This is a genomic window from Stieleria bergensis, assembly GCA_007745635.1.
Lineage (GTDB): Bacteria > Planctomycetota > Planctomycetia > Pirellulales > Pirellulaceae > Stieleria > Stieleria bergensis.
In genome coordinates this window covers 4,095,928-4,152,649 of the sequence record CP036272.1, presented here as the reverse complement: position 1 = coordinate 4,152,649, position 56,722 = coordinate 4,095,928, and the positions used below count along the sequence as shown (strand labels likewise).

55 protein-coding genes and 1 pseudogene (2 of these 56 running past the window's edge) are annotated in these 56,722 nt (G+C 55.6%); 27 read left to right on the top strand and 29 right to left on the bottom strand.

What is annotated here, in order from left to right; all coding sequences use genetic code 11:
* From SV7mr_RS14615 to hsdR, 20 genes are all read right to left on the bottom strand, one after another.
* Nucleotides 1-391: the 5' portion of a DUF669 domain-containing protein gene (locus SV7mr_RS14615; RefSeq protein WP_419187406.1), read on the bottom strand. 68 nt of this gene lie to the left of the window's left edge; 391 of the gene's 459 nt are visible here — the first part of the coding sequence; its start codon is at nt 389-391; the stop codon falls past the left edge of the window.
* Between the two features lie 65 nt (nt 392-456).
* Nucleotides 457-1,212: an ATP-binding protein gene (locus SV7mr_RS14610; protein WP_145273535.1), complete on the bottom strand. Its 756-nt coding sequence runs from the start codon at nt 1,210-1,212 to the stop codon at nt 457-459.
* 64 nt (nt 1,213-1,276) lie between these two features.
* Entirely contained in the window at nt 1,277-1,510 is a 234-nt protein-coding gene (locus SV7mr_RS14605) for a hypothetical protein (RefSeq protein ID WP_145273532.1), read from the bottom strand.
* An 86-nt stretch (nt 1,511-1,596) separates the two neighbouring features.
* On the bottom strand, nt 1,597-2,229 hold the full coding sequence (locus SV7mr_RS14600; protein WP_145273528.1) for an RNA polymerase sigma factor: 633 nt from the start codon (nt 2,227-2,229) through the stop codon (nt 1,597-1,599).
* A gap of 193 nt (nt 2,230-2,422) precedes the next feature.
* Nucleotides 2,423-3,130, bottom strand: coding sequence for a GNAT family N-acetyltransferase (locus tag SV7mr_RS14595; RefSeq protein WP_419187405.1), 708 nt, complete (start codon nt 3,128-3,130; stop codon nt 2,423-2,425).
* Between the two features lie 58 nt (nt 3,131-3,188).
* On the bottom strand, nt 3,189-4,286 hold the full coding sequence (locus tag SV7mr_RS14590; RefSeq protein WP_145273522.1) for a hypothetical protein: 1,098 nt from the start codon (nt 4,284-4,286) through the stop codon (nt 3,189-3,191).
* 28 nt (nt 4,287-4,314) lie between these two features.
* A complete protein-coding gene (locus SV7mr_RS14585) occupies nt 4,315-5,514 on the bottom strand; it encodes a hypothetical protein (protein ID WP_145273519.1) in 1,200 nt (399 codons plus the stop codon).
* Nucleotides 5,515-5,634: 120 nt separating this feature from the next.
* Nucleotides 5,635-6,366 carry an ImmA/IrrE family metallo-endopeptidase gene (locus SV7mr_RS14580; RefSeq protein ID WP_145273516.1) on the bottom strand — a complete coding sequence of 244 codons (732 nt, stop codon included), beginning with the start codon at nt 6,364-6,366 and terminating at the stop codon, nt 5,635-5,637.
* Between the two features lie 2 nt (nt 6,367-6,368).
* Nucleotides 6,369-6,782 carry a helix-turn-helix domain-containing protein gene (locus tag SV7mr_RS14575; RefSeq protein WP_145273513.1) on the bottom strand — a complete coding sequence of 138 codons (414 nt, stop codon included), beginning with the start codon at nt 6,780-6,782 and terminating at the stop codon, nt 6,369-6,371.
* 334 nt (nt 6,783-7,116) lie between these two features.
* Nucleotides 7,117-8,214 carry a hypothetical protein gene (locus SV7mr_RS14570; RefSeq protein WP_145273510.1) on the bottom strand — a complete coding sequence of 366 codons (1,098 nt, stop codon included), beginning with the start codon at nt 8,212-8,214 and terminating at the stop codon, nt 7,117-7,119.
* Nucleotides 8,215-8,362: 148 nt separating this feature from the next.
* Entirely contained in the window at nt 8,363-9,361 is a 999-nt protein-coding gene (locus SV7mr_RS14565; RefSeq protein WP_145273506.1) for a hypothetical protein, read from the bottom strand.
* Between the two features lie 75 nt (nt 9,362-9,436).
* Complete coding sequence (locus SV7mr_RS14560) at nt 9,437-10,537, bottom strand: DUF4417 domain-containing protein (RefSeq protein WP_145273502.1); 1,101 nt, start codon at nt 10,535-10,537, stop codon at nt 9,437-9,439.
* A complete protein-coding gene (locus tag SV7mr_RS14555) occupies nt 10,530-10,910 on the bottom strand; it encodes a hypothetical protein (protein WP_145273499.1) in 381 nt (126 codons plus the stop codon). Before SV7mr_RS14555 ends, SV7mr_RS14560 begins: the two co-directional genes overlap by 8 nt.
* Nucleotides 10,903-11,394, bottom strand: coding sequence for a hypothetical protein (locus SV7mr_RS14550; protein ID WP_419187404.1), 492 nt, complete (start codon nt 11,392-11,394; stop codon nt 10,903-10,905). Before SV7mr_RS14550 ends, SV7mr_RS14555 begins: the two co-directional genes overlap by 8 nt.
* Before the next feature lie 164 nt (nt 11,395-11,558).
* Entirely contained in the window at nt 11,559-12,398 is an 840-nt protein-coding gene (locus tag SV7mr_RS14545) for a hypothetical protein (protein ID WP_145273493.1), read from the bottom strand.
* Nucleotides 12,399-12,458: 60 nt separating this feature from the next.
* Entirely contained in the window at nt 12,459-13,334 is an 876-nt protein-coding gene (locus tag SV7mr_RS14540) for an HNH endonuclease (protein WP_145273490.1), read from the bottom strand.
* A complete protein-coding gene (locus SV7mr_RS14535) occupies nt 13,331-14,893 on the bottom strand; it encodes an AAA family ATPase (protein WP_419187403.1) in 1,563 nt (520 codons plus the stop codon). Before SV7mr_RS14535 ends, SV7mr_RS14540 begins: the two co-directional genes overlap by 4 nt.
* On the bottom strand, nt 14,890-16,611 hold the full coding sequence (locus tag SV7mr_RS14530) for a restriction endonuclease subunit S (RefSeq protein ID WP_145273486.1): 1,722 nt from the start codon (nt 16,609-16,611) through the stop codon (nt 14,890-14,892). Before SV7mr_RS14530 ends, SV7mr_RS14535 begins: the two co-directional genes overlap by 4 nt.
* The gene (locus tag SV7mr_RS14525) at nt 16,608-18,356 is read right to left on the bottom strand and encodes a type I restriction-modification system subunit M (protein WP_145273483.1); all 1,749 of its coding nucleotides are present in this window, start codon (nt 18,354-18,356) and stop codon (nt 16,608-16,610) included. Before SV7mr_RS14525 ends, SV7mr_RS14530 begins: the two co-directional genes overlap by 4 nt.
* Nucleotides 18,357-18,404: 48 nt before the next feature.
* Nucleotides 18,405-20,894: an EcoAI/FtnUII family type I restriction enzme subunit R gene (gene hsdR, locus SV7mr_RS14520; RefSeq protein ID WP_145273480.1), complete on the bottom strand. Its 2,490-nt coding sequence runs from the start codon at nt 20,892-20,894 to the stop codon at nt 18,405-18,407.
* Between the two features lie 116 nt (nt 20,895-21,010).
* Between hsdR and SV7mr_RS14515 the strand changes: the two genes are divergently transcribed.
* The 4 genes from SV7mr_RS14515 to SV7mr_RS14500 are packed head-to-tail and all read left to right on the top strand — an operon-like array spanning nt 21,011 to nt 23,589.
* Complete coding sequence (locus SV7mr_RS14515; protein WP_145273478.1) at nt 21,011-21,340, top strand: helix-turn-helix domain-containing protein; 330 nt, start codon at nt 21,011-21,013, stop codon at nt 21,338-21,340.
* 49 nt (nt 21,341-21,389) lie between these two features.
* The gene (locus tag SV7mr_RS14510; protein WP_145273475.1) at nt 21,390-22,484 is read left to right on the top strand and encodes an endonuclease NucS domain-containing protein; all 1,095 of its coding nucleotides are present in this window, start codon (nt 21,390-21,392) and stop codon (nt 22,482-22,484) included.
* 3 nt (nt 22,485-22,487) lie between these two features.
* Nucleotides 22,488-22,880, top strand: a complete 393-nt coding sequence (locus tag SV7mr_RS14505; protein ID WP_419187402.1) for a DoxX family protein — start codon at nt 22,488-22,490, stop codon at nt 22,878-22,880.
* Nucleotides 22,873-23,589 carry a ZIP family metal transporter gene (locus tag SV7mr_RS14500; protein WP_145273472.1) on the top strand — a complete coding sequence of 239 codons (717 nt, stop codon included), beginning with the start codon at nt 22,873-22,875 and terminating at the stop codon, nt 23,587-23,589. The genes SV7mr_RS14505 and SV7mr_RS14500 overlap by 8 nt, the downstream gene beginning before the upstream one ends.
* On the opposite strand, the gene SV7mr_RS14495 is transcribed toward SV7mr_RS14500, so the two are convergent.
* From SV7mr_RS14495 to SV7mr_RS14485, 3 genes are all read right to left on the bottom strand, one after another.
* Nucleotides 23,586-23,819, bottom strand: coding sequence for a hypothetical protein (locus SV7mr_RS14495; RefSeq protein ID WP_473163643.1), 234 nt, complete (start codon nt 23,817-23,819; stop codon nt 23,586-23,588). The genes SV7mr_RS14500 and SV7mr_RS14495 overlap by 4 nt on opposite strands.
* A gap of 105 nt (nt 23,820-23,924) precedes the next feature.
* Nucleotides 23,925-24,107: a YqaE/Pmp3 family membrane protein gene (locus SV7mr_RS14490; protein ID WP_145273465.1), complete on the bottom strand. Its 183-nt coding sequence runs from the start codon at nt 24,105-24,107 to the stop codon at nt 23,925-23,927.
* Nucleotides 24,108-24,126: 19 nt separating this feature from the next.
* On the bottom strand, nt 24,127-24,564 hold the full coding sequence (locus SV7mr_RS14485; protein WP_419187401.1) for a four-helix bundle copper-binding protein: 438 nt from the start codon (nt 24,562-24,564) through the stop codon (nt 24,127-24,129).
* A 185-nt stretch (nt 24,565-24,749) separates the two neighbouring features.
* Here SV7mr_RS14485 and SV7mr_RS14480 point away from each other — a divergent pair, with 185 nt between their 5' ends.
* On the top strand, nt 24,750-25,187 hold the full coding sequence (locus SV7mr_RS14480) for a DUF305 domain-containing protein (RefSeq protein WP_419187400.1): 438 nt from the start codon (nt 24,750-24,752) through the stop codon (nt 25,185-25,187).
* Nucleotides 25,188-25,198: 11 nt separating this feature from the next.
* On the opposite strand, the gene SV7mr_RS14475 is transcribed toward SV7mr_RS14480, so the two are convergent.
* Genes SV7mr_RS14475 through SV7mr_RS14460 form a run of 4 tightly spaced genes read right to left on the bottom strand, consistent with a single transcriptional unit; the run spans nt 25,199 to nt 27,886 of the window.
* A complete protein-coding gene (locus tag SV7mr_RS14475; RefSeq protein ID WP_419187399.1) occupies nt 25,199-25,645 on the bottom strand; it encodes a hypothetical protein in 447 nt (148 codons plus the stop codon).
* Nucleotides 25,642-27,222: a recombinase family protein gene (locus SV7mr_RS14470; RefSeq protein WP_145273462.1), complete on the bottom strand. Its 1,581-nt coding sequence runs from the start codon at nt 27,220-27,222 to the stop codon at nt 25,642-25,644. The genes SV7mr_RS14475 and SV7mr_RS14470 overlap by 4 nt, the downstream gene beginning before the upstream one ends.
* Nucleotides 27,219-27,710 carry a DUF2924 domain-containing protein gene (locus SV7mr_RS14465; RefSeq protein ID WP_145273459.1) on the bottom strand — a complete coding sequence of 164 codons (492 nt, stop codon included), beginning with the start codon at nt 27,708-27,710 and terminating at the stop codon, nt 27,219-27,221. The genes SV7mr_RS14470 and SV7mr_RS14465 overlap by 4 nt, the downstream gene beginning before the upstream one ends.
* Nucleotides 27,707-27,886 carry a hypothetical protein gene (locus tag SV7mr_RS14460; protein ID WP_145273456.1) on the bottom strand — a complete coding sequence of 60 codons (180 nt, stop codon included), beginning with the start codon at nt 27,884-27,886 and terminating at the stop codon, nt 27,707-27,709. The genes SV7mr_RS14465 and SV7mr_RS14460 overlap by 4 nt, the downstream gene beginning before the upstream one ends.
* A gap of 1,214 nt (nt 27,887-29,100) precedes the next feature.
* Between SV7mr_RS14460 and SV7mr_RS14455 the strand changes: the two genes are divergently transcribed.
* From SV7mr_RS14455 to SV7mr_RS14405, 11 genes are all read left to right on the top strand, one after another.
* Nucleotides 29,101-29,850 (top strand): SDR family oxidoreductase, encoded by a 750-nt coding sequence (locus tag SV7mr_RS14455; RefSeq protein ID WP_145273453.1) that lies wholly within the window; start codon nt 29,101-29,103, stop codon nt 29,848-29,850.
* Nucleotides 29,851-29,915: 65 nt separating this feature from the next.
* Complete coding sequence (locus SV7mr_RS14450) at nt 29,916-30,515, top strand: RNA polymerase sigma factor (RefSeq protein ID WP_145273450.1); 600 nt, start codon at nt 29,916-29,918, stop codon at nt 30,513-30,515.
* A complete protein-coding gene (locus SV7mr_RS14445; RefSeq protein WP_145273447.1) occupies nt 30,512-32,791 on the top strand; it encodes a WD40 repeat domain-containing serine/threonine protein kinase in 2,280 nt (759 codons plus the stop codon). Before SV7mr_RS14450 ends, SV7mr_RS14445 begins: the two co-directional genes overlap by 4 nt.
* Nucleotides 32,792-32,975: 184 nt before the next feature.
* Nucleotides 32,976-33,923 (top strand): AraC family transcriptional regulator, encoded by a 948-nt coding sequence (locus tag SV7mr_RS14440; protein WP_145273443.1) that lies wholly within the window; start codon nt 32,976-32,978, stop codon nt 33,921-33,923.
* 125 nt (nt 33,924-34,048) lie between these two features.
* Complete coding sequence (locus SV7mr_RS14435; RefSeq protein ID WP_419187398.1) at nt 34,049-34,810, top strand: AraC family transcriptional regulator; 762 nt, start codon at nt 34,049-34,051, stop codon at nt 34,808-34,810.
* Nucleotides 34,811-34,909: 99 nt separating this feature from the next.
* Nucleotides 34,910-35,542 carry an isochorismate family cysteine hydrolase YcaC gene (ycaC, locus tag SV7mr_RS14430; RefSeq protein ID WP_145273437.1) on the top strand — a complete coding sequence of 211 codons (633 nt, stop codon included), beginning with the start codon at nt 34,910-34,912 and terminating at the stop codon, nt 35,540-35,542.
* Nucleotides 35,543-35,546: 4 nt separating this feature from the next.
* On the top strand, nt 35,547-36,080 hold the full coding sequence (locus SV7mr_RS14425) for an antibiotic biosynthesis monooxygenase (RefSeq protein WP_145273433.1): 534 nt from the start codon (nt 35,547-35,549) through the stop codon (nt 36,078-36,080).
* Nucleotides 36,081-36,158: 78 nt separating this feature from the next.
* Nucleotides 36,159-37,988 (top strand): amidohydrolase, encoded by a 1,830-nt coding sequence (locus SV7mr_RS14420; RefSeq protein ID WP_145273429.1) that lies wholly within the window; start codon nt 36,159-36,161, stop codon nt 37,986-37,988.
* Nucleotides 37,989-38,073: 85 nt separating this feature from the next.
* The gene (locus SV7mr_RS14415; protein WP_145273426.1) at nt 38,074-38,772 is read left to right on the top strand and encodes a pirin family protein; all 699 of its coding nucleotides are present in this window, start codon (nt 38,074-38,076) and stop codon (nt 38,770-38,772) included.
* A 39-nt stretch (nt 38,773-38,811) separates the two neighbouring features.
* Nucleotides 38,812-39,180, top strand: coding sequence for a nuclear transport factor 2 family protein (locus SV7mr_RS14410; protein ID WP_145273424.1), 369 nt, complete (start codon nt 38,812-38,814; stop codon nt 39,178-39,180).
* A 13-nt stretch (nt 39,181-39,193) separates the two neighbouring features.
* Nucleotides 39,194-40,630 carry an alginate export family protein gene (locus tag SV7mr_RS14405; RefSeq protein ID WP_145273421.1) on the top strand — a complete coding sequence of 479 codons (1,437 nt, stop codon included), beginning with the start codon at nt 39,194-39,196 and terminating at the stop codon, nt 40,628-40,630.
* Nucleotides 40,631-40,688: 58 nt separating this feature from the next.
* Here the strand turns inward: SV7mr_RS14405 and SV7mr_RS14400 are convergent, their stop codons facing one another.
* Entirely contained in the window at nt 40,689-42,347 is a 1,659-nt protein-coding gene (locus SV7mr_RS14400) for an FAD-dependent oxidoreductase (RefSeq protein ID WP_145273418.1), read from the bottom strand.
* Nucleotides 42,348-42,444: 97 nt separating this feature from the next.
* On the opposite strand from SV7mr_RS14400, the gene SV7mr_RS14395 reads away from it, so the two are divergent.
* From SV7mr_RS14395 to SV7mr_RS14365, 7 genes and pseudogenes are all read left to right on the top strand, one after another.
* Nucleotides 42,445-43,017 (top strand): TMEM175 family protein, encoded by a 573-nt coding sequence (locus tag SV7mr_RS14395; protein WP_145273415.1) that lies wholly within the window; start codon nt 42,445-42,447, stop codon nt 43,015-43,017.
* A gap of 80 nt (nt 43,018-43,097) precedes the next feature.
* Entirely contained in the window at nt 43,098-44,123 is a 1,026-nt protein-coding gene (locus SV7mr_RS14390) for a CBASS cGAMP-activated phospholipase (protein WP_145273412.1), read from the top strand.
* Nucleotides 44,124-44,177: 54 nt separating this feature from the next.
* A pseudogene (locus tag SV7mr_RS14385) lies at nt 44,178-44,468 on the top strand (MarR family winged helix-turn-helix transcriptional regulator); the annotation flags it as partial.
* A 55-nt stretch (nt 44,469-44,523) separates the two neighbouring features.
* Nucleotides 44,524-45,216 carry a transposase gene (locus SV7mr_RS14380; RefSeq protein ID WP_145273409.1) on the top strand — a complete coding sequence of 231 codons (693 nt, stop codon included), beginning with the start codon at nt 44,524-44,526 and terminating at the stop codon, nt 45,214-45,216.
* Between the two features lie 421 nt (nt 45,217-45,637).
* Nucleotides 45,638-47,140, top strand: coding sequence for a sulfatase family protein (locus tag SV7mr_RS14375; protein WP_145273406.1), 1,503 nt, complete (start codon nt 45,638-45,640; stop codon nt 47,138-47,140).
* Between the two features lie 2 nt (nt 47,141-47,142).
* The gene (locus SV7mr_RS14370; protein WP_145273403.1) at nt 47,143-48,582 is read left to right on the top strand and encodes a sulfatase; all 1,440 of its coding nucleotides are present in this window, start codon (nt 47,143-47,145) and stop codon (nt 48,580-48,582) included.
* Nucleotides 48,579-48,968: a hypothetical protein gene (locus SV7mr_RS14365; protein WP_145273400.1), complete on the top strand. Its 390-nt coding sequence runs from the start codon at nt 48,579-48,581 to the stop codon at nt 48,966-48,968. The genes SV7mr_RS14370 and SV7mr_RS14365 overlap by 4 nt, the downstream gene beginning before the upstream one ends.
* A 318-nt stretch (nt 48,969-49,286) precedes the next feature.
* On the opposite strand, the gene SV7mr_RS14360 is transcribed toward SV7mr_RS14365, so the two are convergent.
* Nucleotides 49,287-50,165: a transposase gene (locus tag SV7mr_RS14360; RefSeq protein ID WP_419187397.1), complete on the bottom strand. Its 879-nt coding sequence runs from the start codon at nt 50,163-50,165 to the stop codon at nt 49,287-49,289.
* 36 nt (nt 50,166-50,201) lie between these two features.
* On the opposite strand from SV7mr_RS14360, the gene SV7mr_RS14355 reads away from it, so the two are divergent.
* From SV7mr_RS14355 to SV7mr_RS14340, 4 genes are all read left to right on the top strand, one after another.
* Nucleotides 50,202-52,160 carry a Sip1-related alpha-galactosidase gene (locus SV7mr_RS14355; RefSeq protein WP_145273394.1) on the top strand — a complete coding sequence of 653 codons (1,959 nt, stop codon included), beginning with the start codon at nt 50,202-50,204 and terminating at the stop codon, nt 52,158-52,160.
* Nucleotides 52,161-52,486: 326 nt separating this feature from the next.
* Nucleotides 52,487-54,244: a sulfatase family protein gene (locus SV7mr_RS14350; RefSeq protein ID WP_419187396.1), complete on the top strand. Its 1,758-nt coding sequence runs from the start codon at nt 52,487-52,489 to the stop codon at nt 54,242-54,244.
* A 223-nt stretch (nt 54,245-54,467) separates the two neighbouring features.
* Nucleotides 54,468-55,940 carry a sulfatase gene (locus SV7mr_RS14345; RefSeq protein WP_419187395.1) on the top strand — a complete coding sequence of 491 codons (1,473 nt, stop codon included), beginning with the start codon at nt 54,468-54,470 and terminating at the stop codon, nt 55,938-55,940.
* A gap of 40 nt (nt 55,941-55,980) precedes the next feature.
* Nucleotides 55,981-56,722 carry the start of an arylsulfatase gene (locus SV7mr_RS14340; protein ID WP_145273388.1) on the top strand. 1,046 nt of this gene lie beyond the right edge of the window, so only the first 742 of its 1,788 coding nucleotides appear in the window; the start codon lies at nt 55,981-55,983; the stop codon falls past the right edge of the window.

Below are 56,722 nucleotides of genomic sequence, written 5' to 3'. Positions count from 1 at the left end.
CTTTGGAGTATCCTTTCACCTCGCTTTGCAATTCGTCGGTGTCCTTGCGACGTTTCAGTCCGACCTGAATGACCAACGGCAGGTCATGCAGGTCCGCCGAGTCGGTGGGCACCAAGACGCCGACCGACCGACAGATCGAAGACAACTCCCGCCGGGCGATATCCACCGCGGTCGCATTGGGGTTGTCGAGGTTGAGCCGCACCCAGATAAGACGGTTTGCGTGCTCACCCTCCACGATCTGAAACGTCAATTGCAGGTAGTTTCCATTACCGGTTTTCGTCGGCTTCATTTCGCTGTCCGTGATGACCGCGACATAGCTGCCGGCGGGAAGCGGAGTGAAGTCTTGCGACGGTTCGACTTGATTGGCGTCAAAGCCTTGAAGATTTGCCATGTGAGTCTGTAGTCCTGAGTCTGGAGTTCTTGAAAAAGAGAAAGAAAGTTCAGCAGCAGGCTGAATCAGTTCGCCATCGCACCGACGAACGCCGGCCACGACAGAGGCAACTCGTCCGTGATGCCGTAACGATTTTTCGCCACGCAAGACGGGCATCCGTAAGCACGCATCACCCGCTCGCCGCCGTCCTTGCCAATCGCATGAGCGATCGTGCGTTTACGGTTGAAACCACCGTCTTCGGTTTGCGTTCGCATCTTGCGAGTGGCGAACAACACCGCGTCGCACCATTCTTTGATGAGCGCCGCCGCGTGCTTGTGCAGACGCGGCGAATAGCGGTCGTAGGGCGAAGACTCGGGATCTTCAAACCGCTCGACTTTCGAGTGAGCGATCAAGACGACCACCATGCCTCGCGATCGCAACACGTTGAGCAAGTCCAACACCTCACGCCACAACGACAATGCGTGCATGTAGCCACGGGCGTACCCGCCGTCGACCTTTTCGATCGACTCGACGCCGTATTGCTGGCACAACTTGTCCCAGACGAGACGTTCGAGCCAATCGAGCGAGTCGATCACAACGGACTCGAAATCGTGCTTCTCGTTAACAAGCGTTTTCAGCGCCGCGAGCACTTCATCGAACTTGGTCGCGAGCGGAAAGCGGTCGCAGTCGATTTCATCTAAACCGTCTTCGGTCTGAATGAACACGGGTTTGGGGGCTTCGCTGCCGAACGTCGACTTACCGATGCCTTCGACACCGTAAAGCAACACACGAGGCGGCTTCGATTGCCGGCCCGACTGGATGGTTTCAAGCAAACTGGTCATTCTTTTTCAGGACTCCAAAATTAGATAGTTAGGTAGATAGGTCGATGAATCAAAACACGGCCGATCACAGCGAAGCGATCGGTTCGATGTCAAAGTTGCCGTCGCGATCGGACGTCACGAGGTAGTGCTTCCAGTCGACTTGGACGACGAAACGCTGTTCGTTGCCGAGTTGCTTGCGGAGCGATTTGCACGCTCCGGTGAATTCGCGAGACGCTTCGTTGAAGCGGTCAGCCGATCGCAAGTACCGGCCGACCGCGAGTGAGATCGCGACGCGGCGTTCAATGTCCAATGGGTTCACAAGCAGGTTTCAAAACGCGGAAGATTCTTGGCGAACAAAGTTGTCCACCCCTGGTTACCTATGCCGCGTTTTGAAAAACGTGTCCGCTAATCCCAGAAAAACGTCGCATCGCAGCGACGGAAATGAGCCGCGATGTCGTCACGCATCTTGTTGCACTTGCGGCGCGAAAGACCAAATTGACGCATCGTTTCGCTGCACGAGTGATCCGACAAAAACACGATAAAATCGCGTTGCTCTTGCGTCAGCTTCGACATCGCAAACTCGACCGCGTCCCGTTCATCGACTTGCTCAATCGAATCCATCGGGATGCCCATCGTCCGCCGGCACAGATCGCTGTCGGAAATCTCGCCGCCCAGATCCGCGTACGTTTCATCGACCGTGTCGATCGGTTGCTCGAACGACTGCAACTGAATGTCGTCCTGGATCGGATGGCGCTTTTGTCGCTTCTTCGCACGCAGCAATTCGCGAACGCCCGAATCGAGCACGCGAGTGATGAACGTGTTCAGCTTTGACCGCGACGGATCGAACTGGTCCGCCTTCTGGATCAAATACATCAGCAACTCTTGCTCGATGTCTTCCGGGTCGCAGTCCGCGAACTCCGGCCGCGGGGCCAATTGTTCGCCTTTGAATTTGGCCTGTCGAAACGCGAACTCGGTCAGGATCGCTTCGCCGAGGGGCGTCGTTTCGTTCGTTTGGCCGGATTGAGTCGCTTCACTCATCGTTGTCTCCGGCTGGAGGCATCTGAGTGACGCATCGCTCGCCAAAGACCGCAACAGAAACCGCGTCGCGACATCATCAGTCACGAATCACGGGCGGCCGGCGAGGGGATCGAAGCGTCACATCCTCACAGCGAAGACGTGCCGCTACATCTCGAGTTACCCGGTCACATTTGGAGTTACCGGAAGAAAGTTTTTAAACTTTCGTGTCGCCACTTTCACCGTCGTCGTAGATCGAGGACTTCCAGTCGGATTCTTCACGCTGACGCGGCGGATCGAGCTCCGGTTCGTGGAATGGACGTGGATGGCTGTCCCAGTAGTACGACATCAACACCTCGCCATGACTAACATCGAGCGCCGTGAAGCCGACGGCACGGAGAAACAGCAACAGCGAAAGATTGCTCTCGTCGACGTGCATCTCAATGTGCGTCAATCGGCCAAAACGTAAATCCGATTGCAGCAACGCGATCAGTTGCCGGCCGAAGGACCGCAACTGGTACTTCGGCTCCACCACGATCCGTTCAATTTGGATCCATGATCGGTTGCGAGGACGTTCGTAGATCACCGCAGCCACCACTGCCCGCGGACGCCGGCCGCGTCCGGGAAGTTCGATCACTCGGCCACGGATGTCCGGATCGTGGATTCGCTTTAGATACTCATCCTTGCTCCAAGGATGTTCGGCAACTGCGTTGTCGATCGCCACGACGCTGTCCAAGTCTCCTTGATAGATGTGGCGTTCCTTGCCCTTCATCGGTTCTTTCGACGGTGACGGCTTGCGGCGGTATTGTCGCTTCGCAGGAAACCCGATGTTGTGAAGCGAAGCAAGCGCCTGCACGTCGGCCGCTGTCAGGCGAATTCCTTTTTCCTGCTTCAATGCCGTCTGGATACGTTCTCGAAGTTTCATCAATTCAATTCCAATTCTGAAGTTCAAGTAAAAAACAATCATTTGATCGGTGCATCACTCACACCAACCAATCGGGCTCACAACGCGGCGAGTAAATGGGAGCGACGCCGCGGGTTACCGCATCGTTCAGATGGTCGGCCAGCGGTTTCAGCTCGGTTTCCAAGGCGTCGATGGTTCGCCGAATGGCCATGGAAACGGACTTGCTGATCTTGATCACATCGCCGACCTCGCGACGCTTGCCACCCTTGCCCAACACGGATGCGAAGTGGGTCGTCAACGCATCTTCTTCGACCTGCAACCGTTCCAAGTTGCCGAGGTCGTTGTTCGATCGAGCTTCCTCGATTTCCAACATCAGTTCTCGGTAACGCTGCCGGCACTCATCGACGGATTGCTGGTCCGCCAATTCACCCGACGACCCGATCAACTTCTGTTCGTCGATCCCGATGCGACTGGCCAACAAAGTGATGGCGGGCACAGGTTGATGAGGCGTCGCCAACAACCGAGCGATGTACAACGGCCCGACATTGTTTTCCAAAAACGTCTCTTCGCCGTTGAAACGAACCACCCATACCTGACCCTTGCGATAAAACGCATTGCCGGGACGCTCGGTGGACAAAGGAATCGCTTGCCGCAGTCGATTCGGTCGCAACTCGACGCTATCCGACGTGAACGCAAACGCCTCCGCCAAAGTCAGCGTGCCGGCGAACGCATCGGCCGACAAACGATGGCCGATCGCGATCATCCGTGACGCTTCCCGGCGATCGGCCAACTGGGACGCACCCCGCCGCGTCGCGAACACCACCGAAAACGGCTCGCCGCCAATCGACACGTCACCGATCCGCCAAGCCGCATTGGGCAACAGCGGTTCGGCGATTTGTCCAGCTTCGACCGCGCTGGCAAGGACATTGGCGATCCCCACCGGATCGACCGCCCACGTCTGCAACTCCGCCGCGTCGATCGGACCGCCCTCTCCGTACGGACACACCTCGTAGAACTCCGCATCGTCGCCGTCGCCGTTTTGAACGACGTCATGCGACGCGCAAAAATCGCACGACCCATCCACTTGGTTGCTCGGCGTTGCCGGCGAGATCATGCCCAACGATTCCAGCATCGTTGCCGCGTCTTCACCTGCGATGGACCGCAGCTCACTTCGCATCAACCTTGCCGTATCGGACCAATCGCATTCAAGCAGCTGAAGCAGCGTCGGTATCGACTGCATGCGTGACTCCCCAATAAGCGAGGTACTTTTCCGCCAACACCCGTTGCACGTTGGTCAACTGTTTCAGCGTGCTGCGATTCGGCTTCGTGATCGCAAGCGAAAAGTCATCGCCAGCAGCCATTTGAAATCGCAACTCGACACGTCGCAACTCCATCAATGCACGCGGCAGATTGTCTTCGCGGATGAAGCAATCAATGAATCGTTGCAGCGACCTCGCGCCGTATTCATTGTTCGGCTCGAACGTCGCTCCCGCCTTGGCACCACGAATCTTAATGCGAGCCGAAGTCACGATCACCTCTTTGATCGCGTCCTGTGGCATGGTCGGAAACAGAAACGACGGATCCAGGATTCGGCCCAACATGAATGGTTCGGCCGCTGGGTCTTCAGGTGGCAAATGCACACCGAGGAACTCGCGAGCCAAGATCGGCTGCAATGCCGCGTGCACTTCCTTGCCGCCTTTCGCGTAGATGTCGAAGTAGTGGTTCGTTTCGTCATGCACAAACACGTTCTCGAACGCATGCGTCTCACACTGACGTTCAAACCGATGTTTGCCGTCGACCAGTTTCAAGAACGTCTGCCGGTAATCGTCCAAACTGACGAACAGATAATGCAGCCCCGGACGCCGCATCGAGTACTCGACGTGGCAATGCCGACCTCGTCCCTGCCTGGCCGAGTAGTACGCGGAGATCGCATTGGCAAACGCACTGAGTGCCTCCGGCGAAGTCCGCGGTTTCGCCTTCGGCACATCGACTCGCCGCTGCGATGACCGACCACCGATCACGCGGTCGGCTTTGGAAAAACGCATCGCCGCTTGGTACGCTTGCGGTGCTTCCAAATACGCGATCGCGGCACAATCGTAACGACTCTCCAGTTGTTCCAGTTCCGCCAGCAAGTCATCCATCTTGGCTTGCTTGATCTGTTGAAACACAACCCGTTGAGCTTCTTCGCCGGTCATCAGATGAAGGTCACGCAACATCACCTCGGCACGGTCGTGATCGTTGTCATCGAGCGACTGATACGCTTCAAACATCGGGTCAACGTCCATCTCTGCGAGGTCCGACCAATTCAACCGCATGGGCACTTCCATTCGCCCGAACAACTCATCCAGTAACCCGTTGGTCGTCTGCCGCAACACCGTCCTCGGATTGAATCCCCCTAAACTCATAGCTTCCGCTCCCCTGAAAAGTCTGTGCAAGGTAAGCACTTTATGTGCTTTGAAAAAATAACGCCCCCAACGCGGAAGCGTTCACAACCCCGCGAAGCCGACCGCTCCGCAAGTCCCCCTCTACTCTGAGAACAGTCCCAGTGTTTCCAATTGAATCCGCATCGCCTCCTGAGAAACGATGAACTTCGCCGCCAAAGGTTCGCAGAACGCTTCCCGCAACAGTCGCTGCGGATCCGTCGCTCGCTCGCCATCGCCATCAATGAACGAGATCCGATTCGGATCGACCTTCGGCGAAGATTTCTTGATTTCCGAATCGTTGATCGGACCGTCGTCACCGACGAACGATTTCCACGCTTGCCGCAGCAACGGTTCCGGCATCAACAGACAACCCGCGAATGCGTCGGCTTGTCGTTCGACCAACGGCCGCCGACCCGTTGAACGGCAGATGATGTCGGGCGCGTTGTCGTCATCGAACACCAACGGATGGCCGTCGTCGTCAATGAACAAGTGCCGGTGCAAAACCCAATGCCCGATTTCATGCCCAAGCGTGAAGTTAAACCGAGGCGTCATCGCCGGACACCGATCCGGATCCAGTTCCGTGTCGATGTGAATCAACTTCCGGCGTGTGTACAGCACCCCATGGATGCGATCCTCGAACTCCGTTTGCAAATCCGCAAACGCAAACTCCAACCCGAGCAGACTGGTCGCAATATCGACGACTTCGATCGGAGCCTCGTTGTTCGCACCGACCATCCGCTCGTAATCCGCCAGCACGTCGCTGGCCATCGCAGCGATTGTTTCCGGCGAAAGTTCGGGCACGTCAATTCCCTGTGCCAGTAAATCCACGACCATGGTTACTTCACCTTTGCTCTCATGCGTCCGATGGTTTGTTGAAGTTTGGCGAATTGTTCGGGCGTCAAACCCCGAGCCGCCCGCATCAGTTCCGGCATCTCCTTGGGATGCTCTTTGACAATCTCCTCCATGTCCTCCGGCACACGGTCAGCGAGCCCGATCCACAGGTCCACGTCCTCGCCCAGGATCTCCGCGATCTGCCGCACCCGATCCGCCGTCGGCGGGTCGTACCGTCCCTGTTCGACCTGCGACAGGTACGTCGACGACACCCCGATCATGGTCGCGAACTTCCGCAACGTGATCTGCTTCGCCAGCCGTTTTTCACGCAGCCGACCGCCGAAATCCGTCGTCGTCCGTTTCTTTTGAACCGCCTTTTTCACCGCACCGCCCCCGAAAAACGAGGCAACCCAATCCATTCACTCATATTCCCAATCTCCAAACGAAAACGCCGGCCACCCACGACCGACCCAACCACACCCCCGCCGCCACGCCGAACCAACCGGCCCGGCAAACCGCAAAAGTGAAGTGCGTACTTTGCACCGAAAGTCATCCTAGACATGTCCACCTGACCCAGACAATCCCCCAACGCAAAACTTTGCTATCAAATGCCAGTCCGAGCATTGAAGCCCACCCCCGTGACACGTTTGGTCCACCGGGTCGGAAAGATTTCATTTGTTCACGAGTCGATCATCACGAAACGAGTCAAGCAACTCGTTGTCGACATGCCATTTCGATCATCGCAAACCTGATTCAGGCCGAATCGAGACCGAACAATTGTCGCGTAAAATCGCAAATCGCAGGCCAGGCTGCGATTACAAGCCGGGCCGATAAGACCACACCCGCCAGGAACGCAATGAAGAGAGCGATCCAAGCCAAAAATCGACAGAGCCACCGGAACCAACCGTGGTACAGCCATTTGACGATGCGCGGGAGATCCTCTCCTTGAACTCCGTCTCCACAACTCGGTGCTTGATCCTCGATCAAGAATGGTCGCCAATGCTGGCGAACGAATTCAGGGCTGAAGTACAGTCCGTGCCCTCCTTTGAGACCGTCAACCGATTTGTGGAAGCGATTGACAATGAAACCCTCTGAAAACCCTGTGGCACCAGCCATGCCGTAGTGCCATCCGAAAGTCGCACCAAGGATCGGGAAAACGTCACCAGTTCCGCAGTCGTTGATGACGAAGTCCTTCGTTGCGCGGTCGCCGTCCCCGATCCGTCGCTTGATGTCGGACCACTCAAATTGCTCGTTGGCTACCGAACCACAAAATACGATTTTCCAAAATTGGAGATCGGCGTCAGCTTCAATCGCCTTCAGCGTCACATAGGTGCCGAAGCTGTGAGCGATGACGGACATTCGAGCATTTGGATATTGATTCTTCAGCGCTCGCATCCGCTTTAGGACGCGTTGCACCGGAGTTTTCGAGCCGTCCCATGGCCACAAAAAACGCATGGCCGGATACAGCTGATACTGAAGCATCTCGACTGCGGTTCCCTTCGCGACCAAATTGTGAGTCACATTGTGCTGCCAATTTCCGATGTCGCGAATACCGTGGATCATCACGATTACGTGGGTGATTTCCGTTGCCGACCGTCCGTAATTTGGGTCCACGGAGAACTTCACTATCGCTGGTAATTCTCCCTCATTACGTTCAGGTAGAGATTCAGACTGATGAATGGTGAGCAAAAAGACCTGGTCTCCGTTCCAATTTTCGCTCTTCAGAATTGCCGGAATCACGGCTTCAAAGGTGAGCTCCGATTCTTCCCCAACAGTTGATTCGGAAAGCAAGCTCAGCTCTTTGGCAAGCATTGTTTGGACATCGCCGAGCGAACCACGCGGAACCGACATTTCGCAACTCGGGCTCTCGTCATCACTGCTTTTCAAGGTGCAGCGAATATCTAAATCAAGATCGAGTGGCTGCAAACAATTCCTTAGGTACGTCTCAAGCCGTCCACAAATTGCGAGACCCTGAGTTCGGTCGTTCTCCCAGTCGTTCTCAACCACGCTTACCCGCCTTCAAATACTGCGACTCAATCTGGGAAGATAGGTCGATACGGTCCCCTGCAATTTTGACCGTATTGCCAATCGTTTGCAGGGGAGCGGCCACCATGACTTGGTCAGGAGTTTTAACAACCCGAATGCCAATCTTGGCCTCAAACGTCTCGCGATCGAAGTCAAAACTCATCGACTGTTGCTCGCTTGGAACGATCGATAAGAACTCCGCCTTCGCACCGTCGCCGAGATAATCATTTGCGAACTTCAGAAACGAAGTTCGGCGAACAGGTGCCGTTCGCACACCGATGATGGCGTTGAAGAGTTCTTCCCGTACGGAATCCGACTTGGTTTGTCGGTATGCTTGCGACAGGTGTTCGGATAGGATCGTGGTGCCGTGAACTCCACTGACAGAAAGTCGGCAGGCAAGAAATCGTTCGACCCATAAATCCGTTCGTCCACTTTGAAGGTCAACCATTCGACCTTCCCAGAGTGAGTTTTCCTCGTTCTTGCCGGTGAAGATCGCAGCCTTTCGGAGTGTGGAAGAAATATTGAATACATCCTCGATCACCGTCACCTTCGCTCCATTCGCGGTTGCCGAAAACTGCAGCCCTTCGTCTTTTGGGAACGCCCACAACACGATGCTTGACGCATCGCCTTCCTTGAAGCACGAGATCAAAAGCAAGAACGGATTGGAACGTCCGTCCATTACTTCCGACAGTCGCAATGCAAGATAGCCAGCGTTATTTTTCACTGTGTCTCCACGACCAAAGGCGAAGTTGAGCACGGACTCCCGGACGACGTTCACGCGTTGCTTTGCCTTGGGATCTTCGACCGTAAACGCAATTGGCGTCTGCGTTTCCAATCGGTTGTCTCGAATCAGTTGCGAGAGCGTTTTCTTCAGTGGGGTGCTTTGGACGATTTTTCCGCCAGAAGGCGCGACGGGGTTCTCGTCGTTCTTCTGTGGATAAACTTCGTAAGCGAATAGTCGCGTTAGATTCATTCAATCGTTCTCTTGCTGTGATAGAACTTCGTTGCCACGCAAAAGACCGCTGCACGAGAATCCTCGGTCAATTGTCTAATTGAACAGCTCACCCACTCGATGAGCGATCTGTGTCGAATAACTGCCGACGTTATGTTGAAGCAAATCGTCGATAGGCGTTCCCCGCTGGGTTGGCGACTTTACCCAATGTCGCTTTGAGCCGTTCATTACCAGTCGCTGGCGATGTTGAGTCTTCATGAACGGAGTGGAATCGACGACAGTCAAGCGTCCAAAATTTAGCATCGCGATTTCCAAAAACTGCGAACCGCCGATCATGATCAGTGAAAGACTGCGGCCGAGAGCCTGCTGCAACCGCACCAACCGATTCAATGCGAGTTTCGCCTCACCGCGATCGCTGTAGCCTGTTTGGAAATTGAATGCGATGTGCTGGATGTCGATGTGTTCGTGCAAGAATGCGCGCCAATTATCCCAATCATGTGGCATCGTTGCGCTGATGTGTGGAACCACCGACACGCCGGCAGCGGACAACTCCGATAGACAAAGCAACTGACGCTTGATGTTAAATAGGTTGTCGTGACGCGGCACGTCCAAGAACATCGAAAAGTTCGGAGCGATGTACAGGTCGGGATTGATCGCGGCGATCAAGTCCATCGTCTGCTCGACGCGGCGATGCGTCCAATATGCCTCCAGCGGCTTATCTTTGGCGGTCCCGCAAAGAATCAGCTTCGCGTCCGCGGCGATCTTGAACTTGTCGCGAAGTGAGTCTTGATCCTGAACGTTGGAAACGTAGCGTTTCCCCTTCTGTTTCAAAAAGTTGTACGGGCACATCGCGACCGCTTCCGCGTGCAAATTCGATTGACGACGGTAGCCGTGATGAACCAGCGGAACGTAGGTAGGAAGGCGAGCATCGTTTTGTTGCATCGGCCCGATGCGGTGCCGTCCGAAGCCACCAATTTCCCTCACTCGCTTCGCATAGTCGGGATGGTCGGGGCAGACGTTGTCACAGTCGCCCGAACCGCAACAGAACTGGTCGACGCAGGTGAGCAAAGCACGTTCGTTCCGCATGCCACCACAATGCTGAAGCAGTCCGCATGTTTCGCACCCAGCAGCGACGAAATCCTCCGGAACTTTCACGGACGGTCGCAGGGTCTTCATTTGCTTGGGTGTGCTAACCATCGTTTCGCTCCTCGTCGATCAATTGCACGGTGATGCTGTCCGAGATGTCACAAACATCGACGACATTCACCTCGGCGAAATCCGGACAATCCGATCCCTCAATCGCTTCGACAAGCTTGGCTGCGCCTTCACCCTCAATCGTAGCGATTGGTTCACTTCCTTTACTCAAGAACACCATCGGAAGATCGCCGGATTGTTGAGCCAGCAACGTTTCGCCAATCGAAACCAGCTTTCCGTCAAGGAGGTTGGCATCGACCCGCGTTAGTTCCATGTCGGGACGCCGGAACAATTGCGGCGATGACATGACGAGCATCTGGCGGTCGGTGCCCTTTTTGAAGGCTTCGCAGTGACCCTTTTTGAGATTCTCACCCATGGAAAACAACCTCCGCAACGACCGATCGGTAGACCTGTTCACGGCCACGCTTTTCACGTTGCAGCAAGCGTTTCTGAAACAAATCTTTGAGCCGGTTGTTCCACGCTGTTGCCTTCACCTTGGTTTCAGCGTGCTGCCGTTCGAGCTCCGCGCCCGTGATGCCCGACGAAGCGATCACCGCATCGAATGTTTGTCGTTGCCCAGGATCCAACGCGCCGGCCAAGACCGCCGATCGTGGGGGCGTCGAACCTTCACCGGCGAGGAAACAGCAATGGTTCCACTCCGACACCAGTTGTAAATCGTCGATCCAATCTGATTTCAGGTTCATCAAGATCGGATAAAGATCGTTGCGGCCGTCGGCCATCCATCCGATCAGCGGAACCAATGCTTCATTGATCCATGACCCCGTCACGATGTCGATTCCTCGAAAATCCAACAGCACCAATCCTCCCTCGGGCGATTCACTGATCGCAGCGCAGAGCATTGGGAAATGCTTGCGTCCGAGCGGCCTTCCCTGAAGGAAGCCGGTTTGGAGCGTTTCGGTAAGGAGAATAATTCGTGCCACGGCGTTTTCGAGAACCTCACTCTCTCAGGTGCATTACCTAAGAATAGGACCGTTCGATTATGCTGGCAATACCCACAGCCTATTTAAATCAGGTTTTCTTTCGATGAGCGATCGGAGGACCGGCAGCAAATCGTGACTTGGAATCCTGGTCGGAAATCGACTGAGTGCACCAAGCTGATGTCGGTGAAGTCATCTTGGCCGTCCAGGGATACTGCAGCTTCACCGCTGCGAAAGCGAACGGTGCCCCGGTGCTTGGCCATGGTTTTGAACACGTCGTTGAAACCGAAGCCGCCCGGTCGATCATCGAGTCGTGACTCACCTTCCTTCAGCGCCGTCCGAATCGCCTCGCTGTGCAACTTCAGATGCTTGTAACGCGGACTTGTGCGAAGCGAGGCCAAGACCCCGACCCCAACGTCTGCGATGGTGCAAACGATTGATTCTTCGATAGCCCGATACCCGATCAATGCACCGACACTGGTCGAACTGTGAAGCGCCGCGTTGTCGGCCATTTCTTGGACGGCGGCACCGAAGTCGGTCGCCTCAGTCATCGAAAATCCAATCGCCTTCGCGGACAGTCGCAGTCGCGACGCAAATTCAAACCACCGATCGCTCGTGACCTCCGGTTCGCCCAGCACGACAATGAACTCAAAACGTTGAGGTGTCATCAGAGCCGGCGGTGGTCGCCGAGTACCGCTCCAACGCAATCCCATCGGCGACGATACACGTTCCAAAGCACATCCCAATTCCGATTCCACAATTGCCTGCGGTAAACGTGGCAGCGATGGGTAGCCGCTGCGGAGGCAACCATATTCGACAAGCCCCGGAAGCGTCGCAGAGGTCAACGCTGAAATGAAGGTCTCAATCGACTTTCCTTTCGCGACAGCACGTTGAAGCCGTTCCACTAGGTCGACGTCCAAGATCATTGCCTTGATTTCTCCGTCATTCCCGATTTCTTCAGGGTGCCAGTACCAAAACACATTTGACTACGTGGTTCCTGATCGGTTACCGGATGGCTGAATCGGCAACAACAATTCATAGCCCTCTTCACAAAACCAATCATCTTCGGCGAGCGTTCGGTACAAGGTAGGCTTCCATGGGTACCAAGGAAATTCGCTTGCACTGTCTGCAGTCCCCCACAAATGTTCTCGAAGCGAGGATTCCGAGCACCTACCGAGTTCGATCAGTCGCCTCGAACCACTCATCAACTCGGTAGTTGCGTGCAATCCGAAAATCCGACCCAATTTCAATTCGTGAAACTGATGACGAATCCTATCGACTTCGGCGATGCCGTCGGTCACCCGAAAAACCACGGCGACAGGTTTGTCGTACAAGACGCTTGCGGTCAACCAATCTTGATCCGGAAACGCCTCGTAGTACGGGTGGAAAAATGTCTCATGCTGACCACCAGGGACCGCGTCTAGTTTTTCCGTGTTGCAGTCAGTGCAACACGCAACGATGTTTTCCAAAGTGATCGAAAGATGCGGGTAGTGTTTGCGTGGCAGGAAATGGTCAAGCGCCTTGGCCTCTCGAGTGCCACAATAGGCACAAAGGGGCGGGGAGTTTGCAACCATCAGAGCGTCGTAGAATTCCCGACCGGCTCCAGTTTTCGTCTGCATGTACGAACCGTAAAGCGACTTGAAATCGGTGGGTTTAGCGCCGCCGAACGGGTCCGATGTTACGGGTACATCATGGAGACGTCGCTTGCTTGCAAGATCGCGATACTCGGCAATCGACCGAACAATAGTTGCCGATGCACCCTGCAAACGCCCACGCTTATCCAGCGGAGTCGTTGTCGCCACGGAATCGTCGTAGAACTGCTCTGAAGTGTGGTCGAACTCTGGGAATTGGAGCGAGATCACTGAGACACCCTCTCCGCAAGCATGATCCTGACCATCGCGCGGCCTTCTGCGCCTAGCTGGCCGCCCAACGCTTCGAGCACCTCTTCATAGCTGTCGTGCTTTTCGCACAACTCGGAGAGCATTTGAAAAAAACCGCTGCGGGTAACTTCGAGTCCAAAAGCCTCGCGAGTCAGTGTGCCCACGTTCTCGCCGAACGTTTCGACCGTGGGCCTGTCGATTCGGAACGAGTCGCCCTGGCGATTCAGTTTCCAGACGCAGCTTTGCGGGACTTCCTGAAGAACCACCGGCGAATGTGTCGCGACCACCGCAACACCGTTCAGTTCGATCAGCAGTTTTGACACCGCTCGGATGTACGCCGACAACAACGGCGGATGCAAATGCGTTTCCGGTTCATCAATTAGCACTAGCGTCTTCTCAGCGACGCGATTAACCAAGCCAGCTAGGGAAAGGAGCACGATCTTGTGTCCGGAGCTCATCTCCCGAAAAACCTCGACCAACGCTTGGACATTTGGATTTGACAGAAATTCATCACCGTCGAATTCCTCCGGAAACAATGAACTCCCAATCAAAAGATCTGACGACAAAATTTTGATCGCATCTGCGAACCTCTCCGTTTTTCCCTTCCTCGACCGAACGATCAAACCAAGGTTCTTCTCAAAGTCTTCAACAAGGTCATCCGTCGATTTGTGCACGTAGCGCTGGCCGTCTTCTCCGTCATCCTCATCCTCTTCGGCGACCTCCTCGCCCTCGGTCTTTAATCCGAAATAGAAATATTTGACGTCAGACGCTGATTTTGAATCAAACTCGGCCGGCTCTTCACCAAACGTATCAAACGCACTGAATGCGACAACGACGAGGTTCCAAAACTCTTCCGTGTCGTCCTCGCTAGATGAGATTTCAAAACTCTCGCCCGGTAAAGATAACGTTGGAAATCGCACCAGATCAGCGAACCGTTTAAGAAGCGTTGTCTTGCCAACCCCATTGCTTCCGATGAGCACATGAACGTTCGTTGGCGGTTGAGACTCCGGAATTACGGGGAAATTCATCTCGATTGGTTGCTTGGTTTTCTTGGTGTAGGCAAACTCGAAAGCCTCTCGAAGATTTTTGCCAAGTGCGACTCGATGGAACTGAGTCTTCGCCAAATTACGATGAACGGATCGGAATAGTGACTCGTTCATCGACGGCTCGCTCGCAAACCTCTCGATTAGATTCGGCTGAAAGGCGATGTCTCGCATCTTTGCCAAATACTCCTCCCGCACATCATCACCCAGCGATTTTAGCGTCGCGTAATAGTTGATATCTTGTCCAATGGAGAAAAATGTATTGGTGAGTTCCTCGAATTCATTCGGAAGAGGATGGCTGGAAATACGTCCGGTGCTGAGCCCTTTCTTACCGATCTTCACGGACCCAAGTTGATGCTGTTCGCCTGCGGGTGAAACCATCCGAACAGAGAATGTGGTGGTGAAACCGAAGTCATCCCAGCCATCGCCTTTGAAAAAAGCGGTCCATTCGGTTTTGGACGACCTTCCTTTCTTTCCATTCTCTCGGCGAAAGATCACTGCGCCACCTCGAGAATTCTGTGAATGGTCGCGGTGAGCAGTTGTTCGGTGGTGGCTTGGCGTTGGCGAAGTTGCTCGGCGACGCGGTCGCATTGGGCGAGAAGGCGATCGACTTTGGCGACGATGCGGTGCTGTTCGGCGTGCGGTGGAGTTGGAACGACGTATTCCTCCAAACTTTTAGCTCCGAGATTTGGTTGGGCAGAACCGTTGTCGAATCGTTTGATCAGCTCCATGCCCAACGGGCTTTTCAAGTACAGATAGGCGTACCGTTGAGAAAGCCAAGAACTTAGCCGAATTATAACAAGCGAAGATGCCACTGCGCCTTCGATCAAAGGTTCGACAACTGCCGTTTTCCCAATCGTTGCCCCTCGCAAGCAATAGACTAAGTCACCGGGAATGATCTTGCCGCTACGCAACGTATTGAATTTATCGCGAGTGATGTAATTCATGCGTGATTGCGATAGCGTTCCATCTGGATCAATATGCCCGGTATTGATGAAAGGAATTCCATCGGCGACATATTCGCTTCGATTTGGGTAGTTCTTCCCTCGATCTCCATTCAAAAACTCCGCCATCTGGCCGAGCCGATACCAACGCCAGTTTGGCGGAACGCAAAATGGTGTTTCGTCATTGTTGATTGGTCGAACATGCCGAGACTTTATTTCTGGCAAAACTATCTCTTCCTCATCCGGGTCTTGCGTGACGAGTTTGCCTTGGACGGCGAGGGCGAGGATGGTTTGGCGGAGGTCGGCGAGGGTTTCGGGGCGGTCGTGGAGGATCTCGAAGTGGTCCGAGAGGCGACGCCAACTCGATGCGAGTTCCGCAGCATCGCGGCTGCTCGTCAGGCTCGCCAGCACGCTGCGGCGGCTTCGGTCGGTCAGCGACAACGTCTCCCGACGCTCCGACTCCAGCCGATCACAAATCCCCATCAAACGATCCACCTTCGACACAATCCGCTTCTGCTCGGCGAGCGGGGGAAGTGGGAATGCCAAATTGGCGACATCGTCAATCGGCAAGCGGCACGTACCGTGAGAAGATCGCTGGACGAGACTCAGGACTCTGCGTTTAAACGCTTGGAATACGAGCAGAACGAATTCGCGACTTGCTGGCATCGCCAAAACCAATGCCTTCATGTCTTGATTGATGGTCAGGTCTCTTTCAGAAACAGCCACCGGAAAGGAGTGATCCAGAATCATTCCACGAATCACCATCAATACAGAGTCTCGTGGAATCATTTTCGCGGATGAGTTTTCGACGCCTTCCGCAGATACATGGTCGATGGCATCCTCGATGTAGGGGCGTTTCATATCCTTCGGACTTACCCACGGAATATCGCCCTCCCAGTACGCGGGATTCTGTTTCGAGGGTGTACCGCCACCCAAAAACACGCCTAGATTGCCAACCGATGTTGTCGCCCACTCACACGGCCAATCAGCATGACGAGTTCGAGCGTCAGCCTGTTTTGCAGTTTTGATCCTCACACCCAATGATACGGCCAGCGTCTGTCTAGCTGCAGCGATCTCATCAAGATCTGCAGCGGCGGAATCATCGTCGTGAAGTCGCTCTGTTAGCTTTCCCGTAACGGCTAGTTCCAACATCAATTCGCGAATTGCTTTAACGCCAGCGTTGGCAAACACGAATGGGCGTAGCTCAGCTACGACCACATCGGGCTCACGTTTCAATACTTCATAATCAACAAGTTTCTCCGCAACGCTCATTCGGCTGCTCCAACCAACGCCGCTTCAAGTTCCTGCTTCAATTCGTCAATCGTTCCATCGGTTTTGGCTCGAATCGCTTTGAGCTGTTTCAATAACTTGTCTGGATCACCGGGGCCGTCTTCGACCGTGTTCGGGTTCTTGATGTCGAGGCTGTAGATGGGCCAGTAAATCTGGTCGCCGGCGGATTGCTCGTTCTTGCTCTGGTTGGTCAGCGTCTCGTGTTGCTGTTCGACCTCGGCGGCTTCCTTTTCGATCTGCTTCTTTTTCTTCTTGTCCGATTCGCTGCGGGCAGATGCTTTCAACGCCTTCAAGTTCTCGTAAATCGCCGACGCTTCGTTCTTGAGCGACTCGGCTTTGTCCCAATGCGGTTGGGCTTTGGCTTCCGCGTCGGTGCGCAACGCGGCAAAGTCGACTTTCCAGGCTTGTTCGGTTTCGACTCGGGATGCGAAGCCGTCTTTCTCGTCGCCCCACCACTCAGCGATTGGATCGAGCTCTTCCAAACGCATCGGCTTGGTTTTCGAGTAACTTTTCTGGCCCTCGGGATAACGATGCTCATAGAACCAGATCGTTTCGGTCGGTGTGCCTTCGGTGAAAAACAGCAAATTCGTTTTGATGCCTGTGTAGGGATTGAACACGCCGTTGGGCAACCGGATGATCGTGTGCAGGTTGCAGTCTTCGAGCAGCTTGCGTTTGATGACCGCTTTGACGCCGTCACCGAACAGTGTGCCGTCGGGCAAAACGATCGCGGCACGGCCACCGGGTTTGAGCAGTTTTTTGACGATCAGCGTCAGGAACAGGTCGGCGGTTTCGCGGGTTTTGACGTCGGCGGGAAAGCTGGATTCGATGCCGTCTTCCTCCATGCCACCGAAGGGAGGATTGGTGATGACGCAATCGACGCGTTCCGATTTGTTCCAATCGTTGTAGCCTCGGGCCAACGTGTTGGTGTGCTCGACTTGGCTGGGGACGTCGATGCCGTGCAGCAACAAGTTGGTAACACACAACAAGTGCGGCAGTTGTTTCTTTTCGATGCCGCGAATGCACTGCTCGATCGCGGTACGATCCTTGGCACTGGATCGCTTGGTCAGTTGCCGACGAAAGTTCTCGATCGTCGCGGTCAAGAAACCGCCGGTGCCGCACGCGGGATCAAAGACGACCTCGCGTTTCTTCAGGCTGGGATTGACGATCCGCACCATGAACTCGGTGACCGCTCGTGGCGTGTAAAACTCGCCCGCGTTGCCCGCCGCCCGGAGATCGCTTAGGACCTGTTCGTAAAGCTGCCCCAGTTCGTCGCGGTTGCCTTGGTTGTGAAAGTTGATCGCTTGATCGAGTTTCAAGATGACGTCCAGCATCAACGTGCCGGACTTCATGTAGTTGTTGGCGTCGGCGAAGACTTCGCGAACGACCTTAGCCTTGGCGGCGCGGGCATCGTCGCCGCGTGGAATGGGAAGGTCTTTCAGTTTGGGAAAGACGACGGCGTTGACGTGTTCGATCAGGTCGCTGGGTGGGATCACCGGCGCACCGTTCTTTTCCTTGGCCCAATTTCGCCAACGGCATTCTTCGGGGATGACGCTCTTGAATTTCTTGTCGGCGTCGGCCGCGTCGTCTTCCCATTCTTCTTCGCGTTGATCGAAGATCTTCAGGAACAGCATCCACGTGAGCTGCCCGATCCGTTGGGCATCGCCATCGACGCCATCATCTTTCCGCATGATGTCTTGGATGGATTTGATCGTTGACGAGAGACTCATTCTCTGGTTTGCCTGTGTGTGTCGTGGATGGAAGGAAATGAGAGTCGGTTATGCCGCCGTGGAATCATCGGGCTCGTAGAGAGCTTTTTCGAGATCGGTCAGGGCGGCGGAGTATTCATCGTTGCCGCCGAATATCTCTCGCCGGATTTGGGTCTTTGTGCCGAAGCCGGTGAACGGCGGCAATTCCAGAATCTTCGCGTCTTCGATGTCGACGATGCCGTTCTCGGCGTACTTGTCGAGCAACGCTTCCAAGACGGCGCGGGCGTCGTCGCCGTACTTCGCAAAGTAGTTGCGTTTGCGAACACGATCGGCTCGTTCGCGACGGGTCAATGGTTTCTGATCCCAAACGATATGAAGCAGCAAATCGAGCACGTCCATTTCCGCCGAACCGGGAACGGCTTCGTAGAGCGAGTCCATTTGAATGCCGACGTCGGCGAGCTCGGTCAAGACGGCTCGTTTGCGTTGGGCACTCGTCCAGCGAGAGATGAAGTCTTCAAGTTGGGCGTATTCGTGCAATAGGCAACGCTTGATTTCGTCGCGGAGGTGGACTCGGTACTCGGTCGTGCGAAGCTGGCCGCTGCCGTCGAGGTAACGCGTTTGCGTGATGCCGTCACCAACGTCGTGATCGTCGACGACGTAGCGTTGTCGCGGCGGTGGGGGCGGATCGCCGCCGGTGTCGTCATCGTCGTCGGGATCATCCGAGTCGTCGGCTTCTCCGTCGCCTTCGTCTGTGTCGTCCTCCGTTTCGTCTTCGTCGCTGTCCTCATCATCAGGCGGAACGATGTCGTCGTCGGGACCGGGTTCGTAGATCGTGACGGGTTCGCCGTCAAAGTCGGGGTCGGCGAAAAGGCGTGTCGCGCCTTTAAAATCCATGATGGTGAAGAACAGCTTGTCGTGGTCTTCGTTGATGCGTGTGCCGCGGCCGACGATCTGTTTGAACTCGGTCATCGAGTTGATTGTTTGGTCCAGCACGATCAGCTTGCAAGTTTTGGCGTCGACGCCGGTGGTCAGCAACTTGCTGGTGGTGGCGACAACGGGATACGGTTCGTCCGGGTCGATGAAGTAGCCGAGTTGATCTTTGCCTTCGCGATCGTCGCCGGTAATTCGGACGACGTAGCGACGATTGCTGGCGGCTTCGGGGATCAGGTTGACCATGGCCTGCCGCATGCGCTCGGCGTGCGGTTGGTCATCACAAAAGATGATCGTCTTGGACATCGGATCGGTGGCCTGCATGTATTGCCAGACCTTGCGAGCGACAAACTCGGTCCGCTTGGTCAACACCATTTGGCGATCGAAGTCGGTCGAGAAGAATTCGCGGTCCTCGATGACTTGGCCGGCGCGGTCGGTTTGGCCGGGCGTGGGTCGAAACCCGATCGCGTCGACGTCGCTGACAATGCGAATGACTTTGTAAGGTGCGAGGAAGCCGTCTTCGATGCCTTGTTTCAACGAGTAGGTGTAGATCGGTTCGCCGAAGTACTTGTAATTGAATTCGGGGTCGTGAACTTGTCGTTTGCCTTCGTCGTCCCGCTCGGCGGCTTTCTCTTTGGGCGTCGCCGTCAGACCGATCTGCGTTGCGGAGCCGAAGTATTCTAAAATGGTTCTCCAGGCGGAGTCTTCATTGGCGCTGCCGCGGTGGCATTCGTCGACGATGATCAGGTCGAAGAAATCGGGGGGGAATTGACGAAAGATCTGTTTGGTTTCGTCGTTGCCGGTGACCGCTTGATACAGCGAGAGATAGATCTCGTAGTTCTTCTTTGCTTCGCGATTTTGGATCTTGTGCATGACGTCGCCGAATGGGGCGAAGTCTTGCAGCATGGTTTGATCGACCAGGATGTTACGGTCGGCCAGAAACAGGATTCGTTTTTTCGCTTTGGCCTTCCATAGTCGCCAAATGATTTGGAACGCGGTGTAGGTTTTGCCGGTGCCGGTGGCCATGACCAACATCATCCGGTCCTGGCCCTTGGCGACCGCTTCGATGGCTCGATTGATGGCGACTTGCTGATAGTAACGCGGCTCGCGTCCGCTGCCGTCGTCGTGGTTGGGTTGTTGGATCAGGGACAGTGATTCTTCGGTGTCCCAGCCTTTCCATTGCAGATACTTGGCCCAGAGTTCTTCGTAGGTTGGGAACTCGTCTAGGCCGATCTCTCGTTCGATCACTTCGCCCAGTCCTGTGCGGTCGTGCATCAGGAAACCATCGCCGTTGCTGCTGAACGCGAACGGTGCGTCGACACGTTCGGCGTAGCCCAACCCCTGCTGCATCCCGTGACCGACGGGATACTTGTTCCGCTTGGCTTCGATCGACGCCAATGGCGTTTGCGGATTGGCGTATAGCATGTAGTCCGCAAACTTGGGACCACCTTCTTCGTCACGTCCTTCCAACCGGGTCGCTTTGTTGCCACGGACGACGACTCGGCCGGCGGTCAGCTTGACCTCTTCGCGAAACTGTTCTTGCGTCCAACCGGCCGCCAACAGCGCAGGCGTGATCAGCTTGGTGCAGATGTCGCGTTCGCTGTAGTCGGCGTACTTGGCTTGGGGCACCGTCTTGCCGTCCGAGTCAGGGTGAATGAATGCGACGATGGTGGCGCGGAAGATTGACTATTTTGTGCTTATAGCATACGTTCAGATTCCCCTCGCAACAATCTGGGAAGCAAACCATGCAATTCGGCGATCACGTTCGATGTTTACGCCAGCAACGCGACCTGACACAGGCAGATCTGGCTGGTCTGCTGGAGGTCAGCATGTCGTACATTTGCAAAGTCGAAAACGGGAAGCTGAGCAATGGCGAATACCCGTCGGAACGATTCATCAAACGGCTTTCCAAGTCGTTGAAGGCGAATGAGGATGAGTTGCTTCTGCTGGCCGATAAGGTGCCGACGCAAATTCGCAAACGAATTCGCCAGCGTCCCGAATTGTTCCGCAAGCTTGCCAACTGCAGCCGCCGAGAGCTCGATGAGCTCGAACGCCTGCTAGACACCGTCGTCTGACTAGCAACCTCACCGGACGCGAAATGCGGCCACCTCACTTGGAGCAACAATGACGGTCGAAGTTGGAATTTGGCGCTTGGGCGATAAGCCCGAGAAGGTGCGTTTCGTGCCGATCCCCAAAGAGGAAAAGCTCGAAGAAATCTTGGCCGCCGACTTGAGCATCCTCGACCCTCGCTTGCTGCTGATCGGACGCCAGGTAATGACCGCCTTCGGCAAGTTCATAGACCTGCTAGCGATGGACGCCGATGGCAAACTGGTCGTGATCGAGCTGAAACGGGACAAAACACCCCGCGAAATCGTGGCCCAGATTTTGGACTACGGTTCGTGGATTCGCGAGTTGGAGGACGACAAAGTCGCCTCGATCTTTGACTCGTTCATCAACAAGTATCAACCCGAGCAATCGGGGCTGAGCCTCGACGACGCCTTTCGCCAAAAGTTCGGTGCGAATGATTTGCCGGAGACATGGAACGAGGGTCACGAGTTGCTGGTCGTTGCTGGCCATTTGGACGCGAGCACCGAACGAATCGTCAACTATCTCAACGACGAGCATAGCGTCGCGATCAATGCGGTCTTCTTCCGATTTTTCATTGATGAGGGCCGCGAGTATCTCAGCCGCGTCTGGTTGATTGATCCCACGGAGGCGGAGGTTAAAGCGGTCGAAGGGAAAAGCAGCGAACCATGGAACGGCGAGTTTTATGTGAACTTCGGCGTTGGTTTGTCACGTCGCTGGGAAGACGGCCGAAAGTATGGCTATATCGCGGCGGGCGGAGGCAGCTTTTACACTCGAACGCTGGCCCTTCTGGAGCCGGGCAAACGAATATGGGTGAATGTTCCGGGAACAGGCTACGTTGCAGTCGGCGTAATCGAGGGAGAGCCAACGCCAATTCAGGAATTCAAGGTTGAACTCGAGGATGGCTCGACAAAGCCTATCACCGAAGTCATTTCGCCTTTACCCAAAATGGACCTCGCGGAAGACGAGATCGAACATTACGTGAAGGTGCGGTGGCTTGAAACTACGTCGCTTGATGACGCAATCAAAGAGAAAGGTCTGTTCGGCAACCAGAACACGGTTGCGCGACCAAAAACAGCCAAGTGGCAACACACGATCGAACGGCTCCGCAAACGTTTGCGCATCACGGATTGACTCGTGACAAAACCATTGTTGCAAACGTTTTCCATCGCCTTGCTCGCATGTCTCTTCATCGCTGCCGGCATCAATCACTTCGTGTCGCCGGACGTTTACTTGAAGATCATGCCGGCCTATCTGCCTTGGCCGTTGGCATTAATTTACGTGTCGGGGTTCTTTGAAGTGGCTGGCGGGATTGGCGTCGCGGTACCGAAGTTGCGGCGGGCGGCGGGGTGGGGATTGATCGCGTTGTTGGTGGCGGTGTTTCCGGCGAACATGGAGATGGTTTTCCACGCGGATCGGTTTCCGGACATTCCGTTTTGGGCGTTGGTGGTTCGGTTACCGTTGCAGGGGTTGTTGATCGCCTGGGTTTGGTGGGCGGCGGTGAAGCGGGTGGGGGCGACGGATGAGTGAGCTAATTCAGGTGTTGGTGATGACGACGATCGCGGGGGCGGCGATGCCGGTCGGTGGCGTGCTCGCGATGTTCGAGCGGATTTCGCCGCAGTGGATCGAGGATGAGTTCCGGCACAGCGTGATCGCGTTCGGCGGCGGCGTGTTGATCTCGGCGGTCGCGTTGGTGTTGGTGCCTGAGGGCGTGCGTGAGTTATCGCTCGGCTGGATCGTGCTGGCGTTCTTGATCGGTGGCATCTCGTTTTGGGGTTTGGAAACGGTGCTGGCTCGATCGAAGAGTTCGGCCGCTCAGTTGGTCGCGATGGTGTCGGATTTCGTTCCCGAAGCGATCGCGTTGGGCGCGGCGTTCGCTCATGGCGAAAGCACGGGCGCGTTGCTGGCGATCTTGATCGGGTTGCAAAACTTGCCCGAGGGTTTCAATTCGTTTCGAGAGTTGAAAGCCAGCGGCGGAAGTTCCGATTGGAAGATCGTCGGGTTGCTGTGTGCGTTGGTGCCGCTGGGGCCGATCGCCGGTTGGATCGGATTCAGCTATCTGTCGGCGTACCCCAAACTGGTCGCATTTGTCATGCTGTTTGCCGCCAGCGGAATTTTGTATCTGACGTTCCAAGATCTCGCACCGCAAGCCAAAGACGGCGACCGCAAGCTGCCCGCCGTCGGAGCCGTGCTGGGGTTTCTGCTCGGCGTCGTCGGCCAAGTCCTGCTGGACGGCTAAGTTGACTGCGCCCGCGTTGACCACCAGCCGGCATAGGGCGTGTTCTTGATGAGGTGGCGGTTGTAGTCGGTGTCGTCGTCCCACCACGTCGGGCCGCGTTCGCCGAGGGCGACTTTGGCGGCGTGGACTTTCGCACGGGCGGCTTTTGTTGCCGCTTCGTCGCCGGCACGTTTGGTTGTTCCCACGTCACGTCGGGCGGTCATCAAATCGTTGACCAGGGTTTGCCGCATGGTTCTATCGAGAGCCGGGTTCGTGCATCGCCAGAGTCGTTCTTTGTGAACGAAGTAGCGACCGTCGGGCGTAGTGGGGTACCTCACCGATGATCCGGACGTCGGCTAGGCCAATCGTGACAGGCCGGGCCGACGTGATGCCATGATGTAGATCGCGTAGATCACACCAGGCACGAACCCGATCAGCGTGAAGATGACGCTGATCCAGAAATGACGGTCGATGCCGAACTGCATCGCGACGGCGGCGGGCGGCAGTAGGAAGACGAGCAGGAGACGAATGAAGTCCATGGTTGGTGCTGGGCTGGAGTTACGCGTTGAGTTCCGACTGACATTCTTCAACGCATCGTTGGCAGGCCTTCGCACACGCTTTGCATTCGGGGTGGTCGTGCTTTTCGCATTCCGTGACGCACTTGCGGCAACTTTCGACGCACAGCTTCATGATCGCTTTCGACATCGGACCGCCGCGAGCATCGCTGGCCGCGCACGCTCGGCAGATGTCCGCACAGTCCATGCAAATTTGAATGCACGCCATCATGTCGTCCATGCCACTGGCCATCGCCTTCAAGCATGCCGCAACGCAATTCTCACAGTGGGCCACGCAATCCGAACACGTCAGAGCACAATCCAAATCCAATCCGTCGGCACTGGAGTGACCTACATCGTGCTTATCAGCTCGGGCGGTAGCTGCGGTCATCAAGGCGGCCGATGAGGTTGCCATGGCAGCGATTACGTTTCGACGATTCATGTTGAACTCCTTCGGAGAAAGAAAGTGCAGGGAGTGATACTGTCCGCGAGGCAGCAAACCGCATGCCCAAAACGGTTCCCATCGGCACACGGTATGCTCCTTCATGTCGCAACTCGTTTGCAAAATCGCCCGCGAGTCGGGTTTCGCGTTCGCATCCTGGCAGCGGTCCCGACGGAGAACACACCATGTCCTACAAACTATTCGCCGGCATGATCGCCACATCGACCGCGGTCATGTACGGGTTGATGTATCTGAACACCTACGCCTTTGATCACGTCGTTTGGAGCGAAACGCATTTTTACATGGCGTTGCTGATGGGGGCGACGATGGCGACGATCATGCTCGGGTTCATGCTCGGCATGTATCGAAACAAGAAAGCCAACATTGGAATCTTCATCACTAGCTTCGTGGTCTTTCTCGGAACACTCTGGTTGGTCCGCAGCCAAGAGACCGTGCAAGACGTGTCATGGATGAAAGCGATGATCCCGCACCATTCAATCGCGATTCTGACCAGCGAACGAGCCGAGATCAGCGACCCTCGCGTCCGCAAACTCGCCAACGAAATCATCGAGGCACAAAAGGAAGGAGATTGCCCAAATGAAGCAACTCATCGCGGATCTTGAACGCGATGCACCTACCGATCTTGCGTCACGATAGACAGCGGCGATGGATCACTTTGGTTCGACCGAATATCTTCCCACATCTCACGCTGACGGTCGAATTGAATCTCACTGCAGATCGGGCGGAGGAGTTTTTCGTGGATGGGGCTGCGACCGTTGGTTTCTTGAGGCAGGTTCAGCAGGGCTTCCTGGATGTCGGGAGCGAGTAGCGAGAGGGCGCGGATTTGCGACATGCGTGGTTGCGTGACGTCGTACAAGATCGCTAGCTCGGTTGCGTCTTTGGCTTCGCCGCTGCGGATCATTTCGTCGAACCGGATCGCCAACGCCATCAATCGCGACACGCGTGGGATCTTGCCCCGGCGTTTGGGTTTGTCGGCCGGATCGTTCTCGCCCGCCGGCTTGATTGTCTTGCGGCTTCGGGCCTTCAGCTTGAAGTCGACTTTGCGTTTGATGATGGTCATCGGGTTGTCTCGTTGGGTTCGGGTGCGGGGTTGAGTTCTTGTGTCAGTGATTTGATTCCGGACGGATGCAGCGTGATCGCGATCGTGCTGTCGTCCGCGTCGAACTCGACTCGCTCGACCAGCAAGTTCAAAACCTGAATTCGCTCGGTCGTCGTCAACGCATTCCAGACGTTGTCGAAGTCCGCGAACGCGGCGTTGATGTCCGTTTCGGTGAAGCTCTGTTCGCGAAGCGTTTCCGCATCGCCACGGACGGTCGCGAGGGTTCGTTCGACCGACGCGACTTGTTCGTGAAGCGTTGCCAACCGGTCCGTCGCAACGCTGGTCGTGTCGGCGTCGCCGGTCATCCGTGCGATTTCTTCGTGACAACGCGTCATCTTGGCAACCAAGGACCGTTCCTGCGAAACAAGGGCTTCCAGTTCAGAATCGCCTTGCGTTTGCGATTGCTGCAACACGTCGCGGCGTAGCTCGGCGTCCGACGCGATGCAGCGGATGTGGTCGACCACCGCGTCTTCCATCTCGCCGGCCGGCAGGGACGGGAACGGACAATTCTTGTAGCCGCGTTTGATCGCCGTCTGACAGGTGTAGTAACGGTAGACTCGCGAATCACGACGAGCGACGTTGTGGACCATCGCCTTGTTGCATTGCGGGCAGACCAACAAACCTCGCAACAATGCGTCGTACTTGTTCGCGATCCGATTGCCTTTGCCACGGCTATTGCTTTTCAGCAAAGCCTGTACGGCGTCGAAGACCTTCCGATCCACGATCGCTTGATGCTCGCCCTTGAACGTTTGGTCCTTGTGTTTGATCCGGCCGATATAGAGTGGGTTCTTCAGCAGGTAATGAACCGACGATTTATCGAACATGTATCCGCCACGGACTTTGCCGGTGCGAGTTCGCCAAGACTTGTTGAACCATCCGAGCCGCTGCAATTCATCCACCACCGGCAGCAACGATTGCATTTCCAAGTACATCGCAAAGATTCGCCGCACGTGAACGGCCTCGTCGGCGTTGGTAACCAACTTGGGGCTCGGCCCGGTGCGGTCGACGTCATAGCCCAGCACGGGAATGCCGCCGGCCCATTTGCCTCGTCGACGCTGGCCCGCGATCTTGTCGCGAATCCGCTCACCGATGATCTCTCGCTCGAACTGGGCGAACGAAAGCAGAATGTTCAACGTCAGCCGGCCCATCGAGTGAGTCGTGTTGAAATGCTGCGTGACGCTGACGAAGGAAACGTTCTGTTCATCGAACGTTCCCATGATTCGCGAGAAGTCGAGCAGCGATCGACTGAGCCGGTCGACTTTGTAAACGACCACACAGTCAATCTCGCCGGCTTCGATGTCGGCCAGCAACCGGGCCATCGCCGGACGCTTGAGGTTGCTGCCCGAGTAGCCGCCGTCGTCGTAGCGGTTGGGCAGCGCGACCCAGCCTTCTTGCGATTGGCTGGCGATGTAGTTCTCGGCCGCGTCTCGCTGCGAATCGAGCGAGTTGAATTCCTGCTGCAGGCCTTCTTCGTGCGACTTTCGAGTGTAGATGGCACACCGAATGGTCGCCGGTTGTTTGTTGGGTGCTTCACTCATTCTGGCTTCCTCCCCAATCGAAAGAACACGAACCCGTTGTAGCTGCATCCGGACACCTTCTTGGCGACCGCCGTGAGTGACCGAAACCGTTCACCTTCAAATTCAAAGCCGTCGGTCAGCACCAAAACGCGAACCATCTTTCCTTTGTGCAACCGTTCGACGTAGTTGCCCGGCGGTGGCAGTCGCGGATCCCAATCGGCGTAACCGTCTTCCTGGGCCGGCACGCGCCGCAAGGTTTTCAGTGCCTCGGGCTTCGGCGCGGTGACACGTACGTCCGCGTTCATGGCCAGTTGCCTGGCTCGCTGCCGTGCTTCGACACTCAGTCCGCCTTCATCGTTGACCTGCAACCGCCAAGCGATCCGCCGCAACAAGTAACGTCGATGCCGGCTTCGACATTCTTCATCGAAGACGACTTCGTATTTCGCCCGCAGTTGGTCGATGGTCATGTCGTCGAGTGCCGCGATCTGCAATTCAGTCTCCGGTTTCATCGCTTCGCCTCCGTTTGCGTGTTGTGTTGTTGTTCTTTCGCTGCCGCGTCGTCATTGGCCGCATTGCGGCTTGCTTCGGTATCGGGCACCGGTTCGCCGGCTGCTTCCATGGCTCTCACGCGAGCGACGCCGCGGGCCAGGATCGCGGCGACTTGTTCATCGTTCGACTGGTTCATTCACTTCTCCACCGAATCGTGGTCTGTTCTTCAATCGTCTTTCGGACCATCCGAGAGACCGTTTGGAACAGAGAGCGGTGAGTTGGAACGGAACTCAAGCCGAGCGGGTAAAGAGTTCGCAGAAGTTTTCAAAACAGGCGACGGATTGCGCAAACGCCACCGCAAAACGCCCCGAGCCAAGACGGCGGCCAGCCGTTGCCGCCGCTCACTCGGCGAGAGAGCCGAGTCATTCAAAGAAGAAATAGGATCACCATTTGGAAACGAGCATCGAAGTCACCGAGCCAGACCAAACAGCCCAGCCAGGTAACCTATGCCGCGTTTTTCAAAACGTGCTCGCAGAACCACCCAAGACAATCAAAACAGCAATCGCACCCCCACCCAAGAACCACCGTGCGCAACCAAACCAATGGATTTTCCAATCACTTCAACGGTAATCACTCGCAATTGCATCACCGAAGACGCCGACCAAGGCTCCCGCTTGGTCAGCGACCGAAGCCCACAACTTCTCTGAAAGTTCCAAAAGCTTTCAGACCCACAAGTGAACGAAAGGTCGGCATGGTTTCCATGCCGGCCTTTCTTCGTTTTTACGCCGTGTTTTGCGGTGCTTGCGAGTTCGCCGCTGGTTGGTCGCGTTCTTCGTTTCTTGGCTGTCGGTGTGGGCGGGGGCGACCGCAGGGTTATGGGATAGCGGCGTTTTTGGCCGTTTTCTCTGTTTCTTCGTTTCTCTGTCGGTCCGGGTTAAGAGTCGTCCGACTCTCCCAGACGGTCCGGATACGGAAAGGATTTACGCGGCAAAACGCTGGGTTTCTGAGCGATTCTCGATTGAGGGGGCAACTGCCGGCTCATTCTGCGGCGGAGAAACAGAGAAACGTCAGGTAATGTGATTCTTGAACGTACGGAACGACTCGAACGGTCCGAAAGCTCGTCAGGGCGTAGGAGTGTGTGAGGGCAGTTGTAAATCGCTCATCGCTCTCGGCACTGGTCGAGTTTGGCTGGGATCGTGCCGTCGACAGGGCGTAGCTGAGCTGGATTTGCTGAGCGACGACGGTCGAATTGATCGCGCCGAAGGCCAGCTTTCAGATCGCGATCGCAAAACGTTGAAGAAAATGTTCGCGGGTGCTGTAAGGCGGGTCACGGACGTCGGTATTCCCTCTCAGTCGCGGATGACGAGCGACGACGAATCTTTCCACACAAGCCTTCTCGGAGACAGACACATGACTTTCGACATCAACAATAAAACGGTTTTGGTCACAGGTGCGAATCGCGGCATCGGACGGGCGATCGTCGAAGAAGCAATCGCTCGCGGGGCCGGGAAGGTTTACGCCGCCGTGCGGAATGTGGATTCGGCAGCGACGTTGGTAGCCGAGCACGGCGACAAAGTGGTTCCAATTCGCGTCGATTTGCAGGATGCGGATTCGATCACCGAAGCGGCCAAGGTCGCAAGCGATGTGGACGTGGTCATCAACAACGCGGGTGTCGCGACGAACAGCGAAGCTCTTGATGGCGATGCATTTACCAATCTGGAATTCGAGCTGGACGTGAACCTCTACGGTTTGCTGCGTATTGCACACGCATTTTCACCGGTTCTGAAGGCAAACGGTGGCGGTGCTCTTGTCCAGTTGAATTCGGCCGTTTCGGTAAAGGCTTTCTCCAACGTTGCGACCTACTCCGCATCAAAAGCCGCCAGCTATTCAATGACTCAATCGCTGCGAGAATCGCTCGCTGATCAAGGGACCCATGTCGTCAGCGTGCATCCCGGTCCCATCAAAACCGACATGGCCGATTCCGCTGGCTTTGGTGAGATCGCCGAACCGCCCTCGTTTGTGGCCAACGCGATTTTCGACGCCATTCGTGACGCCCATTTTCACGCCTGGCCCGATTCCATGGCCAAACAGATTGGTTCGGCCTATCAGAGCTTTGCCGAGAACGTGGTCGAGGCGGACATGTCGGAAACACCGACTTGATCGAGCCATCTACGGCATCGTCCGCTGAAAGGTTAAACTCGCCATTAACCTCGAATGCAATTTAGATGACAGAATCTCCCATCACCCGAGCCAGTTTAGTGCTTCGGCTCCGCGATCGCGATGATCATGGAGCGTGGGGAGATTTTGTCGACAGTTACGGACCGATGTTGTACCGATTCATCCGCAGTCGAGGGCTGCAGGACTCAGATGCTTCCGATTTAGTCCAGGATGTCATGCGAAGCGTCGGCATGGCAATCGGACGGTTGGACTATGCCAAAGAGAAAGGCGGCTTTCGAGCTTGGTTGTTCACGATCACTCGCAACAAGCTGTCGACGTACTTCGAGAAACGCAAGCGTATCGGCCCGACCGCGAACGACACCGCTCAGTTCGAGATGCTCGGGCAGATCGCCGGCAACGATGAACTGCAGCAGCAATGGGAGCTCGAACATCAACGCCAACTCATCGCCCAAGCGATGGCGGATTTGAAACCGACGATCGAACCGAAAACTTGGTCGGCGTTTGAACTGACCGCCATCGAAGGCATGTCGGCCGAAGAAGCCGGCAAACAAACTGGCATGTCAAAAGGGGCTGTCTACGTTGCTCGCAGCCGCGTGACGGCGAAGCTGCGGAATGCCATTGAAACACAAATCAACGACGAGTCATGAACGCCATCGCCGATCACCTTTCGGAACCTCAGCTACGCGACCTTATCAACGGCAGCGTTGATGAGCAGTCCGCTGCGTCGTGGGAGAAGCACCTCGAGGATTGTGGTCACTGCCAAGACGCACTGCAAACGATGGCGACCGGAGAAATTCCGATCGACTCGCTCGTCGCCGATGTGAAGTCGCTCAACCCACCGGACCAGTCCGCCTATTGGCCGGCGATCAAAGCCATCGACGAAGAGATCAAGACTTCGTTGTCCGGCATCTCGACCAGCGCCGCCGACACGCCAGCCGAAGGAACGTCCAGCGTTGCCGATACTGACGGCGGTCTGCCGTTTGTCCCCGCAAAACCAACCGGCGATCTTGAATTCCTCGAACCGTCAGACGATCCGGCCTACATCGGAAAGCTACATCATTTCCAGATCGCTCGCGTAGTCGGACGTGGTGGCATGGGCATCGTGCTCGAAGCGTTCGACACACATCTGCAACGCAGCGTCGCGATCAAGGTTCTCAATCCGCAGTATCAATCCAACGACATTGCCCGGCAACGGTTTTGCCGCGAAGGTCGAGCCGCTGCCGCGATCGCTCACGAACACGTCGTGTCGATGTATCAGGTCGCCAAGGCCCAAGAAGGCGAAGTCGCGTACTTGGTCATGCAATTGATCGACGGTGATACGCTGGAGAATCGTTTGCGAGATGGCCAACCGCTGCCTCCCAACGAAGTCGCCCGCATCGCGATGCAAACCGCCGCGGGGCTTTCGGCTGCTCACGAACGTGACATGGTTCACCGCGATATCAAGCCGGCCAACATTCTGATTGAAACCAAAACCGATCGAGTGAAATTAACGGACTTCGGTTTGGCTCGCACGACTGACGATGTGAAGCTGACCGAGACCGGCATGGTCACCGGAACGCCACTGTACATGTCGCCCGAACAAACCCTCGGCGAAACCGCCGATGAACGCAGCGACCTGTTTTCGCTCGGCGCGGTCATGTACGAAATGGCGACCGGCGTCGCTCCGTTCCAAGCTCCGTCGGCTCTCGGCGTGATGCAGAACATCATGAACGTCACGCCTGACGCCCCGCACAAAGTCAACGCCGGTATCACGCGTCCGTTGTCCGATCTGATCATGTCGCTGCTGGCGAAGAAACCGGCCGACCGACCCGAATCGGCATCATCGGTAGCGACGGCACTCGCCTCGATCGTCAACGAGTACGGTCCGATCTCGCCACTGCAAGTTCCCGCAGTCGCGGCCAGCGAAGTGAAAAAGCTCTCGGGCAGCTATCGGCGTCTCGAACGTCGCTGGGTCTTGGCCGCTTGGCTTGCCGGAGTCGTCGGATTGCTGATTGCCGTCGGCACCTTCATCGCGATGCGTCCCGATTCCGGTGACAACTTTCCCTCGGTCGTATTGCCTGACAATCCCGGCACGGTTTGGTCCATCGACTTCGCACCCGACGGCAAGCAGATCGCAGCGGCGGTTGAAGACGGCAGCGTTCGCATTTGGAACGTCGCTGATCAAAAGTTGCTCAAGAGCTTTAATGCTCATCGCGGCATCGTTTGGACAACGGCGTATCACCCTGATCGTCCGATGTTGGTGACCAGCGGCGACGATAGCCTTGTCAAATTGTGGGACACCGACACGTTTGATCTGATCCGGCAATGGAAAGCGACCAGTGCCGTTCGCGGCGTCGCATTTTCACCCGATGGAACTCGCATCGTCGCGGGCGATCGCGACGGCCAACTGCACGTTTACGATCTCGACAGGGGTGAAGAGGTCGCGACGACAACTCACGAAGGTTCGATTCTCGGCGTCGACTATTCCGCCGACGGCAAGCTGATCGCCAGCGTCGGAAGCGACAAAATTGTCCGCCTGTTCGATGCTGACACGTTGGAACTGCGTCAATCCATGACCGGTCACGACGGCCCGATCTACAACGTCAAGTTCGCCCCCGTCGGCGACAAACTCGCCACGGTCGGTTGGAACAAGAACGTGCGAATTTGGAACAGCGAAACCGGAACGCAAACCAGCGAGCTGATCGGCAGCGAAGGCGACATCTGGGGCGTGTCGTTCTGTGCCGACGGCACGCACTTGGTCACCGGCGAACAAATGGGAGCCGCCCGAGTCTGGGAGATCGCCACCGGCGACGCCGTCGCGACCCTCCGCGGTCACACCTCCGCCGTCCACAACGTCTCGCTCGACCCCACCGCCCACCGCATCGCAACGAGCAGCCGCGACGGCACCATCCGCGTTTGGGACATGAGCGGGTTGGAGCCATAGTGGCCCGGTGGTCCCCACCGTGAGTTTTGCAATCACGTTGGGGACCAACGTGCCACGATGAGCAAGATCGTTCTATCGGCGGGATGGGAAGCGTTCTAGTTTCGATGCTCGGTTCCCTGCGGCGGTGTTTTCGCAGAAAATGAAGGCTGACTGATTCTTCAACAAAATTGAATGCTTATCGCCGATGGAAACGCTTGCAAACTCATCGAACGTGCCCGAGTCAGATCCAGAAAGGCATCGACAGCGACATTACCCAAGTTTTGCAAGCTGGGTGCGTCACTACGATGGCCCTCAGGAGATCTTCTCTCAAGACGCTTCCGTGTGCGGACACTACACGCTAACCCACTCTCGATTGGGCGAAGCCTTCTCGGATCCTGCCACGCCGGACCTTGTTCTTGGTCTGATCTCTGCTGGCAGGGCGACGCATGACAATCAACTCGATTTTGGATTTGGTCGTTTTGAGTGTCGTCCGCGAGCGGGAATGATCGCCCTTTTCGCACCTGACGTACCGACGGAAATTGCTGGCCCTGGACCGTATGACTTTTTGACGCTCAGTTCCCCGTGGTCAAAACTGAGACCCCAGTTGGAAAGCTTTCTGGATCGCGATTGCACGCATTTGCCGCCCCACCTTCACACGGAGATGTTCTACGACGCAATCATCGAGGATTCGATTCGCTCGCTGCATCGTCTTTCTCAAAGTGATGCAGCTGATGAACAAATTGCGTTTGACGAACAGGTCAATTGGATCTTGCTGCGATTGATTGAACTGGGCGGATTGAAGACGCCGCTGCTCAAGCCGAGGGCCAAGCTTTCCCAACGAGACCTTTGCCGCGTCATCGACTTTATAGAGCACAAAAATGGCGTTTCGCTTTCGCTAGACGAATTGGCGAACGTCGCCGATTGCAGCCGCTTTCACTTTTCGCGACTGTTCAAGGCCACGACGGGAAGCTCGCCGATGGAGCACGTTTTGCGTTGGCGGATCGGCCGTGTGAGAGAGGCGTTGATGAAGGATGAAGAAGCATCGCTTGCCGCGATCGCGACCGAATGCGGGTTCGCCGATCAAGCCCACATGGGTCGGCATTTCAAGCGAATCGTTGGCACTACGCCCCGGACTTGGAGGGAGAAGGCATGAACTCGGATTTTTTGAGCTACTCCGCTTGGGCAAAAAACGCTGACTTTACAAAACAGGCCCAGTCCGTTGAAATTCCTGAGATCGCTGAGACGGATATATCGTGTTGCAGAGTGCGTCTGACGGAAATGTTCTCAGACCCTCCGACCCCGGACCTGCATATTCAGATGTTGGTGGGTGGAGCCACCCGTGGAAACATCGACGTCGGGCACGGTCGCTTTGATCTTGGGCACTCGTTGAATTCCTTTGGCGTTGCCCCGGCCCATCAATATGCTGATATTCGCGGAGACGGAGATTGCGAGTTTTTAATCGTGAGTTGCCCGTGGCAGCTTATTCAGTCTTGGTTTCTAGAATCGGATGTCGGTGAACACGATTGTTTCGGTCGAGTCCATTCACAGGTAAACATTGATCCGCTGGTCGAGTCGCTGGTAAAGAACGTTTGGCGACAAGCGATTGGACATAGTCCAAACGGACGGCTCTTTGTCGAATCGGCGATGCAATCGCTTGTCATGCGGTTGCTTGAGCTTGGAGAGTGTCTGCCCAAGTCGACAAACCCCTTTAAATCGGGTCTGTCAACCGACGCGCTGGCCCGAGTGATTGACTTGGTGCAGAGTAGTTTCGCTGAAGACCTGTCAATCGGAATGTTGGCGAACGCGGCGGGCAGCAGCAAGTTCTACTTCAGTCGGCAATTCGCGATATCGCTCGGCGTCTCTCCCTGGGAGTACTTGACGCGAGTGCGGATCGAACGAGCAAAAGCGATGCTGTCGGGTGCTCCCACACTGAGTATTGCGAATGTGGCATTGAATTGCGGATTCTCGGACCAATCACACATGGGCCGCCACTTCAAACGCATCGTGGGCACGACACCGCAAAAGTGGCGTCGCAAATAGCGGCACTTTGAGCAAGATCGTTCTATAGCCATTCGCGATAGGGTTGTAATATCACAAGAAGACAATTCGTTTCTCAAATCTCTCTGGAGAATCTCGTCCATGGGACAGAAATACAATCGACTCGACAAAGACCAAGCCGCTCTGTTGCTGGTCGATCACCAATCGGGATTGATCTCGCTGGTTCAAGACTTCACGCCCGATGATTTCAAGAACAGCGTGATCGCATTGGCCGACATCGGCAAGTTTTTCAACCTGCCGACCGTGATCACGACTAGTTTTGACGAAGGCCCCAATGGACCGATTGTGCCGGAGATTGTTGAACGGCATCCAGACGCGCCGTTCATTCATCGTCCCGGCCAAATCAACGCTTGGGACAATGAAGATTTTGTGAAGGCCGTCGAGGCGACTGGGCGGAAGCAATTGATCATCGCCGGCGTCGTGACGGATGTCTGTGTTGGCTTCGTGACGCTATCAGCCATCGAAGCGGGCTACGACGTGTTCGTGGTGACGGACGCATCGGGGACGTTCAACCAAACTGTTCAGCAAGCGGCTTGGAATCGCATGTCGGCGGCCGGTGCCCAGATGATGAACTGGTTTGGCGTTGCGTGCGAATTGCATCGCGATTGGCGAAACGACATGGAAGGCCTCGGCAACTTGCTGTCGAACCATCTGCCCAACTATTGCAACCTGATGACCAGCTACGCGAAGCTGCAAGAAGCGAAGCAGGGCTAGCCAGATGCCAGGCATCCACTGCGCCATCACACGCATCGTTCGCGAAGGCAAGGAAGCCGAGTTTGAAGAAGCATTGAAAAGCTTCGTCGCTCGGTCGATGGGCCATCACGGAACCACGGGAGCCCACCTGTTGCGACCGACCGATGCGAGTCGGCCGCGTGAGTACGGCATCCTGCGATCGTTCGGCAGCGAAGAACACATGGCCGAGTTTTACGCTTCGGATTTGTTTGCCGACTGGCAGGCCGAAGTCGCCGACTTGGTCGAAGGCGATCCGGTGCATCGCAATTTGCATGGTCTGGAAGCGTTTTTTCGCGGTGATTCCGGCAAGACACCACCGCGATGGAAAATGGCCGTGGTCACGTGGCTGGGCGTTTTTCCTGTCGTGCTGTTTTGGTCGCGACTGCTGGCACCGCAGCTTTCGTTCATCCATCCAGTTTTGGTGACCGCTGTCGTGGTCCTTGCGGCGGTGATCACGTTGACATGGCTGGTCATGCCCAATTTGACGAAATGGTTTGCGGGCTGGCTGCACAAGCCATAGTGGCGCGTTGGTCCCCAACGTGTGTGAACTCTTCACGGTGGAGACCACCGTGCCACTATTTTTCAAAAGCACATCAACATGACAATGAATCGAATCGCTTTCATCGTTCTCGTCGTCGCATTTGCGACAGCCAACCGCGTCATCGCACAGCAACCCGACTACACCGGCCAACCGAACGACACGTTCGTTCCCGAAGAGGCCGACGTCGCCGACACGATTCTTTTCAACGCAGACATCTACACCGGCGTTGAAAGTCAATCGAATGCCAACGCATGTGCGATCGCGGACGGCCGGTTCGTTCGTGTTGGTGATCGCGCGGAGGTCGAACAACTGAGGACGGACAAAACGAAGGTCATTGACCTGCAGGGGCGGACCGTCATTCCCGGTTTGAACGACTCGCACATCCACGCAGTTCGTGGCGGTCGCTTCTACAACCTGGAATTACGATGGGACGGCGTTCGTTCGTTGAAAGAAGGCCTCGAAATGATCCGCGAGCAAGTCGCTCGAACGCCGAAGGGTCAATGGGTGCGAGTGATCGGTGGTTGGTCGCCGTACCAATTCGAGGAGCGTCGCCTGCCAACCGTTGCCGAACTCAACGAGGTCGCCCCGGACACGCCGGTGTACGTCATGTTCCTGTACAGCGTCGGCTTCTTGAACCAATCCGGCTGCGAAGCTCTCGGCATCACCGAGGACACTCAGCCGCCCAATGACCAAAGCCGCTACGTGTTCACCGACGGCGGAGCGGAATTGTACGCCGAACCCAACGCGATGATTCTTTACAAGACGATCGGAGCGTTACCGGCGATGTCGGTCAACGATCAAATCAATTCGACCAAGCATTGGTATCACGAGTTGGCTCGCTTTGGTTTGACGAGTGTCGTCGATGCGGGCGGCGGCGGTCACAACTTCCCCGACAACTACATCGCGACCGAAGTGCTCGCGCGTCGCGGCGAGATGCCGATGCGGGTCAGCGTCTATTTGTTCCCGCAAACACCTGGCAAGGAGTTCGTTGACTTTCGACGTTGGTTGCAGGCGAATGAACGCGACTACAACGACGCGATGCGAACGCTGCACGGGTACACGGTTCGTGGCGGTGGCGAGTATCTCGTTTGGGCAGCCGGTGACTTTGAAAACTTTCTTTCGCCGCGTCCCGAGTTGGAACCGGATATGAGGGAACAGTTGCTACCGGTCGCTCGGCTGTTGCTGCGGAACAACTGGCCGATCCGTCAGCACGCGACCTACGACGAATCCATCCGCCAATTGCTTGATGTTTTTGAAGAACTGGACCAGAACGAAATCGACTTCGCCGGCCGTCGCTGGGCGATTGATCACGCCGAAACGATCTCGCCCGAAAGCATCGCTCGCGTGAAGGCACTCGGCGGCGGCGTGGCGATTCAAAACCGAATGGCGTTTGCGGGTGAATACTTTTTGCAACGGTACGGCGAAGAAGTCACCGCCCAATCACCACCGCTGCGAAAGCTGGTCGATAGCGGCATTCCGCTCGGGGCCGGCACCGATGCGACCCGCGTTTCCAGCTACAACCCGTGGTTGTCGTTGTACTGGATGGTGGCCGGTAAGACCGTCGGTGGCACGCGGTTGTATCCGAAAGAAAACTGTTTGACTCGCGATGAAGCCTTGCGTCTTTACACGACCGGCAGTGCTTGGTTCAGCGGCGAGGATGGAATCAAAGGCCGCATCGCTCCGGGGCAATTCGCCGACTTGACCGTGTTGTCGGATGACTACTTTTCGGTCGACGCGGAACAGATCAAAGACATCGAGTCGCTTTTAACGATGGTGGATGGCCGAGCTACCTACGCGTCGAAAGAATTTGCTGAACTCGATCCCGAGTTGCCCGCCGTCAGCCCGACGTGGTCGCCGGTGGCTCACTTCGGTGGCTATGCGAAGTGATAGTAGCACGTTGGTCCCCAACGTGAACGCGACTAGGCAAACACGTTGGGGACCAACGTGCCACTATAAACAAGGAACCAAACCAATGATTCGACTACGCAAAGCAAACGAGCGCGGCCACGCCGAACACGGTTGGCTCAATAGTTATCCCACGTTTTCGTTCGCGGGCTATCGAGACCCCAATCATATGGGTTTCCAAAGTCTGCGAGTGATGAACGAGGACCGCGTCGCACCCGGTCAGGGCTTCGGCACGCACGCTCACGACAACATGGAAATCATCTCCTATGTGCTCGATGGAGCATTGGAACACAAAGACTCGATGGGCAACGGCGAAGTGCTCGGGCCGGGCGAGTTTCAGTGCATCAGTGCCGGCACGGGAATCGAACACAGCGAATTCAATCCTTCGTCGGACCGCCCGGTTCATTTTTATCAAATCTGGTTGATCCCGAATGAACGCGGTCTAGCACCGACCTACCAGCAACAACGCTTCCCCGACGATCAACTTGCCGATCAACTGCGATTGGTTGCGTCGCCAGAGGGTCAAGACGGATCGCTTGTCATCCACAGCGATGCGCGTGTTTATCTGTCCAAGCTGACGAAAGACGTTAAAGTCGAAATTCCAACCCAAGCCGATCGTCATGTGTGGTTACAGGTGCTTCACGGCAGCGTCGATCTGGCGGGCCACCGATTGGAAACAAGCGACGCCGCCGCCGTCAGTGAGGAGACGGCACTGACTTGCCAAGCGATCACCGATGCAGAAATCATGGTTTTCGATCTTGCCTAAGACAGTTCAAGCTCGACTCCACTCACCGAAGTAACTTTGATGCCTCTACATGACTTCATCGACGATCTCTCGCCGGCCATCGACACGATGGAAACGAAAAACGTCTTGACGTTCTTGACCGACGACTGCGTGTTGCAACCGGGCAACCAAGACAGCGTTCGTGGAACCGAAGCCGTCGCTGAAGTCTTCGACAGCCTCTACGCCAGCATCCATTCGATCAAGCACACCATCGACGACAAGTTCGCGGTGGATGATACGGCGGTTTATCGCGGCAGGGTATCGTATCGTCGCATGGACGATTCCGATTTGACGGTTCCGTTCTGCGACGTCTTCAAAGTCCGCGACGGCAAGATCGCAGAGTATTTCATCTACATCGACTGGCACGAGTTGTTCAGCGTCAAACTCTGAGTGACGGATCATCATGAATTTCAAACGAAAATGGATTTTCGTCGCCCTCACGGTCGTCTGCTGTGTTGGTCGCGCTTTTGGGCAAGACGCCACTCCAAATACCGTTCTGGCCATCCCCGAAACGGGTCCTGTTCGGGAACGCGTCGACGTCGATCCCGACGAAGCGTTGCTCGAGCGGCTACTACCCCTTGATCCATCGGTGCTGAAGATCAGCGGAGAGTTTCGCGAGCAATTTGAGTCGTGGCGGAACCGTGAGTTCGGTTTCGCGGAGGATGCCGACGACGACTACTTGTTGCAGCGGCTCTATCTGGACATCGACTATCGGCCGACCGATTGGTTTCGAGCTTTCACCGAGGTCGGCAGCTCGTTCAAATTTGGATCGCCGTTTGAAGCCTCGCCGATCGACGAAGATCCGTTCTACTTCCAGCAACTGCTGGCCGACGTGACGTTGATCGAAGGTGACCGCGGGCGGCTATCGGCCCAAGTCGGCCGCCAAACTTTCTCGTTGGGTTCGGGCCGTTTGGTCGCAACGCGAAACGGTCCCAACATCCGACGCAGCTTTGATGCCGCGAGACTCATGTTTGAGAACGATCAGTTCGAGACGCAGTTTATCGTTGGTTCCGATGTCAACTTTGGTGGCGATGCGTCTGACAACGACCCTTCGACCGACCGACTGCTCTGGGGAAGCTACTCGACGATTCATAGTGGCACGTTGGTCCCCATCGTGAAGAATTCTGAGAACACGTTGGGGACCAGCGTGCCACTATCTTTGGACGCTTTCTACCTTGGCTACCGCAACAAGGATGCCCGGTTCGATTCGGTCGCTGGCGACGAGCACCGCCACTCGTTCGGAATGCGTTTCTTCGGCGTCCGAAACGGGTGGGACTACAACATCGAACCGATTGTGCAATTCGGTTCGATTGCCGACGACGAAATCTTCGCATGGACGATTGCCAACGTTGCCGGCTACACCTTCGCCGAAGTCCCACTCAAACCACGACTGGGAATGAAGTTCGACGTCATCAGCGGCGATCGCAGTCCAGGCAACGGACGGCTCGGCACGTTCAATGCTTTGTACCCAAACAACAGCTACTTCAGCGAAGCCGCCGCGTTCTCGCCGGCCAACCTCTACGACTTGAACCTCAACCTCGACGTCGAACTTACCGAAAAGCTAACCGCCGTCGTATTGTGGGATTTCTTGTGGCGGTTCAGCACCGAAGACGCGATTTATGTTCCGCCCGGCGTCCCCGCGATCGCGGGCGATGCAACCGATGCTCGCTACATCGGCGACACGATCTCGATCGCTCTCGAATGGCGACCAATCCAATCCATCGAAACCACCGCCGCCTACGTTCACCTTGAACCCGGCGACGCCATCACCGACGCCATCACCGACGCCGGCGGGAAGCAGGCCGACTTTGTTCTGTTGTGGGCAACCTGGTTCTTTTGATCGTGGCACGTTGGTCTCCAACGTGATGTCCGTATTCACGTTGGGGAACAACGTGCCACTATGGGTTCGCGATCACTCGGTGGACGAATTGAACGCAGATGCTGCCTTCGCCGACGGCGCTGGCGACTCGCTTGACGCTGTTGGCTCGAATGTCGCCAATCGCGAAAACTGCGGGCAGGCTTGTTTCAAATGGTTCGGGCGGGCGTTTTTCATTCCATTCGTTTTCGGCGATAACATCTTGACCGGTGCAGATGAATCCGTTGGCGTCGGTGAGCACGCAACCGTTTAGGAAACCAGAATTCGGCACCGCGCCGATCATCAAGAACAGATGCTTGATGTCGTTGGTTTTGACTTCGCCGGTATCCCGGTTCGTCCAAGTGATCTGTTGCAAGCTCGGTTCGCCGGCGAGCTGCGTGATTTCGGTGCGCGTGTGCAACGTGATCTTTGATGAGGCTTCGATGCGACGGATCAAGTAGTCCGACATCGTTTCGGAAAGCCCGTCGCGGCGGACCAGCAGGTGAACGTGTTTGGTCTTGCCGGACAAGTAGATGGCGGCTTGGCCGGCCGAGTTGCCGCCGCCGACCACGACGACTTCGTTGCCTTCGCAAAGCCCCGCTTCAATGGCGGTTGCCGCGTAGTGGATGCCGCGGCCTTCGTACTTGGAATCGTTCGACAAGCCGAGTTTGCGGTAAGTCGCTCCGCTGGCGATGACGATCGAGCGAGCCGACACCGGCGGGCCGCCTTCGACTTGAACTTCATACGGCGGTTTGTCGCCGACGACGCCGGTGACTTGCATCGGAAGGGCGAGCGTTGCACCGAACTTTTGTGCTTGAATCTGCGCCCGACCGGCGAGTTCTTGGCCGGACAAACCATTGGGGAACCCGAGGTAGTTTTCGATCTTGCTGCTCGTGCTCGCTTGGCCGCCGGGAGCCTCCCGTTCCAGAACCACCGTCGACAAACCTTCCGACGCTCCGTACACCGCCGCGGCCATCCCGCCCGGTCCGCCACCGATCACGGCAAGGTCATAGCAACGGCCCGCGGTCGGCCACTCGACGATGCCGACCGCTTCGGCGACTTGCATGATTGACGGCTTTCGCAAGACTTCTTCGCCGTGACATAGCAACATTGGCAGGTCGTCGGCGGTCGCGTTATGCTTGGACAGGATCTTATCGGCGATCGGTTCGTCACCATGAAAGATGGTTTGAGCCGGATAGCCGTTGCCACGAAGGAAGCGACGGATTTGCAAAGTGAGCGGGTCGTTGCGATGACCGAGCAGGATCGAACCGCCGAGGTTCTGCTGGAGAATCCCAAGACGCCGAATGATGAAGGCTCGCAAAACGATCTCGGCGATGTCTGGTTCGGCCGCCAGCAGTTCACGAAATTGCTGACGGTTGAAGCGGATGGCTGTCGTTTCGCCCGCGGTGCGTCCGGCGACCAAGACTTTTCGATCGCTGAACAAGTCGATCTCGCCGGTGAACTGGTTGTCACAGTGTTTGGTAAAGACCTGTGCCGCGCCATCGCAGTCGTAATCAAAGATCTCGATGCAGCCTGACAGAACGATGAAGAAATCGGCTTGCCGTTGGCCACGCTCGAACACGCGAGTTCCATCGGCCATCGTTTGAAGCGAGCCGAACCGCGTGGCACGGTCGATCTGTTCCTGCGAAAGCGTCGGGAAGGCTTCGCGATCACGTCCGGTCGGAACGGCGGGTCGATTCATGATGATTCTCAAATAGTGGCACGTTGGTCTCCAACGTGATGGATTGATTCATTCACGGTGGAGACCACCGTGCCACTATTGTGCTACGATTCGCCTCATGAAGAAAGGACGACTCGAAGCATTCAGTGATGGCGTGATCGCCATCGTGATTACGGTGATGGTGTTCGACATCAAAGCACCGTCGGATACTTCGTGGACCGGACTCGCCGAAGTCCTGCCGTCGATCGCGACTTATGTGATGAGTTTCCTTTATCTCGGGATTTATTGGAATAATCACCATCACATGTTGCAGGTCACCGATCGAATCAACGGCACGATCCTCTGGACGAATCTGCATCTTTTGTTCTGGTTGTCACTGCTTCCATTCGGGACGAACTGGATGCGGGCGAGCGAGTTTAGCCCGCTGCCAACCGCGACGTATGGAACGATCTTGCTATTCGCGGCGGTCGCTTACAAATTGCTGCAAACGTCGATCATTCGCTTTCAAGGTGCGGACTCGCGGTTGGCGAACGCTGTTGGCACGGATTGGAAAGGCAAACTGTCGCTGGTGGTGTATGGAGCTGCGATGGTGGTGGCGGTCTATGAACCACTGGCCGCTGTTGCGATCTATGCGATTGTTGCAGTGTTGTGGACGATCCCGGATCGGCGTATTGAGAAGTTGTTTGAATGAGAGTGGCACGGTGGTCCCCACCGTGAATGAACGACACAATCACGTTGGGGACCAACGTGCCACTATTTTAGGACGACATCATGTTTCGCATTCTCGCATTAGCCGGCGGTGGACTTCGAGGCGCGTTCGCGATCGGCGTTCTGGCTGAACTTGAAAAACGTCTCGATGCTCCGCTGTCGGAATACTTCGATCTGATCGCCGGCACGTCGACTGGCTCGATCACCGCGTCGGCGCTTTGTTGCGGTATGTCGGCTGCCGATGTCGAAACGTTCTACAACAAACACAGCGAAGCGATCTTTCACGCTCGCGATCCGTATGTTCCGAAGGCTCGCTATCGGTGGATCTATCCGACCGCCCGCAAGCTACTCGGTCGACGGGCCAAGATGAATCTGGATCACTTCTTTCAGTCACGATACTGCCCGTTTCGTTTGACCGCGTCCATGGAAGACGGCTTCGGCGACCAGCGAATGCGAGATGCCGATCGTTGCCGGTTAATCGTTCCGGCGGTGAACTTGACTGATGGCGTGACCGCCGTTTTTCGCACGCCGCACTTGCCAATCGAGCGACCGGAATACGACTACCGCGTCGCCGACATTATCGTGGCCGCTGCTGCCGCGCCGACGTACTTCCCACACAAGACGCTGCCCGACGGCAAGGACTACGCCGACGGCGGGTTGTGGGCGATCGACCCCGGCGTCGTCGCGTTGTCCGAAGCGGCACGGATCTTGGCCGAGGGGAAACCGGAGACCGACGAAGGGCTGGACCTGAGCCAAGTCGAGATGCTGTCGATCGGAACCGGGCAATCGACGTACAGCCTGACGCCACCCGGCGGGGACGCGGGCATGTTGTTTTGGTCTCGGCATGTGGCCGAAGTAATGAGCATTTCGCAGGTTCAGGGGACGCAGTTGCCGCTGTCCATCGTGCTGGGCAAACGCTACCACCACCTGAATTTTCCGATGACCGACAGTTCGTGGACGCTCGACAACACGGCAGCGACGAAGCCTTTGTTCGCTGAAGGGCATCGGGTCGGCGGGGAGGTCTTCGAGCGGCTGGCCCCCAGGTTCTTTGCCGAGCGAACGGAAAAATACGTCAAGCGATCCGGTTGACACGCCGATAGATCACATGTAAACTAAGTGCGTTGCTTCAATGGAAATCAAAACATGCCGTCCGCCTCGCTCCGCCATCAACTGAAAAAGAAGGGACCGTTCGACTCGGTCCAGCAGGAAGCCATGCTCAGCATTCTCCGCACCAGCGATTTGCTTGAGAACCGGCTTGCTCGCTTGCTGCGTGAATACGAATTGACGCCGTCACAGTACAACGCGATGCGGATCATGCGTGGCGAAGGCGAGCCGATGCCGTGCCTGGAAGTTGCCGACCGAATGATTCAAGTCGCTCCGGCGATCACTCGCGTCGTCGACCAATTAGTTCAGCGCGGCCTGATCGACAGAGAAAACAAAGGTGTCAGGAGTCATTGATTTGAGGAGGAGTTGGTGATAGGGTGCTTGGATGCCCCGACCCAAACGAGCTGACGAAGCGAATTGCCTCTATCACGCCCTAAACCGTGGGAACGCGAAGAGCGAAATCTTCAAGAAAGATGCGGACTACAACGCATTCGAGCGAATCCTCGCCGAAGGATTAGAGAGGTATCCCTGTCAAATTCTGGCCTACCAATTGATGAGCAACCATTGGCATTTCGTGCTGCGGCCAACTGAAAACGGTGGCATGAGCAACTTCTTGCGATGGGTCACGCTGACACACACCCAACGCTACCACGCTCACTATCAAACATCGGGACAGGGACATGTCTATCAAGGACGGTTCAAGAGTTTTCCGATTCAGGATGACGATCACTTCTTTGTGGTTGCCCGCTATGTCGAGCGGAATGCACTGCGTGCGGAATTGGTTGATCGCGCCGAAGACTGGCGTTGGGGATCGCTGTATCGCTGGCTCTCACGTCCAGAGCCTGACCCAAAATTGCTTTCGGCATGGCCACTGGCTCGACTTCCAGGGTGGGTCGCTCGTGTGAATGAGCCGCTGACCCAGGGCGAGATCGATGCTGTTCGCTGGAGCATCAAACGTGGGAGTCCTTTTGGAAACGAGACTTGGGTAGAATCCACCGCCCGCCGATTCGACCTGGAATCGACTCTTCGCCCGCGCGGACGGCCCAGAGTACGCGATCTCCCCAACAAAGACTCCTGACACCTTTGCTGCTCCCTGCGGCCAAGACAACGACGTGCCAATCATCCATACCGGGGCGACCGACATCTCGGCGTGAGTCTTCATTGAGATCGGCTGCGACCAACTTGACAGCTTTGTGTCGAAGTTCGTTGTTGGTATAAAGGAGCTGCAAGCCAGCGAGAATTGGAATGATTTCGTCTCGGCATTCGACGTTGAGCTCGACTTGTGCGATGGGGCTGCAGTCGAATCGATGCTGAGATTGATAATGTTTTCGGACCACGTTCACTCCTCGAAGATTTGTGTTTGAAATTGCTTTTAGTCAACAACTTCAACGCGCGAACCAACTTGTTGGTTCGATCTTCGAGGAGCTTTTTCCAAAAATCGCCCGTGATTTACGGTCCCATTCAGTTTCCGGACGGACACTAATTAGGAAAGCGGATAAATGATAACGGAAAAAATGACGACCCTGATGAGAACACTAGCGCTATCTCTTTGTATGCTCTTGGGCTTGCCTGCTTATGCAGAAACCCTCCCAAACTTTTTGATTATGATGGCGGACGATTTAGGATCCGCCGATTTGGGATGTTTCGGCAGCAAAACCATCAAGACCCCTTACCTCGACAAAATGGCGGGTGAAGGAGTCCGTTGCACACAGTTTTATGTCCCGGCGCCTTCCTGTTCGCCAAGTCGCGGTGGGATGATGACAGGACGGTCACCGCATCGTCTTGGAATCTATACATACATTCATAAAGACACGGTGGCGCACCTTCAGTCGGATGAAATTACATTTGGGAAACTCCTTAAGCAAAAAGGCTACGACACCTGTTTTGTTGGAAAGTGGGGACTGAACGCACACAATGATTTCAAGAATGAACCGACCCCAAGTGATCACGGCTTTGATCACTGGCTTGCGACTCAAAACAACTCCATACCTGATCACAAAGATCCGGAAACGTTCGTTCGCAACGGTGAGGTATTGGGCAAGGTTGAGGGCTATGCTTGTCAGATCGTTGTGGACGAAGCGATTAAGTGGATGGGTAATCGTAAAGATAAATCGAAGCCGTTTTGCCTGGTTGTTTGGACGCATGAACCTCATTTGGCTCTGGCTCATCCCGAGCAATTCTCGAAAATGTATCAAGGCCAGGGGCTGACAGAGCAAAAACAAGAATACAATGCCAACGTTTCTCATCTGGATTATCAGCTAGGACGTCTGCTGGCTGAGGTGGAACGACTCAAGTATCAGGAAAACACCTTCACGTTTTTTGCCAGCGACAACGGAGCGAAATATGGAGATAAGAATCTTGCCGGAGACTCTGGCATTTACCGTAGTGGCAAGGGAATGGTCTATGAGGGTGGCATCCGCATGCCGACGATTATCCGCTGGCCCACCGTGGTGAAGCCGGGGACTAGCGATAACACCGCACTTTCTACCCTCGATTTGTTACCGACCATTTGCAGCATCACGGGATTGCCTGTGCCGGCTGATCGGGCCATCGACGGAAGCAGTTTCTACGGCCATCTTAAGGGCGAAGAATTTGAGCGGAAAACTCCCCTGTTTTTCATGAACCCCAGAACCGCTGCGCTGCGCCGGGGCGAATGGAAGCTCGTGGTTAACTACGAAACAACAGCCGGCCATGATGGCATGCTGGGCTATTTTCGCAATCGAGAGTTGCTTGGATTCGAAACCAAGGGAGTCAAGGCACCCCAACTTTATAATCTTAACGAGGATGTCTCTGAAAAGAAAAACGTGATCTCCCGGCATCCTGAAATCGCGGCATCAATGCTCCAGAAGATCTCGAATATCTCCCGCAATGTGCAAAAAGACATGCCGGATCAACCAGGCCCGAATTTCCTCCCCCCGAAACTCTACCTGCAGTTGACGGAGGCGAATCCAAACATGCCAATTCCTCAGCAATATAGAAGGAGAGGCGGCAGCAAGAAGTAAATATGATAAAACGCTTAGTTCAAAATTTATCTCGCACCCTGTGCGGGATGGGAGTGCTGATCTTTGTCGGAGTCGCCCAGGCTCAGGACAAGCCAAATATTGTGCTGCTGTACGCGGATGATCTTGGCTATGCCGATCTCTCCATCTATGGCAATGAGTATCATCAGACCCCGAATATTGATTCTCTGATGAAAGCTGGGATGCGCTTTACGCAAGCGTACAGTCCAGCGGCTTTGTGCGCCCCCTCCCGGGTAGGTCTGCTTTCAGGTCGTTATCCTGCGCGCTTTGGTGTCTATGAGGTAGTTGTGGGCGTAAAGGCTCGGGGAAAACCTCTCGATGAATTGCCAATGGTTCAGCCAGACAATGAACTGCGTTTGCCTGCGGATAATAATACATTGGGAGAGCTTCTCAAGGCAGCGGGCTACCGGTGCGGTATGTTTGGTAAGTGGCATGTTGGCAGGGAAAAGCCTTCTCAGCGCGGTTTTGATGACTTTGTTATGCTACGCAATGGCGGTCATCTCGATGTGAAAATGTCTTATCTGCGCCAGTCCGGTGACTACCCGGAACCCTCAGGGTATTCGTCGGACTATATCAGTCTCTGTGCGGATCAGTTTCTGGACAAAAATGACGACCGGCCATTCTTTCTCTATTTACCCCATACACTCGTCCACACTGCGATGGGGCCAGGAACCAAACCACTGGAACCGAAGGAAGAACTGAAGAACAAATACAAAGCGCTGAAGCCCTCGAAGTTGCACGGCAATCCGCTATATGCCGGGATGGTGGAAGCACTGGACCAAAGTGTGGGAGCCCTGAATACCTCATTGAAAAAGGGGGGACTGTTAAAAAACACCTTGATCATCTTCACATCGGATAACGGTGGTCTACTCGGAGGTCCTTCGGGTAAGGTGGAAAACGGCTTGGCCCTTGGGCGTTACACTTCCAACTATCCGCTCAAACTTGGTAAGAGCACCTTGTGGGAAGGCGGGATACGGATTCCTCTGTCAGTGACCTGGCCTGGGCATATTGAAGCTGGCTCGCTCAATGATGCCGTGGTGTCTCAACTCGATTTCTTGCCCACCCTGATGGAAGTAGCTGGCGGCGGAAAGGCGCCTGGCAAACCCATGGACGGCCAGTCACTGTGGCCTCTGCTTCGCGGCAAAACGCCATCGGAACAGGAACGCAAACTGTTTTGGCATTATCCGGGCTACCGGATTTACAAGGATGTGGGCCAACGTCCGGCCAGTGCTGTCCGATGGGGCGACTGGAAGCTGGTCGAAAGCCTGGAAGACGGTTCGGTCCAGTTGTTTGACCTGAAAAACGATATTTCCGAACAACAGGATGTGGCACAAAAACATCCTGAACACACTGGCCGTCTGCGCAAAGCGCTGGCGAAGTGGCGGAGCGATACCAATGCGCCGTTGCCGACACCTAGAAAATGATTATTCAATCGAAAGGATTTAATAGAAGGAGAAACGATATGTATGTAAGGAAGATCTGGGGCTTAATGGCGATTGCAGCGTTTGCCTGGCTAGCGGCCTGCCTGCCGTGCGGGGCAGAAACCATCAGCCTGAATGGCTCCTGGGAATTGGTATTTGATGAACAACAGGCTGGAGAAAGCAAAGAATGGCACCTGGATAAGAACTTCCCTGCTTCGAGTGCAATCGAAGTGGACATTCCCTGTTCTTGGGAAACGGTCTGCAAAGATTTCGAGGGCATTGGCTGGTATCGAAAGTCCTTCAACGTGCCGGCTGAAATCAAAGGTAAAGCCATCCGCTTACACTTCGGCGCGGGTGGTGAAGAAAAGCACTGTCATGGTCGAACATGATTTTGACTGCTTTGGCGACGCAGGCGCGTACGTCTAGCGGCACCACCGACAGGGTAGTTTTTTTGACTCTCAAAGTCCAATGGTTCGTCGTTGCTGCGGGCACTTCTCCGTCAGCATTGAAGGGTTCAGTCTCGCCACCCTGGTAGATATCCGAAGCTTAGAAGCCTCACACTGTCTTATCCGGCGTTTGAACCGCTGACAGAGCATCACGCTTTTTCCACGGGCTTGTTGACTGTGACTGTTGCCAGCCACGCCTACCCTCGGGGTCAGATGATGTTGTCAGTGTGCCCCTGCGAGCACGACGAGCCAGTGCGGGCTCTAAGCTTCGGACGATGTCGAGTTTATCGTATTGCCGGAGCGAACTCCAAGACGAGTTAAAAGAGGAATCAGCAGATCACGGATCGAAGTCGCACCACGACGTTTCGGTTTAGCCAATTTGGCGAGCGATTGGGCTTCGCTTTCGTAGGTGCTCTTGGGAAGCCAAGCGAATGCTTCGTTCATGTCAGCGACCGTTTGCTCGAGATCACTACCATGCGTGCGATGGAACTCACGCAGTTTGTACAACAGGTATTCGCGATCAACCCCCTTGCCTCGCCAGACTTGACGTCCGCTCACCCTTTGAAACACCATCCGATTGGCACGATTGGCCATCCGGCACTGTGAGTCCACCGTCACGACACCACGCTTCTTCCAGATCGCCGCCAAGCCACGATAGTACGGGTGACACTTCACCAAATTCTTGGCGACTAAAATGCATGCGGCACGCAACCGACGATTGCAGTTCTTAGCCACAGTGCCGCTTCGATCCACTTCATCGCTTTGATACCGTGAAGGATACAGGCCAGCACGTCCGTTGATCGCGGTGGCGGAAGCGTAGTGTTCGATCGGCCCAGCTTCACCGGCAAGTTCACCCGCTGAGACAACATTGATTCCCTTGACCGACAACAATAGGACATAAGGCGTTTTGACCAAGTAATTCGCGGTCTTTTTTTCCGTTTCGTTGATTTGTTCGCTGAGTAGATCACGAACTTGCACGAGTTGTTTCCACTGCTCGGTGAGTAGGCACTGCAGCGGATCACTGTCCGCAGCTTGAAGACTCCAGGCATCGATCTTGTCGAGTGTGCGCTGCTGAAAACGAACTTTCTCTTGACGAAGATACTTCTCCATCCCCTGCTGGCTAGTCTTCTCTCGGTTCAAGCCGCCACACTCGACCTCCGAACAACGGAAAATGGAGTGAAGGTTCTGGAAGACCATACGGCCTCACCAGATTCAAAAGGCGTGATGGGCACCTTCACGCTGAAGGTGCCGGAGTTCAGCCGCGGCGTCTACTACAGTAGCCAATGGTGGCCCTATGCCGGCAACCGCGTCATCGGTCATCCCGTCACGACGCCCGTGGGTGATGAAGGCGGCAAGTTTCTCCTGCTTCAACTTAGTGACGACCGCTATCTCGCGGTTCTCCCGCTCTCCGGCGACGCGGCTTATTCTTGGTTTGCGCCCGACGGCAACGACTTCATCTTGAAGTTCGGCACTCACGGCAAGGCCGCCATCGAAGGCGACTTTCCGCTGGTAGCTTGGGCGCGCGGAGCCACACCCTACGAAGCCTGTTCCAAGGTCTGGGCATCGGCCGCCAAAACGCCCCAGATCCAAGGTCACATGAAGCTACGCGCCGCGAAGGACTATCCCGAGATGTTCCGATACCTCGGCTGGTGCTCATGGGAGGAATTCCACAAGAATATCACCTCCGACCTGCTGGTCGATCAACTCAAAGGACTCGCCGCTTCTCCTGCGCCGGTGCGCTATTTCCTCGTTGACGACGGGCATTTTAACAATCAGACGCTGACGCCGAAAAGCGCCACCTTCCCGCAGGGCTACCAGCCGCTGACCGCCCTGCGCGAAGATGACGGCATCCGCTGGGTCGGCATGTGGCACGCTCTCATGGGCGAGAACAAGGCCGTGCGGGCTCCGGGACAGCTTGGCGAGATCTCCAAGCACATGATGACCACGCGCAACAATAAGCGGATCGCCAAACCCAATGCGGAGGATGCGGAGGCTTTCCTCGACTTCCTCTTCAGCTTTTCCAAGCGCGACGACATTGACTTCGTGAAAGTCGATTTCTACGGAGGTCTGCTGCCCTTTTATGCCGGGACCGACGAGAACTCCGTCGTCGCCACATTTCCGGAAGACAACACCCATGCGATCGACAATCCGGCGGAAGCGACCGTCACCTATGCGCGGATCTATCACGAGATCGTCGAAAAACAGTTCAACGGACTGATCAACTGCAACTGGCACCAGCCGCAATTCCTGTTCAATTCCGGTAACTCCAGCGTCGGGCGCTGCTCGGCCGACTACAGCAAGGGCAATCTGGAAAAGGCCAAGAACCATCTCTACGACTCCTACGCCGCCATCCCGTGGCTCGGCCAGATTGCTTGGGGCGACCACGACATGTTCCATTCCAACGACCCGTTTGCCGGGCGCATGATGGCCGTCTCCAAGGCGCTCTCCGGGGCGCCGGTCTACCTCTCCGATCCTTATGACCATCTGGAGATGGAAAACATCAAGCCGCTGTGCTACGAGGATGGCCTATTGCTACGCCCGCTGGCTCCCGCCGCCCCGCTGCCCGAGGATATTTTCCAACCGATGCAAGCCGAACGCCTGCATCGCGTCATGGCGCCGCTGGCCAACCAAGCTCTGAGCGTCGCCATTTACAACTTTCATGGCGACGCCGAGGAAGACAATCCCGAGTTTTCCACCACCATTGTCCCGGCGGACTATGCGGCTGGCGGCGGGATGATCCAGCCCTATTCCGGCGTCTGGGAACAGCCCGCCGAGGGACTCTTGGTTTATGACTTCTACCGGGAGACCGCTCAAGAAATCGCCGATGGATACGATGTTAGCATTGAGGGTTTCGGCGACCGCCTGCTGCAACTCAGTCCCATCGAAAACGGCTGGGCCGTGATCGGGCGCACCGACAAATACCTCCCGGCCGCCGCGGTGGAGTTGATTGAATCCACCGAGAAGAGTCTCCAGGTCAAGCTCCATGAGACTGGCCCCTTCGGGCTTTGGCTCGCCAAAGGAAAACCAGTTTCCGGGGGCATCGAGTTCATCGCCCGGGGCAATGGGTTCTTCGTGGCCAACCTGTCCGTAAAAGCGGAACCGATCGTACTAACAATCAAGAAGGTTCAAGACTGAAAGCATCGATGGATTCTTGCATCATGTCGGTTCCCGCTCTGTCCGCCGTGTAACCCGCCGCCGAATAGCTAACCGGCTTGAGCCCCGAGTGGCACTTCGTCCCTTTGCCGGACAAACGGAGGTTGAGCGGATCGGTCAGCGGTGACTGCCCGATGCTGGGGGGCTCGGATTTGATCAAAATCTACGTTTTTTTTGTTACGTCGCGCGGTGGGTGACTATTCACTTTGTATTTGCGACTTAGGCTAATCTGGAATGCGGAACTCGCCGCAAGAGCTTGCAGTTGATCTGGTGAACATTCAGTAGACAATGGACCAGGCAAGACAGTCGTGCGACTGAAGACAGATCGAAGTCGTGTGCTTGAATTGAAAATTACCGGCTATCGAGAATCCAGCAAGCGTTTCCGCGGGTGGTGGGACCGCTCGATCCAGTTCTCGGCATTTGCCACATTGATTGACCTCATGAAAATTCCTATGCCGTTTGCACCGATCTTTCTTCACCTCATTCTGTTTGCGATCGCATCCGGATTTCTATCCGAATCAACCGGTCTATGCCAAGAACCTGGTTCTGCACGACCGAACGTCGTTGTCCTGTTCGCGGACGATTTGGATGCGGACGAGATCAACGTCACTTCCGGGATGACGGATGTCTGGGCCACTCCCAGTGGTGCAAAAAAACACCTCGGCAAATCGGCCAAACCATCTGACCCCAAGGTTTACACACCCAACATTGATTCCCTGGCAAGTCAGGGGATGCTGTTCACGCGTTTTTACGTCAACGGCACGGTGTGCTCATCCAGCCGGTACTGTTTGCTAACCGGTCGGTATGCCTTTCAGGGCGAGTCTCTGCTGCGGCGTACACCGGCGGGAAGTCACCATACGCTGGAGTGGGAACCGGATATTCTTCGGTCCGAAGACAGCCTCCCAAAGCAACTTCAAAACCGGGGATACAGGACCGGGATCATTGGAAAATGGCACAACATGCCAAAGGAAATTCTGCCAAAACGCAACAAAAAGGCACATGTTGCCAACGCGACCTATGCAGACACGAAGCAATACGAAGATAGCATCAAGGCATACTATCGGGCGGGCTTGGAATACTTGAGTGATGGCTTCGGCTGGGATGTCGTCGATCGCATGGAGTTTGGCAATTCCATCGTGAACCTCGACTGGCAATGCGAAGGGGCGTTGAAGTTTATCGAGGAAAGCGCCGGTTCCGCAGACTCAGGCCAGGAGGCTCAGCCGTTCTTTTTGTACTGTTCTCTGCCAGTTCCCCATGGCCAGTATTCATTCGGCTACAACGATGTCAGTTCGTACGACAACCGAGTCACCGCCAACGGCCTACTGGATGGCCCGCTACATTTGTTACCGACAAGCGAAGATGTTCTTCGTCGCGTCAAGGCAAATGGCGTGTCGAAACAAAACGCCATGGCAACTCGGATGGACGATTATGTGGGTGCCGTTCTCAATAAGCTCAAAGAGCACGGCCTGAGTGACAACACGATCGTCCTCTTCACAAGCGACCACGGCAGCCGAGGAAAGAACAGTTGCTACGAAGGCGGCGCGAAAGTTCCACTGATCGCTTCCTGGCCAGCGAAAGTCAAACCTGGCTCGCGTTGCGATTCATTGATTGGAAGCATCGACCTGACTTCAACATTGATCGAGCTTGCCAGTGGAGATTCCTCCCTCGCATCGGCTCCCCATAGTCGAAGTTTCGTCCCTCAATTGATGGGGCATCCGGATTCCGACGATTGGCGAGAAGGAATGCTGATCGAAGCGGGGAACTCGAAGGCCATCGTCACCAAGAATTGGAAATACATCGCGAACCGCGTCCCACCTGAAATTGAGAAAGCGATGAAGGCCCGACCGGGTGAGGTCTTCTGGACCGGACTCGATCACCACAACTACCAAACCGAGAAAATGTATCCTGCCTACTGGGACGCCGATCAGCTTTACAATTTGAATGATGATCTTTACGAGCAGACGAACCTGGCGTCGAGTGCTGACAATTCCGCGTTGCTTGAGAAATTGAAAGAAGACCTTCGCAATCGCCTATCCACGATGCAACACACCTTCGGTGATTTTTGATCGCTTCATCCGAGTGGAGAGTTTTGTGAAAGTACTGTGGTTCATCACCAAAGCGGCTGTTTGTGCTTCGTCTTCATTTGCGCATGGCCAGGCAAGACAGCCAATACAGTTTTTGTGTGAGCCGATGATCCGGCACTTAATGGCCACAGCCTGCTAACGATGCAAGAGACGTCAACACTTTGCTAGTACAATTGCCGAGCCCCGCATGGAAAAAATACACCCTATGATCAAATTGAAATTCGCAGCAATGCTCTGGCCCGTCGCGCTGAGCATGACAATCTGCGCCGGACTTGCCTGCAATGTGGCTGCGGAAGAATCGTATCCCAACGTCCTGATGCTCTGCATCGACGACATGAACGACTGGTGTGGTTTCCTGGGCGGGCACCCCGAGGCCAAGACTCCCAACATGGACAAGCTTGCCAAACGAGGTGTCAACTTCACCAACGCCCATTGCACAGCGCCAGCTTGCTCTCCCAGTCGCAACGCGTTGCTTCTGGGTGTCGAGCCACACAAGTCCGGGCTCTATCCGTTCTACAAGCTCGAGAATGTCGATCGCCAGGTTCTGGATCAGTACACCAACTTGCCGCGATTGTTCAAAGAAAACGGATACACGACCTGTGGCATTACCAAGGTGTTTCACAATCCAGACAACACTTACGAAAGAGAGCTCACATGGGACGACTATGCTTCGTATGGTGACCGGAATGTCAAGGGAGCCCCAGGCAAAGGCTTCATGGCGGATGAAACAGACAGGAAGAAAAAATACATGCGGGTCTGTCCGGGCGTGAATCCGCTCGACGATTTCATGGACCACCGCACGGCGTCCCATGCAATTCGTTTTCTGGACAAGAAGCATGAAAAACCGTTCTTTCTGGCGGTCGGATTTATTCGTCCGCACGTTGAATTCATCACGCCCGAAGCCAACTACGATCGGTTCCCCGCCTCGATCGCGCCACCACCCATCAAAGAGGGCGACTTGGACGATATCCCGCCGGTAGGACGGTCGATGGCGCGCGAAACAGTGATTCAGAGTTTTGAGACACACGACTGCTGGGACGAAGTCCGGCGCGGGTATCTGGCGTGCATCTCCTTCACCGACGACAACGTGGGCCGTGTTATGGAAGCTCTCGAGAAGAGCGGCTACATGGACAACACGATTGTGGTGCTCTGGTCCGATCACGGTTTCCATCTCGGCGAAAAGCGATCGTACACCAAGTTTTCATTGTGGGAAGAATCGACGCGAGTTCCGTTCATCATTTGGGACCCACGAGGCCAAAAAGGCAACGGAGAAACCTGCGCCGAGCCGGTGGGACTCATCAATGTTTACCGGACACTCTGTGACCTTGCCGGACTGCAGTGTCCAGAATACGTGGACGGTATGAGTCTGGTGCCGTGGTTGAGAAATCCGGCCAAGCCAAAGGAAAATCCAGCCATGACCACCTGGGGTCGAGGCAATTACAGCTTGCGTGCAAAGGACTGGCGTTACACACGCTACTTCGACGGAACGGAAGAGCTTTATGACCATGCCAGAGATCCGCAAGAATGGACCAATCTGGCGAGCAATCCAGAATACGCTGCCATGAAACATGAGCTTGCCCAACAGTGGCTTCCCAAGAGTGAAGCGCCGCAGGTGATCTCCGGTCGAGAGCTCTACAACGTCTGGGATGCGGATAAGCGTAAGAACAAATCGAAATAGGAACGGTTGCCTCTTGAATTCACGCCAACAGAGACACTCAATGAAACAACGACTGACCAACCTCGCTCTTATCTTTTTTGGGCTGACTGTTTTGAATCCAAGCGTGTGTCGCGCCGGAAAGCCAAATGCGGATCGTCCGAACATCATCGTGATTTTGACGGACGATCAAGGATGGGGTGACCTCAGCATCAATGGAAACACGGCGATCCAAACGCCCAACATCGACGCAATGGCGCAAAGCGGGGCGCAGTTGGACCGCTTCTATGTGAGTCCGGTTTGTTCGCCGACTCGTGCGGAGTTTCTGACGGGAAGGCATCACGTACGATGCGGAGTTTACGACACATCAGAGGGTGGCGAACGGGTCAACCCCGACGAGACAATGATCGGAGAGGTGTTCCAGCGTGCGGGATACCAGACAGCCGCCTTTGGCAAATGGCATAGCGGCATGCAGTATCCGTATCATCCCAACGCGCGAGGGTTTAGTGAGTTCTACGGATTCTGTTCGGGTCATTGGGGCAACTACTTCAGCCCGATGCTCGAGCACAACGGGCAACTCGTCAAAGGCAAGGGCTTCCTGGTTGATGACCTCACCAACCGGGCAATGGAATATATCGAACAACATCAAAAGGATCCGTTCTTTATTTACCTGCCTTACAACACACCCCACTCGCCGATGCAGGTGCCCGATCGGTGGTGGAATAGGTTCAAGGACCTGGAGCTAACGCAGGATCACTCAAAGAAGGGTTCCGAAAAGGTCGGTCACACTCGGGCGGCGCTGGCGA

What these genes read in the sequence shown, in the direction of transcription:
- SV7mr_RS14400 (WP_145273418.1), bottom strand. Translation starts at nt 42,347, where the DNA reads ATGAATCGACCCGCCGTTCCGACCGGACGTGATCGCGAAGCCTTCCCG.
- SV7mr_RS14410 (WP_145273424.1), top strand. Translation starts at nt 38,812, where the DNA reads ATGCCTCTACATGACTTCATCGACGATCTCTCGCCGGCCATCGACACG.
- SV7mr_RS14465 (WP_145273459.1), bottom strand. Translation starts at nt 27,710, where the DNA reads ATGAAACCGGAGACTGAATTGCAGATCGCGGCACTCGACGACATGACC.
- SV7mr_RS14595 (WP_419187405.1), bottom strand. Translation starts at nt 3,130, where the DNA reads ATGAAACTTCGAGAACGTATCCAGACGGCATTGAAGCAGGAAAAAGGA.
- SV7mr_RS14480 (WP_419187400.1), top strand. Translation starts at nt 24,750, where the DNA reads ATGTCCTACAAACTATTCGCCGGCATGATCGCCACATCGACCGCGGTC.
- SV7mr_RS14420 (WP_145273429.1), top strand. Translation starts at nt 36,159, where the DNA reads ATGACAATGAATCGAATCGCTTTCATCGTTCTCGTCGTCGCATTTGCG.
- SV7mr_RS14460 (WP_145273456.1), bottom strand. Translation starts at nt 27,886, where the DNA reads ATGAACCAGTCGAACGATGAACAAGTCGCCGCGATCCTGGCCCGCGGC.
- SV7mr_RS14365 (WP_145273400.1), top strand. Translation starts at nt 48,579, where the DNA reads ATGATTATTCAATCGAAAGGATTTAATAGAAGGAGAAACGATATGTAT.
- ycaC (WP_145273437.1), top strand. Translation starts at nt 34,910, where the DNA reads ATGGGACAGAAATACAATCGACTCGACAAAGACCAAGCCGCTCTGTTG.
- SV7mr_RS14530 (WP_145273486.1), bottom strand. Translation starts at nt 16,611, where the DNA reads ATGAGCGTTGCGGAGAAACTTGTTGATTATGAAGTATTGAAACGTGAG.
- SV7mr_RS14425 (WP_145273433.1), top strand. Translation starts at nt 35,547, where the DNA reads ATGCCAGGCATCCACTGCGCCATCACACGCATCGTTCGCGAAGGCAAG.
- SV7mr_RS14485 (WP_419187401.1), bottom strand. Translation starts at nt 24,564, where the DNA reads ATGAATCGTCGAAACGTAATCGCTGCCATGGCAACCTCATCGGCCGCC.
- SV7mr_RS14415 (WP_145273426.1), top strand. Translation starts at nt 38,074, where the DNA reads ATGATTCGACTACGCAAAGCAAACGAGCGCGGCCACGCCGAACACGGT.
- SV7mr_RS14575 (WP_145273513.1), bottom strand. Translation starts at nt 6,782, where the DNA reads ATGGATTGGGTTGCCTCGTTTTTCGGGGGCGGTGCGGTGAAAAAGGCG.
- SV7mr_RS14550 (WP_419187404.1), bottom strand. Translation starts at nt 11,394, where the DNA reads ATGCTCTGCGCTGCGATCAGTGAATCGCCCGAGGGAGGATTGGTGCTG.
- SV7mr_RS14440 (WP_145273443.1), top strand. Translation starts at nt 32,976, where the DNA reads ATGGAAACGCTTGCAAACTCATCGAACGTGCCCGAGTCAGATCCAGAA.
- SV7mr_RS14570 (WP_145273510.1), bottom strand. Translation starts at nt 8,214, where the DNA reads ATGTCGGTTCCGCGTGGTTCGCTCGGCGATGTCCAAACAATGCTTGCC.
- SV7mr_RS14395 (WP_145273415.1), top strand. Translation starts at nt 42,445, where the DNA reads ATGAAGAAAGGACGACTCGAAGCATTCAGTGATGGCGTGATCGCCATC.
- SV7mr_RS14470 (WP_145273462.1), bottom strand. Translation starts at nt 27,222, where the DNA reads ATGAGTGAAGCACCCAACAAACAACCGGCGACCATTCGGTGTGCCATC.
- SV7mr_RS14585 (WP_145273519.1), bottom strand. Translation starts at nt 5,514, where the DNA reads ATGAGTTTAGGGGGATTCAATCCGAGGACGGTGTTGCGGCAGACGACC.
- SV7mr_RS14600 (WP_145273528.1), bottom strand. Translation starts at nt 2,229, where the DNA reads ATGAGTGAAGCGACTCAATCCGGCCAAACGAACGAAACGACGCCCCTC.
- SV7mr_RS14555 (WP_145273499.1), bottom strand. Translation starts at nt 10,910, where the DNA reads ATGGGTGAGAATCTCAAAAAGGGTCACTGCGAAGCCTTCAAAAAGGGC.
- SV7mr_RS14560 (WP_145273502.1), bottom strand. Translation starts at nt 10,537, where the DNA reads ATGGTTAGCACACCCAAGCAAATGAAGACCCTGCGACCGTCCGTGAAA.
- SV7mr_RS14495 (WP_473163643.1), bottom strand. Translation starts at nt 23,819, where the DNA reads ATGCGGCAAACCCTGGTCAACGATTTGATGACCGCCCGACGTGACGTG.
- SV7mr_RS14510 (WP_145273475.1), top strand. Translation starts at nt 21,390, where the DNA reads ATGACGGTCGAAGTTGGAATTTGGCGCTTGGGCGATAAGCCCGAGAAG.
- SV7mr_RS14345 (WP_419187395.1), top strand. Translation starts at nt 54,468, where the DNA reads ATGATCAAATTGAAATTCGCAGCAATGCTCTGGCCCGTCGCGCTGAGC.
- SV7mr_RS14580 (WP_145273516.1), bottom strand. Translation starts at nt 6,366, where the DNA reads ATGGTCGTGGATTTACTGGCACAGGGAATTGACGTGCCCGAACTTTCG.
- SV7mr_RS14610 (WP_145273535.1), bottom strand. Translation starts at nt 1,212, where the DNA reads ATGACCAGTTTGCTTGAAACCATCCAGTCGGGCCGGCAATCGAAGCCG.
- SV7mr_RS14375 (WP_145273406.1), top strand. Translation starts at nt 45,638, where the DNA reads ATGATAACGGAAAAAATGACGACCCTGATGAGAACACTAGCGCTATCT.
- SV7mr_RS14515 (WP_145273478.1), top strand. Translation starts at nt 21,011, where the DNA reads ATGCAATTCGGCGATCACGTTCGATGTTTACGCCAGCAACGCGACCTG.
- SV7mr_RS14450 (WP_145273450.1), top strand. Translation starts at nt 29,916, where the DNA reads ATGACAGAATCTCCCATCACCCGAGCCAGTTTAGTGCTTCGGCTCCGC.
- SV7mr_RS14405 (WP_145273421.1), top strand. Translation starts at nt 39,194, where the DNA reads ATGAATTTCAAACGAAAATGGATTTTCGTCGCCCTCACGGTCGTCTGC.
- SV7mr_RS14500 (WP_145273472.1), top strand. Translation starts at nt 22,873, where the DNA reads ATGAGTGAGCTAATTCAGGTGTTGGTGATGACGACGATCGCGGGGGCG.
- SV7mr_RS14525 (WP_145273483.1), bottom strand. Translation starts at nt 18,356, where the DNA reads ATGAGTCTCTCGTCAACGATCAAATCCATCCAAGACATCATGCGGAAA.
- SV7mr_RS14445 (WP_145273447.1), top strand. Translation starts at nt 30,512, where the DNA reads ATGAACGCCATCGCCGATCACCTTTCGGAACCTCAGCTACGCGACCTT.
- SV7mr_RS14435 (WP_419187398.1), top strand. Translation starts at nt 34,049, where the DNA reads ATGTTCTCAGACCCTCCGACCCCGGACCTGCATATTCAGATGTTGGTG.
- SV7mr_RS14545 (WP_145273493.1), bottom strand. Translation starts at nt 12,398, where the DNA reads ATGATCTTGGACGTCGACCTAGTGGAACGGCTTCAACGTGCTGTCGCG.
- SV7mr_RS14390 (WP_145273412.1), top strand. Translation starts at nt 43,098, where the DNA reads ATGTTTCGCATTCTCGCATTAGCCGGCGGTGGACTTCGAGGCGCGTTC.
- SV7mr_RS14475 (WP_419187399.1), bottom strand. Translation starts at nt 25,645, where the DNA reads ATGACCATCATCAAACGCAAAGTCGACTTCAAGCTGAAGGCCCGAAGC.
- SV7mr_RS14590 (WP_145273522.1), bottom strand. Translation starts at nt 4,286, where the DNA reads ATGCGAAGTGAGCTGCGGTCCATCGCAGGTGAAGACGCGGCAACGATG.
- SV7mr_RS14380 (WP_145273409.1), top strand. Translation starts at nt 44,524, where the DNA reads ATGCCCCGACCCAAACGAGCTGACGAAGCGAATTGCCTCTATCACGCC.
- SV7mr_RS14370 (WP_145273403.1), top strand. Translation starts at nt 47,143, where the DNA reads ATGATAAAACGCTTAGTTCAAAATTTATCTCGCACCCTGTGCGGGATG.
- SV7mr_RS14565 (WP_145273506.1), bottom strand. Translation starts at nt 9,361, where the DNA reads ATGAATCTAACGCGACTATTCGCTTACGAAGTTTATCCACAGAAGAAC.
- SV7mr_RS14490 (WP_145273465.1), bottom strand. Translation starts at nt 24,107, where the DNA reads ATGGACTTCATTCGTCTCCTGCTCGTCTTCCTACTGCCGCCCGCCGCC.
- SV7mr_RS14455 (WP_145273453.1), top strand. Translation starts at nt 29,101, where the DNA reads ATGACTTTCGACATCAACAATAAAACGGTTTTGGTCACAGGTGCGAAT.